General features: G+C 46.3%; 42 protein-coding genes (2 of these 42 running past the window's edge). 24 read left to right on the top strand and 18 right to left on the bottom strand.

Annotated features, from left to right (window positions below; all coding sequences use genetic code 11):
- Positions 1 to 66, bottom strand: the beginning of a protein-coding gene (locus tag BLT07_RS04805) for a cation diffusion facilitator family transporter (protein WP_091866304.1). The gene continues 849 nt to the left of window position 1, outside the view; the window shows 66 of its 915 coding nt (coding positions 1–66); it begins with the start codon at positions 64 to 66; its stop codon lies off the left edge, out of view.
- Between the two features lie 318 nt (positions 67 to 384).
- Here BLT07_RS04805 and BLT07_RS20695 point away from each other — a divergent pair, with 318 nt between their 5' ends.
- The 4 genes from BLT07_RS20695 to BLT07_RS04820 all read left to right on the top strand — a co-directional run bounded on the left by BLT07_RS20695 (position 385) and on the right by BLT07_RS04820 (position 6,522).
- The gene (locus BLT07_RS20695; RefSeq protein ID WP_139205105.1) at positions 385 to 540 is read left to right on the top strand and encodes a lmo0937 family membrane protein; all 156 of its coding nucleotides are present in this window, start codon (positions 385 to 387) and stop codon (positions 538 to 540) included.
- Positions 541 to 957: 417 nt separating this feature from the next.
- Entirely contained in the window at positions 958 to 2,076 is a 1,119-nt protein-coding gene (locus BLT07_RS04810; RefSeq protein ID WP_091866306.1) for an AI-2E family transporter, read from the top strand.
- A gap of 131 nt (positions 2,077 to 2,207) precedes the next feature.
- Entirely contained in the window at positions 2,208 to 5,045 is a 2,838-nt protein-coding gene (locus tag BLT07_RS04815) for a DUF1549 domain-containing protein (RefSeq protein ID WP_091866308.1), read from the top strand.
- A gap of 4 nt (positions 5,046 to 5,049) precedes the next feature.
- Positions 5,050 to 6,522: a DUF1501 domain-containing protein gene (locus tag BLT07_RS04820; RefSeq protein ID WP_091866310.1), complete on the top strand. Its 1,473-nt coding sequence runs from the start codon at positions 5,050 to 5,052 to the stop codon at positions 6,520 to 6,522.
- Between the two features lie 204 nt (positions 6,523 to 6,726).
- On the opposite strand, the gene BLT07_RS04825 is transcribed toward BLT07_RS04820, so the two are convergent.
- Positions 6,727 to 8,967 (bottom strand): S9 family peptidase, encoded by a 2,241-nt coding sequence (locus BLT07_RS04825; protein ID WP_091866510.1) that lies wholly within the window; start codon positions 8,965 to 8,967, stop codon positions 6,727 to 6,729.
- A gap of 203 nt (positions 8,968 to 9,170) precedes the next feature.
- Here BLT07_RS04825 and BLT07_RS04830 point away from each other — a divergent pair, with 203 nt between their 5' ends.
- Entirely contained in the window at positions 9,171 to 10,757 is a 1,587-nt protein-coding gene (locus BLT07_RS04830) for an L-serine ammonia-lyase, iron-sulfur-dependent, subunit alpha (RefSeq protein WP_091866312.1), read from the top strand.
- A gap of 117 nt (positions 10,758 to 10,874) precedes the next feature.
- On the opposite strand, the gene BLT07_RS04835 is transcribed toward BLT07_RS04830, so the two are convergent.
- From BLT07_RS04835 to BLT07_RS04845, 3 genes are read right to left on the bottom strand one after another with little or no spacing between them, the layout of a single operon-like run.
- Positions 10,875 to 12,155, bottom strand: a complete 1,281-nt coding sequence (locus BLT07_RS04835) for a M24 family metallopeptidase (RefSeq protein ID WP_091866314.1) — start codon at positions 12,153 to 12,155, stop codon at positions 10,875 to 10,877.
- Between the two features lie 3 nt (positions 12,156 to 12,158).
- Positions 12,159 to 13,655, bottom strand: a complete 1,497-nt coding sequence (locus tag BLT07_RS04840; protein WP_091866316.1) for a sodium:solute symporter family protein — start codon at positions 13,653 to 13,655, stop codon at positions 12,159 to 12,161.
- A complete protein-coding gene (locus tag BLT07_RS04845; protein WP_175455260.1) occupies positions 13,656 to 15,011 on the bottom strand; it encodes a DUF3748 domain-containing protein in 1,356 nt (451 codons plus the stop codon). It lies immediately after the preceding gene.
- Positions 15,012 to 15,452: 441 nt separating this feature from the next.
- On the opposite strand from BLT07_RS04845, the gene BLT07_RS04850 reads away from it, so the two are divergent.
- On the top strand, positions 15,453 to 16,826 hold the full coding sequence (locus BLT07_RS04850) for an FAD-binding protein (protein WP_091866320.1): 1,374 nt from the start codon (positions 15,453 to 15,455) through the stop codon (positions 16,824 to 16,826).
- Positions 16,827 to 16,848: 22 nt separating this feature from the next.
- Here the strand turns inward: BLT07_RS04850 and BLT07_RS04855 are convergent, their stop codons facing one another.
- Together BLT07_RS04855 and BLT07_RS04860 are read right to left on the bottom strand one after the other, a co-directional pair.
- Positions 16,849 to 17,634: an SDR family NAD(P)-dependent oxidoreductase gene (locus BLT07_RS04855; protein ID WP_091866322.1), complete on the bottom strand. Its 786-nt coding sequence runs from the start codon at positions 17,632 to 17,634 to the stop codon at positions 16,849 to 16,851.
- 27 nt (positions 17,635 to 17,661) lie between these two features.
- Positions 17,662 to 18,729: a sugar phosphate isomerase/epimerase family protein gene (locus BLT07_RS04860; RefSeq protein ID WP_091866324.1), complete on the bottom strand. Its 1,068-nt coding sequence runs from the start codon at positions 18,727 to 18,729 to the stop codon at positions 17,662 to 17,664.
- Between the two features lie 210 nt (positions 18,730 to 18,939).
- Here BLT07_RS04860 and BLT07_RS04865 point away from each other — a divergent pair, with 210 nt between their 5' ends.
- The 3 genes from BLT07_RS04865 to BLT07_RS04875 all read left to right on the top strand — a co-directional run bounded on the left by BLT07_RS04865 (position 18,940) and on the right by BLT07_RS04875 (position 24,626).
- Positions 18,940 to 20,667, top strand: coding sequence for an IlvD/Edd family dehydratase (locus tag BLT07_RS04865; protein ID WP_091866326.1), 1,728 nt, complete (start codon positions 18,940 to 18,942; stop codon positions 20,665 to 20,667).
- Positions 20,668 to 20,677: 10 nt separating this feature from the next.
- Positions 20,678 to 22,015: a GntP family permease gene (locus BLT07_RS04870; protein WP_091866327.1), complete on the top strand. Its 1,338-nt coding sequence runs from the start codon at positions 20,678 to 20,680 to the stop codon at positions 22,013 to 22,015.
- Positions 22,016 to 22,106: 91 nt separating this feature from the next.
- On the top strand, positions 22,107 to 24,626 hold the full coding sequence (locus BLT07_RS04875; RefSeq protein WP_245726453.1) for a DUF7133 domain-containing protein: 2,520 nt from the start codon (positions 22,107 to 22,109) through the stop codon (positions 24,624 to 24,626).
- A gap of 97 nt (positions 24,627 to 24,723) precedes the next feature.
- Here BLT07_RS04875 and BLT07_RS04880 read toward each other — a convergent pair whose 3' ends face one another.
- From BLT07_RS04880 to BLT07_RS21685, 3 genes are all read right to left on the bottom strand, one after another.
- Complete coding sequence (locus BLT07_RS04880; protein ID WP_091866331.1) at positions 24,724 to 25,773, bottom strand: DUF3500 domain-containing protein; 1,050 nt, start codon at positions 25,771 to 25,773, stop codon at positions 24,724 to 24,726.
- A 21-nt stretch (positions 25,774 to 25,794) separates the two neighbouring features.
- Positions 25,795 to 26,265, bottom strand: a complete 471-nt coding sequence (locus BLT07_RS04885; RefSeq protein WP_091866333.1) for a PD40 domain-containing protein — start codon at positions 26,263 to 26,265, stop codon at positions 25,795 to 25,797.
- A 196-nt stretch (positions 26,266 to 26,461) separates the two neighbouring features.
- Positions 26,462 to 26,635, bottom strand: coding sequence for a glycoside hydrolase domain-containing protein (locus BLT07_RS21685; RefSeq protein ID WP_394331304.1), 174 nt, complete (start codon positions 26,633 to 26,635; stop codon positions 26,462 to 26,464).
- A 319-nt stretch (positions 26,636 to 26,954) separates the two neighbouring features.
- Here BLT07_RS21685 and BLT07_RS04890 point away from each other — a divergent pair, with 319 nt between their 5' ends.
- Together BLT07_RS04890 and BLT07_RS04895 are read left to right on the top strand one after the other, a co-directional pair.
- Positions 26,955 to 28,316: a Gfo/Idh/MocA family protein gene (locus BLT07_RS04890; protein ID WP_091866335.1), complete on the top strand. Its 1,362-nt coding sequence runs from the start codon at positions 26,955 to 26,957 to the stop codon at positions 28,314 to 28,316.
- A 69-nt stretch (positions 28,317 to 28,385) separates the two neighbouring features.
- Complete coding sequence (locus BLT07_RS04895) at positions 28,386 to 29,963, top strand: sulfatase family protein (protein ID WP_091866336.1); 1,578 nt, start codon at positions 28,386 to 28,388, stop codon at positions 29,961 to 29,963.
- A gap of 132 nt (positions 29,964 to 30,095) precedes the next feature.
- On the opposite strand, the gene BLT07_RS04900 is transcribed toward BLT07_RS04895, so the two are convergent.
- The 3 genes from BLT07_RS04900 to BLT07_RS04910 all read right to left on the bottom strand — a co-directional run bounded on the left by BLT07_RS04900 (position 30,096) and on the right by BLT07_RS04910 (position 33,371).
- Entirely contained in the window at positions 30,096 to 31,217 is a 1,122-nt protein-coding gene (locus BLT07_RS04900; protein ID WP_091866338.1) for a ThuA domain-containing protein, read from the bottom strand.
- 130 nt (positions 31,218 to 31,347) lie between these two features.
- Positions 31,348 to 32,187, bottom strand: coding sequence for a sugar phosphate isomerase/epimerase family protein (locus tag BLT07_RS04905; protein ID WP_091866340.1), 840 nt, complete (start codon positions 32,185 to 32,187; stop codon positions 31,348 to 31,350).
- Positions 32,188 to 32,486: 299 nt separating this feature from the next.
- Complete coding sequence (locus BLT07_RS04910; protein ID WP_091866342.1) at positions 32,487 to 33,371, bottom strand: AraC family transcriptional regulator; 885 nt, start codon at positions 33,369 to 33,371, stop codon at positions 32,487 to 32,489.
- Positions 33,372 to 33,665: 294 nt separating this feature from the next.
- On the opposite strand from BLT07_RS04910, the gene BLT07_RS04915 reads away from it, so the two are divergent.
- From BLT07_RS04915 to BLT07_RS04945, 7 genes are all read left to right on the top strand, one after another.
- Complete coding sequence (locus BLT07_RS04915; protein WP_091866344.1) at positions 33,666 to 34,715, top strand: sugar phosphate isomerase/epimerase family protein; 1,050 nt, start codon at positions 33,666 to 33,668, stop codon at positions 34,713 to 34,715.
- 43 nt (positions 34,716 to 34,758) lie between these two features.
- Entirely contained in the window at positions 34,759 to 35,916 is a 1,158-nt protein-coding gene (locus BLT07_RS04920; RefSeq protein ID WP_091866346.1) for a Gfo/Idh/MocA family protein, read from the top strand.
- A 62-nt stretch (positions 35,917 to 35,978) separates the two neighbouring features.
- Entirely contained in the window at positions 35,979 to 37,091 is a 1,113-nt protein-coding gene (locus tag BLT07_RS04925; RefSeq protein ID WP_091866348.1) for a zinc-dependent alcohol dehydrogenase, read from the top strand.
- Positions 37,092 to 37,141: 50 nt separating this feature from the next.
- A complete protein-coding gene (locus BLT07_RS04930; protein WP_091866350.1) occupies positions 37,142 to 38,161 on the top strand; it encodes an NAD-dependent epimerase/dehydratase family protein in 1,020 nt (339 codons plus the stop codon).
- Positions 38,158 to 39,132: a Gfo/Idh/MocA family protein gene (locus BLT07_RS04935; RefSeq protein ID WP_091866352.1), complete on the top strand. Its 975-nt coding sequence runs from the start codon at positions 38,158 to 38,160 to the stop codon at positions 39,130 to 39,132. The genes BLT07_RS04930 and BLT07_RS04935 overlap by 4 nt, the downstream gene beginning before the upstream one ends.
- A 228-nt stretch (positions 39,133 to 39,360) precedes the next feature.
- The gene (locus tag BLT07_RS04940; RefSeq protein WP_091866354.1) at positions 39,361 to 42,519 is read left to right on the top strand and encodes a PVC-type heme-binding CxxCH protein; all 3,159 of its coding nucleotides are present in this window, start codon (positions 39,361 to 39,363) and stop codon (positions 42,517 to 42,519) included.
- 172 nt (positions 42,520 to 42,691) lie between these two features.
- Positions 42,692 to 43,036, top strand: coding sequence for an L-rhamnose mutarotase (locus BLT07_RS04945; RefSeq protein ID WP_091866356.1), 345 nt, complete (start codon positions 42,692 to 42,694; stop codon positions 43,034 to 43,036).
- 4 nt (positions 43,037 to 43,040) lie between these two features.
- Here the strand turns inward: BLT07_RS04945 and BLT07_RS04950 are convergent, their stop codons facing one another.
- Complete coding sequence (locus BLT07_RS04950; RefSeq protein ID WP_091866358.1) at positions 43,041 to 43,622, bottom strand: precorrin-2 dehydrogenase/sirohydrochlorin ferrochelatase family protein; 582 nt, start codon at positions 43,620 to 43,622, stop codon at positions 43,041 to 43,043.
- A gap of 307 nt (positions 43,623 to 43,929) precedes the next feature.
- Here BLT07_RS04950 and BLT07_RS04955 point away from each other — a divergent pair, with 307 nt between their 5' ends.
- The 5 genes from BLT07_RS04955 (at position 43,930) to BLT07_RS04975 (ending at position 51,321) form a co-directional block, all read left to right on the top strand.
- Positions 43,930 to 45,255: an L-fuconate dehydratase gene (locus BLT07_RS04955; RefSeq protein WP_091866360.1), complete on the top strand. Its 1,326-nt coding sequence runs from the start codon at positions 43,930 to 43,932 to the stop codon at positions 45,253 to 45,255.
- 141 nt (positions 45,256 to 45,396) lie between these two features.
- Positions 45,397 to 46,251 carry a fumarylacetoacetate hydrolase family protein gene (locus BLT07_RS04960; protein ID WP_091866362.1) on the top strand — a complete coding sequence of 285 codons (855 nt, stop codon included), beginning with the start codon at positions 45,397 to 45,399 and terminating at the stop codon, positions 46,249 to 46,251.
- Positions 46,252 to 46,399: 148 nt separating this feature from the next.
- Complete coding sequence (locus BLT07_RS04965) at positions 46,400 to 47,803, top strand: Gfo/Idh/MocA family protein (RefSeq protein ID WP_175455261.1); 1,404 nt, start codon at positions 46,400 to 46,402, stop codon at positions 47,801 to 47,803.
- A gap of 25 nt (positions 47,804 to 47,828) precedes the next feature.
- Positions 47,829 to 49,925: a discoidin domain-containing protein gene (locus BLT07_RS04970; RefSeq protein WP_091866366.1), complete on the top strand. Its 2,097-nt coding sequence runs from the start codon at positions 47,829 to 47,831 to the stop codon at positions 49,923 to 49,925.
- A gap of 208 nt (positions 49,926 to 50,133) precedes the next feature.
- Positions 50,134 to 51,321: a carboxylate--amine ligase gene (locus tag BLT07_RS04975; protein ID WP_091866368.1), complete on the top strand. Its 1,188-nt coding sequence runs from the start codon at positions 50,134 to 50,136 to the stop codon at positions 51,319 to 51,321.
- Positions 51,322 to 51,398: 77 nt separating this feature from the next.
- On the opposite strand, the gene BLT07_RS04980 is transcribed toward BLT07_RS04975, so the two are convergent.
- From BLT07_RS04980 to BLT07_RS04995, 4 genes are all read right to left on the bottom strand, one after another.
- Positions 51,399 to 51,620 (bottom strand): hypothetical protein, encoded by a 222-nt coding sequence (locus tag BLT07_RS04980; protein ID WP_091866370.1) that lies wholly within the window; start codon positions 51,618 to 51,620, stop codon positions 51,399 to 51,401.
- Between the two features lie 144 nt (positions 51,621 to 51,764).
- Entirely contained in the window at positions 51,765 to 52,421 is a 657-nt protein-coding gene (locus BLT07_RS04985) for a 3-keto-disaccharide hydrolase (RefSeq protein ID WP_091866372.1), read from the bottom strand.
- Positions 52,422 to 52,427: 6 nt separating this feature from the next.
- Positions 52,428 to 54,689, bottom strand: a complete 2,262-nt coding sequence (gene bglX, locus BLT07_RS04990) for a beta-glucosidase BglX (protein ID WP_091866512.1) — start codon at positions 54,687 to 54,689, stop codon at positions 52,428 to 52,430.
- A gap of 175 nt (positions 54,690 to 54,864) precedes the next feature.
- The gene (locus tag BLT07_RS04995) at positions 54,865 to 56,061 is read right to left on the bottom strand and encodes a CehA/McbA family metallohydrolase domain-containing protein (protein ID WP_217633291.1); all 1,197 of its coding nucleotides are present in this window, start codon (positions 56,059 to 56,061) and stop codon (positions 54,865 to 54,867) included.
- 518 nt (positions 56,062 to 56,579) lie between these two features.
- Here BLT07_RS04995 and BLT07_RS05000 point away from each other — a divergent pair.
- A protein-coding gene (locus BLT07_RS05000; RefSeq protein ID WP_175455262.1) for a translocation/assembly module TamB domain-containing protein crosses the window boundary here: on the top strand, positions 56,580 to 57,671 show its 5' end (the start). The gene runs 4,044 nt beyond the window's last position; the window shows 1,092 of its 5,136 coding nt (coding positions 1–1,092); it begins with the start codon at positions 56,580 to 56,582; its stop codon lies beyond the right edge, outside the window.

Consider the following 57,671-nt stretch of genomic DNA (forward strand, 5'->3'; position numbering starts at 1 on the left):
ACTGATTGCTATGAGGATGTTGGCGACTATTGCCCCGTAGATAGAAATTTTTGATTTGCCGGCCATACTCTTCTTAGGTTTGAATTTCTTTCACAAATTTATACGATCTGCAGCACTTTTTTTCGAAACCAAATGTATCAACCTATTTTCAGCTTGGTTCTCACACATTATGGACATTGTATTTGCTCGTTGGGATACGCTATTTGGTTCTCGGATTTCGTTCTTAATCCCATTTAATATCAAAGGAATCGAGTTTGTTTTTTGTGGGTTAAATCTTATGTTTTAATTAAATTCCGCAGTTTGCAGATTATAATTTCAATGAAACCTAAAAATAAATCCAAATTTTATTACATTGTAAAACATAACCTTTAAATACTCATAATTATGAAAGACATCGTATGGATTATTATCGTAATCCTAGTTATCGGTTGGTTGGTCGGGTTTTTGGCCTTTCCAGATGTTGGGGGCATTATCCATGTCATTTTGGTGATTGCGGTCATCTTGCTTATCTATAAATTGGTGACCGGCCGAAATGTTTAATAAAGAGAAATATGACCCAATTAAATTCCCCTCGAAAGAGGGGAATTCAAAATTTAATGGAAAATCTCCCGATAATTAGTTGGCTTTTTTACAATGTGCCAAACCATGACCTATTTAGAGATTATTAGGGTAACCAGCCATATATTGTTTTGTATTCCTAGTCTAGCTTCGGCCACGAATTCGATTACTGGTGGATACGAGGCTTTGATTTTCCGAGAATACAAGTATCCATATTAACCAGCAATGTACTTAAGCCCAATAAAAGAATCACAAACTCATTGAATTGGTACGCAGAAGATATCCGGATATGGTATGGACGCTAGAATCCGATAAAAATCGAAAATGCCCATTCCAAGAAATCATCCTTATAATCACTAAGTTTTCTGAATCGTTAAATCCCCATCTGAAGACCTGAACATGAAATCGTACACCATTGCCAAGGGCATAATAAAGGCATTGTCCTTTTTTATAGGTATCGCCTTACTTTTGTTTATTTTATACAAAGTACGTATTTTGATCATATACGTTGTTGCCGCTATTATAATTGCACTTTTGGGGAGACCCCTGGTAATTTTTTTCAAACAAAAGCTGCACATCAAAAGAACAGTGGGAACAATTATCACCCTTATTCTTATTTTAGGTTTAATGGTCGGATTGGTAGGCATGTTCATCCCCATGTTAAAAGAACAGGGCAAAAATTTTGCGGTCTATAATTTTGATGGCATAGAGGCCGAACTGGATACCATTTATAATGAAGTATCCGAATACTTTGGCACCTCTAAGGAAACAGTCGAGAATCTTGTAAAGGAGAGCAATGTTAAGGAAAAAGCGGAGAATGGATTAAAAGCGGAGAAGGGATTAGGGGATGATACGGCACCGACTCTTTTGGATACCGTATTAGGCATATTGACCCAACTTAGTGTAGGCCTATTTTCGGTGTTTTTCATGGCTTTCTTTATGCTAAAGGAAACCAATTCGCTCCAGCTGTTTGTATTGGCTATGGTACCCCACGCACACCGCGACAGGACGATTCATTCCTTGAAAAAAATAGAAACGCTTCTGTCCAGATATTTCTTGGGCCTTCTAATTCAAATCTTGGTACTCTTCGTGATTTACGCCGGCACCTTATTTTATGTGGGTACGGAGCAGGCTTTGATCATCGCCTTTTTTTGTGCCCTGTTCAATATTGTTCCATACGCCGGCCCTTTGATCGGAGCCGTATTGATGGTGGTACTGACTATGACCAGCCATATCGAGATGGATTTTTCCCGAGAGATTCTTCCGCTTATAGGCTATGTTATGATAGGGGTTGTCATTGGTCAGTTGGTCGACAATTTGGTATCCCAGCCCTTTATTTATTCCAATAGTGTAAAATCGCATCCTCTTGAGATTTTCGTTATTATCATCGGTGCCGGGCTACTGTTCGGCATTGTAGGTATGTTGGTCGCAGTACCGGGTTATGCTGTTCTAAAGGTCATTTTTAAGGAATTTTTCTCGGAGAGCAGTTTTGTTAGGGTCTGGACAAAAGGGATGTAATGTTTTACGGTAATTTGATGTAAACACAGATTTAGGTACGATCAAACCATCCAACTTCTGTAGCCCTATTTGGAACCTTAAGTACATAGGTGAAGAAACTGAATGCCATGAAAATGATGGAGTTATAATGTATGGAGGATTTCAATTGGATATTTCAGTTTCTGGGTCGCTTTCACCCACTTTTGGTCCATTTTCCGATAGGGCTTCTGGTCGTCGCCTTATTCCTTGAGTTGTTGACCCTGGGCGGAAAACGGCCCGGGCTTCGGGAAGGGATTCATTGGATGGTATATCTCGGGGCGGGCTTTGCCGTTCTATCCGCGGTATTGGGTTGGTTGTTGCGCACCCAAGACGATTATAGCGGTGAACTGGTCGATAATCATCAATATGTGGGCGTTGCGACCGCCGTTTTCGCGTTTATTACCGCCATACTTCTGCAAAGGACACTTAATGGGAAATTACCGGATTCCCGCACCTATAGATCCGGACTCATTATAACGGTCCTTTTATTGGCCGTTGCCGGGCATCTGGGAGCTAGCCTTACCCATGGCGAAGACTACTTGAGCAGTGCCTTACCGTTTAACAATTCCGCGTATGACCATAGTAAGGGTATAGCTTTGCTGGCCGAACTAAAGAATACCGATTCTATATCCGACGCACAGCAAGACGAACTCAATTTAGAGGTCAGGGCTATTTTTGCCCATAACTGCTACCAATGCCATAGCGAGAACAAACAAAAGGGCGAACTCGTGCTAGAAAATAAAGAAGGGGTGTTCAAAGGTGGGGAATCAGGTGTGGTCATAGTGGCTGGAAAGCCAGCGGAAAGTGAACTATATAAACGCATTTCCCTTTCCCCGAACGATGATGATGTAATGCCCAAAAAGGGAAAGGTTTTGAAGGATACCGAGATTGCACTTGTTAAATTGTGGATCAAAAATGGGGCGCATTGGTCGGATCAGGCTTTAAAAGTATTTCCTGAAGCGGAATTGGCCCTCGTCAAACCGGAATTGCCCGAATCCGGTAACGAACTACATCCCGTCGACAGATTAATGGATGCCTATTTTAGAAACCATGGTCTCGATTGGCCGCAGGTCGTGGATGACCGGATTTTTATTAGACGCGCCTATTTGGATATTGTCGGACTGCTTCCAACACCGGAAAAAATAACCGAATTCCAAAAGGATACGAATCCCAACAAAAGGGAAGCACTCATCAATACTTTATTGGGCGATACCCATAACTACACCCAACATTGGCTGAGTTTTTGGAACGACCTTTTACGTAACGATTACAGTGGTACCGGGTTTATTACGGGCGGACGAAAACAGATAACCGATTGGCTTTATACTTCTTTGGAGGCAAACAAACCTTATGATGTTCTCGTTAAGGAACTGGTTAATCCGACCGATGTTTCCGAAGGCTTTATCAAGGGCATCGAGTGGCGGGGGGTCGTGAATGCCAGTCAACGTACCGAAATGCAGGCGGCCCAGAACATTGGGCAGTCTTTGTTGGGAGTCAACGTAAAATGTGCTTCATGCCACAACAGTTTTGTAAGTAACCTTACGTTGGAGCAATCCTATGACTTTGCTTCCATTTTTGCCGATTCGGTACTGGAACTGAACCGCTGCGACAAACCCTTGGGGAAAATGGCCAAAGTAAATTTTTTATATCCCGAATTGGGCGATGTTGAGGCAGCGAGTGTTAAAGAGCGTTTGTCAAAACTTTCCGAAGTCATGGTAAAACCCGAAAATGGACGGCTCTATCGTACCATCACCAATCGCTTTTGGCAAAGGTTGATGGGTAGGGGCATTATCGAACCGGTAGATGAAATGGACAATGAACCCTGGAACGGGGATTTGTTGGATTGGTTGGCAGCGGATTTTATCGATGCGGGCTACGACCTCAAACAGTTGATCAAACGTATCATGACCTCCAAGACCTATCAATTGCCCACTGCGCATTATGGGAAGCAGTCGGAAATGAAATCAAATTATGTATTCGAAGGCCCGATATTACGCCGATTGAGTGCGGAGCAGTTTTCCGATGCGGTCAGCCAAGTGATTTCCCCGGTCTATTCCGCGGTGGCCTATAATCCCAATGGCGAAGAGCTATCCGCTAAACGAATATGGCATCCTGAAATGAAATTTGACCGCAATGTACTTCCTGAGCCCGGAAAAAGGTATTTTAGAAAGACCTTTACACTTCCGAACCGAATCATTGAAAGTGCCCAAGTATTGATTTCGGTCGATCATTCCTATGTACTTTACGTCAATGGCGAAAACGTATCAAAGGGCTCCGATTGGAAAAAAGTGGATAAACCTGAGGTAAGCCAATTTTTGAAAACCGGAAGAAATACTATTGCCATCGAAGGAGAAAATGAAGGAAGTATGGCCAATCCGGCCGGTATATTGTTTTCCATGGAAATCCGGTATGACACCGGGGAGCGTATTCGGGTCGATTCCGATGAGAGCTGGAAAAGCCTTGCGGATGCACCTACCGGGCGTTGGACCTCGATCGAATTCAATGATACTTCTTGGCGCGAAGTTAGAAACTACGGTACTTCAAATTGGGGCGAACTCGTGGATTTTTCTTTCGAGGGTCAAAACGGTGAATTTGCCAGGGCAAGCTTGGTGCAACAACATCCGTTCATGAAGGCATTAGGGCGGCCTAGCCGGGAGAACGTGACCACCTCAAGAGACGATCAGGCTACGCTTCTACAGGCCCTGGAACTGACGAACGGTGAGTTTTTTAACCATGTTCTGGAGGAGGGCGCCGGCCTCTGGTTGGAACGCTATGGTGATGACAGTGAAGCAATTATAACGGAACTCTATCGAAAATCGCTGGGCAGGGAACCCACGGCGGATGAAAGGGGGATACTGCTTGCTGTATTGGGCGATGAACCAAAGCGGGAAGCGGTACAGGATATATTCTGGTCCACCTTGCTTTTACCGGAGTTTCAGTTTATAAACTAAGCATATGGATACTCAAAATACACGTAGGGATTTCATTAAAAAAATGACGGCAGCAAGTCTTGCCGCCTCGGCGACCAGCATTCCCATGGCGAGCTTTTTGAGCTCTTGTTCAACATCGGTCCCGAAAATACCTTCAACCGCCGATACCGTTATCTTGCTTTGGATGGCAGGCGGCATGGCGCATACCGAAACTTTCGACCCCAAGGCCTACGTACCGTACGAAAAAGGGGTAGAAAGTAAAAGGGTGCTAAGTACCTTCCCTAAAATACCGACCGCAGTTGATGGACTTGAATTTTCCAAAGGTCTCGAATCCATAGGAAGCGTTATGGACAAAGGTGCCATTATCCGTTCTTACAAATCGGCCGACCTGGGCCACATTTTACATACCCGCCATCAATACCATTGGCATACCTGCTATGAGCCTCCACAATCGGTTCAGGCGCCGCACATAGGGGCATGGATTGCCAAGGAACTGGGTCCGGCAAATCCTGTTATACCCCCGTTTATTGCCATGGGGCAACGGTTTACCGTCGGTGAGGCCGAAGAATTGAAGGCCTTCCACTCCGCGGGTTTTTTGGGTACTGAATACGGTCCGTTTTTGATACCCGATCCATCCGGTGGGCTTGAAAGTGTTCGTCCGCCCCAAGGCATGTCGATCAAACGTTTCGAGGCACGCTATAAACTGTATAAAGAATTGGCCCATACAAGTAAGCACATGGAAAGTGGGAGCGATTACCAAAGGAAATCCCTAATGCGTTCGATGGAACAGTCGTATCGTCTGTTGAATTCTCCCGAGGCCAAAGTATTCGATTTGAGCGAAGAGCCGAAAGAAGTTTACGATACCTATAATACGGGCCGTTTCGGGCTAGGATGCTTGTTGGCCAAAAGATTGGCCATGAACGGCGGAAGGTTTATAAGTGTTTCTACGGAATATGAACCCTTTTTAGGCTGGGATACTCATGAAAATGGCCATACCCGTGCCGAGAAAATGAAGGAGATGATCGATAGGCCCATTGCCCAATTGATTAAAGATTTGGACGAGAGCGGACATCTGGATAGAACCTTGATCGTATTGGCCAGCGAATTCAGCCGTGATGCCATAATGGAAGGCCGGCCTGGGGAACAGGTAAAAGATCAAGTAGACCAGCCTGATATCATCGAAGACGAGAAGTTCTATGGCATGCACCGGCATTTTACCGACGGCAGCTCTATCTTGCTTTGGGGCGGTGGAATCGAAAAAGGCCTCGTCTATGGTAAAACGGCCGATGAGAGGCCCTGTTCCTCCATTGAAAACCCCGTGGTGATCGATCAGGTGCACCAATCCATCTATCACGCGATGGGCATTCACCCTGAAACGCAGTACACCATTGAGGGTAGACCCTTTTATACCACCCCGGACGGGCATGGTAAACCTATTCTAGATCTATTCGGAAATCCACTTAAAAAGGACACAAAAAAAAGTAGCGGATTTACTTAAATCTTGGTAACCTATAAAGACTTGCCCAGCTGAAATGGGTGCCAACGGGTAATACCCCAATGTTGAGCACATTAGTTTAATAGGCAGGGTATTGATGCCTGCTTCTGGGGCGAGCTGGAGCTATGCGATAACTAGGTAAGGCAGTAATTAAATAAAAACGTATTCGGAAAACCTCGAAGGGATTAGATCGGGACCATACACGCTCTATTTTCCTCCTGCGGGAAGGTTCCCTTTCCAGAATTTTTGCATAGTTTCCCTTAAGTGGTAGGAGGTGTTCTCCCGTTCATTAATGGAATGGGATCGCATGGGGTATGACATCATGGAAAACAATTTGTTGTGTTTGATCAATCGATCTACCAGCATTTCAAAACTTTGATAGTGCACGTTATCGTCCGCGGTACCATGGATGATCATCAGATTACCCTCCAAATTTTGGGCAAAGTTGATGGGCGAACCGTCATGATATCCTTCGGCATTATCCTTTAACAAACCCATATACCTTTCTTGATAGGTCGCATCATATAATCGCTGATCGGACACGAAAGACACGGCCAATCCCGTTTTGTAGATTTCAGGGTATCGGAACATGCAGTTCAAGGTCATTTGTCCGCCTCCGCTCCATCCCCAGATACCGACCCTTTCGGAATCGAGAAAATCATAGGTTTTCAGGATTTCGGTTGCAGCTTTGGACTGATCTTCCGACGCAAGGATCCCGATCTGTCCGTAAATGGACTTCCGCCAATCATTGCCTCTTGGCGTTTTTGTTCCCCTGTTGTCAACGCTCATCACAACATAGCCTTGTTGTGCCATATATTCGTCCCATAGACTGCCCCCGCCCCAATTATCTTGAACGGTAGCGCCCGCAGGTTCTCCATAGACATAGAACAATAACGGATACTTTTTCGAAGTATCAAAATCCTTGGGCTTGATCATCCAGGCATCGAGCACGTCATCGCCGATATCGACCTTTACGAATTCCTTGGGGTTAAGGCCTAGGGCATCGTACTTTTTCTTTAATTCGCTGTTATCTTCCAATATCCTTATTTCTTTGTGTGAGGGAAGGCTTACAAGTGAATATACGGGGGGTGTAACCGTATTTTCAAAAGTTTGAATGGCCCATTTGGCATCCGAGGAAATCTGATACCTGTTCTGTCCCGAATTGCTCGGTGGGGTAATCCGCTCCGCCTTCCCTTTGCCATCGATACGGCTTCTGTACAGATAGCGCTGGGTAAAATTATCGGGGGATGCTATATAATAAACATATCCTCCCTTGGCATCGATATTATCGATGTTCACGACATCGAATTCCCCTTTGGTGATTGGCTCTACCGTTTGACCGTCCCTGGAGACCTTGAACAGGTGCAGCCAGCCATCGCGTTCGCTGGACCAAGTGAAAAACTTTTCATTGTCGAGCCATCGAATATCGTCATGGATATCTAAGAATGCCTTGTCCGTTTCGGTCAGGATGTTGTTTATGGCCATTGAATTAGTGTCGCCCACCCACACCTTATTGGTATTCTGGGGGCGGTTCAGTTGTTGGACCATGACCTCGTTGGAATTGGGAATAAAATCCATCCGGGCCAAATAATTGTTTCTAGGATCGCCGGGGATAGCGAACCACTTGGTATCGCCTCCTTTTGACGAGATGACCCCCACTTTGACGGCGGAAAGGGTAGTACCCACTTTCGGATACGGCATCGGTAAGGGTTTGGAGTATATCGAATCGATATTGTCGATCATATAAAAGGTGCCGACCCCTTGGGTATCGGACTGCCAGTACGCTATATTTTCGCCGTCGGGACTCCATCGAAAACCGTCCCGGCAACTTAATTCTTCCTCATAGACCCAATCAAATGTCCCGTTAATGATGTTGTCGCCGCCATCCGTCGTGATCGGAAGTACTTTTTGGTCCGCAAGGTCTTCCACATAAATATTGAGTTCGCTCACATAGCCCACTTTGGACGCATCCGGAGAAAATTTTGCGAACATTAAAGTGGCTTCGGGTAACGATTTTCCCAGTTGCTGCAACGTATCGGTTTTTAGGTCCAATACCCAATAGTCGCCACGGGTATTGTAGCGCCAGACCTTTTTTGTATTGGTAAACACGAGCAGTTTGGTATTGTCCGCCGACCACTGGTAATCCGAAATTTCCAAGGGGGTCTTTTCAGTATCGGGTATCAATTGGGATGCGGAGACGAGAACGGTCCGTTTGCCCGATTTTGCGTCGTAGCGTACAATGTCACTGCCATCGACCTGTGAGTTCGGTTCCAGGGTCGAGTAACTGGTATTGTCCTGCATCCACCGGACCGGGCCAAAGCCTTTTTGCCCGTAGGTGCCATTTTTATAGATATCCGCAAGGGTCAGACTTGCCGTTTCTTGGGCGGTACTGTAAAAGCTAACGAACATCGCGATGAACAGTACGGACAGAAATTCTTTTTTGATCATTTTTTTTTGGTTTATGGGGATGGATTCAGCTGCCCTGATTTCCCCGGACAACATTTGACAGCAAAATTACGGGCATGTCCTAATTTTTCCTTGCCAATTTTTATAAATAACTACACTTTATTATACGATTACATCCAATTCCGAAAAAAGGATGGCTTGAATTTAGTAATTTTAAGCGTATCCTGTACAAATAAACCTAAGCCATGAAATCATACCCGAGTATTTTCAATGATGTTATCGGCCCCGTAATGCGTGGGCCGTCAAGTTCCCATTGTGCAGCGGCCTTGCGAATAGGAAGGATATGCCAGGATATAATGGATGGCGATATTGAAGATGTGTATATAGAGTTTGATCCGAATGGCTCTTTGGCTACTACCCATTCCGGTCAAGGTTCCGACATGGGACTATTCGGCGGATTTCTAGGTTGGGATGCGGACGACGATAGGTTGAAGGATTATGAACAGCACGTTGAAGATGCCGGGATAACAATTAAGATAGACATCCACGACATCGGTGCAGAACATCCGAATACCTATAAAATCACCCTAAAAAACAAAAAGGAATCGCACCAGGTCATCGGAATTTCTACGGGTGGGGGCATGATAGAGATAATAGAAATCGACCATGCGCCAGTTTCGATGATGGGCGGTTTTTTTGTAACCCTGCTTTATATCGATTCCGAAACCGATGTATATGGGGCCATCGCAGAAATGGATTTAGGTCAAACTCAACTCCATAAAGGGGTGTCCAATTTTATATCGGTGCACTCCAATAAAAGCCAGCAAAAGAAACTATTGAAGGAGATTTCCCCGTTCGAGAAAATTCTATCCATAAAAACGATAGCTCCCATACTTCCCATCAAATCAAGAAAAGACCTTCAAGTGCCTTTTATCACGGCAGAAGAAATGTTGGAATTTAATAGCGAGAAAGATTTGAAGCTTTGGGAACTGGCCGTTCAATACGAAAGCATTAGGGGCGATATATCACAAGAAGAGGTCTTCGACCGAATGGGTAAAATTGTAGATATTATGGAAAATTCCATAAAATCGGGATTACAGGGCACCTATTACGATGACCGTATCCTCGGGGCGCAGTCCCTATCCTTTAAAAGGAATTTGGAGCAGAAGAAACTCGTTCCTGGCGATGTTTTGAATAATTCCGTGATGTACACCTCCGCAATGATGGAAGTCAAAAGTTCAATGGGCGTCATTGTAGCTGCCCCTACCGCCGGATCTTGTGGTGCGCTGCCGGGCACCTTGATCGGTACGGCACATACCTTAGGTTTGTCGAGGGATGTACTCATCAAAGCCATGCTGGCCGCAGGGCTTATCGGGGTTTTTATTACAGAACATGCCACCTTTTCCGCAGAGGTCGGGGGATGTATGGGCGAATGCGGTTCAGCCTCCGGGATGGCTGCGGCAGGGGTCGTTGTATTGAAGGAAGGTAACCTGGCCCAATCTTTGGCCGCGGCGTCCATGGCTTTGCAAAGTTCATTGGGATTGATTTGTGATACTATCGGGGATAGGGTCGAGGCACCTTGCTTGAACCGAAATGTAATGGCGACCTCTACCGCAATATCCTGTGCCAACATGGCTCTCTCGGATTATGATCAAGTTATTCCCCTAGACGAGGTCATAGAAACTATGAAGCGGGTGGGCGATGCCATTCCCCATACGCTGCGATGTACGGGCCTGGGGGGACTGGCCATAACAAAGACCGCCAAAAAAATCGAGGCCGGCCTGGCCCGGTTCAAGGAGGATCGAAAAACAGGGGCTTTTAAATACTGCTGAGGACAAAATGTAGCTGCCTAAATTTTTTATTTCCTCGCATTATTAATACCAAGCACATGCTGCTTTTTTTGCTGGGATACCGCTTAGGGGCGGTTTTGAACTGAGTGTAAGTAACCGCTATTCCAGAAATGGTTTATCTATCGAAGGGCTAGGCTGCGAAAACCATTCGGGCCCTTCGGAGGTCATGTGCACACAATCTTCAAGACGTACCCCGAACTCCCCTACAATAGAAATATTGGGTTCTATACTAAAGCACATCCCCGGTTCCAGCAGTCGTTCGTTTCCCTTTAATGCATTGCCCCATTCGTGGCCGTCCATTCCGATACCGTGACCGGTTCGATGAGGTAGTCCGGGCAATTTATAACCGGGGCCGAAACCGGCATCGGTAAGCACCTTTCGGGCGGCGGCATCTATATTGCCGAGCGGCTTGCCCAATTGGGCGGCCGCGAATCCCGCCGCTTGGGCTTTTTTCTCCAAATCCCAAATCTCTTGTTGGCGTTTCGTCGGTGCGGCACCGAAAACAATTGTACGGCTGATATCGGATTGATAGCCTTCTACGGCGCAACCGCAATCCACCAGTACCACATCTCCTTCTTTTAAGGTCTGGGGCTGGGTGCTGCCATGCGGAAAAGCCGAGGCTTCGGCAAAATTGGCTAGGGCGAACTCGTGGTAGGCACCCATGTCGGCATGGGCCTTGGCAACGGCATTGCTGAAAACCGAAGGGTTCGATCCAACTTCTAAACTGCTGAGGCCGATTTGAATCGCACGGATGGTAATCTCGGTAGCTTTTTGCATAAGGGCAATTTCGGAGGCGGATTTTATTATCCTACAGGGAATCGTAATCGAATCCCCACTTACCAATTCCAGATTTGGCCCGGCTTTTTCAATTCCGTTAAAGATAAAAAAGCGCGTGCGTTCCTCGATACCGACCTTGCCAGCGGAGACACCGGCATCCTTTAAAGCCAGAACAACTTGGGCATACGGGTTTTCATCTTCTTCCCAACTATATATTTTTGAACCTACCTTCATAATTTCCTTTACCCTTGGCTCTTCAAAAGCAGGACATACATAGCTGATTTCACCGTTGGCCGGAATAATCGTTACCATGGGGCGCTCGCTGGGCCACCACGATAGTCCCGTGAAATATTTTAGGGAAGTCCCCGCATCCAACAGCAAGGCACCGATTTTCTGGTCCTGCATCAACTGCTGGGCTTTACGGATCCTGCTTTGTATTTCATCCACGGAAATGGGCGCAATGCTTTCGACCATGGAGGTGACTCTTTGATCGGTCATTTTTTGGTCGCTTTTTTCTGGGGTGTTCGCGCAAGCGTTAAGTCCTGTGATAAAGGCTGCTCCCGCCCCGATTGTTGTAGTGTTGACGAATTTTCTTCGGTTCATTTTCTAACTATTTATTTTTGTTTTATTAATGGACAACAGCGTCAGGATAAACCCAACCAAAAGTATGGTCATGGTACCCAGAACTATGGTGAGATTGGTATGAAAGGCACTTTTATAGTCCGACCAGGCACCTTTGAAGAAAAGGGGCGATAGGCTCATCCATCCTATTACGAGTAAGCCACAAATGACCCCAATAGCGGCATAATTGCTTTTCACTTTTCGGGAAATAAATCCCAAAAGAAACAGGCCAAGTATTCCCCCGCTGAAAATAGAGGAAAGCGCCCACCAGGCATCCAAGGCACTTTCTACGCCGTTCAATGCCGTTCCTGCTACGATACCGATGCCTCCGATCAAGAACGAAGCCAGAAACAGCACCCGCATAGCCGCCTTTTGTGATGCATTGGTATTGATATATCTTTTATAATGGTCGGTAAGGATGACCGTTGCCGAGCTGTTGATACTGGTGGATATGGTACTCATTCCCGCAGCAAAAATAGAGGCTATCAGCAATCCGGTAATACCGGTCGGTAAAGCGGTCACTATAAAATAAGGGAAAATCTTATCCGCATTTTCCATTCCCTGCAATTCTGGTGAAAGCAGTTCGGGCATGGCCTGATAATAGGAATACAGTGCCGTACCGATAAAGAAAAACAACAGGGATACCGGAATGTACAACAGGCTACCGAACAAGGTCGACGAGACGGCCTCCTTATTGTTCTTGGCGCTAATGTACCGTTGGATATAACTTTGGTCGATACCAAAATTTTGAAGGTTGATAAACAGGCCGTAAACCAAAATGAGCCAAAAGGTAGATTCCACAAAGTTGAACTTAACACTCCCCAAACTGAATTTATCGGCCGCCGATGCAATTTCAAAAACTTGTGCAGGGCCTTCCGGCATCGAAAAAAGGATAATGCCCAGACTAGTCAATGCGCCGACAATAAGTACGATGCCCTGCACCGCATCCGTCCATACCACGGCCTCAATGCCCCCGAACATGGCATAGATGACCACGCTGATTCCCGTAACCACAACAATCAAGGGAATACTCCATCCGAACAAAGCATTCATGGGGAGTGCCAAGAGATAGAGAATGGAGCCAATTCGCGCCACTTGGGTCAACAGATAAAAAATGGAGGCATAGATTCTCGCCCAAAGTCCAAAACGTTGTTCCAGATAATAATAGGCAGAGTCGCTTTTTAGGCTTCGGTACAAGGGCACGAAAAACTTTACGGCAATCAAGGCCGCCAAGGGTATGGAAAGGCTGAATACAAAGCCGTTCCAGTTTGATAAATAGGCGTTACCGGGCAATGCCAAAAAGCTGATACTGCTGACAAAAGTGGCAAAAATCGACATCCCGATAGCCCATGAAGGCAAGCGCCCGCCACCAGTAACATAATCGTCAGTCGTTCTTTTTTTAAAGGAAAAGGATATGCCAAATAGGACGATGGCCAACATATAGACCAGAAAAACTATCAAATCGATAATGGGAAGATCCATTTACTTTAAATTTATTAGGAATATTTGATAATAACTTTCCTTGGTAGCTGTCACTTTTCGATTATAGGCCAAAATTTTACCATCGTTTGACCAATTGATATTACTTAATTCACCGCTTTTATAATCCCTTTCAGGGGAAATTTTCTTGGTATTCCCTGTTTTTATCGCTGTCAAATATACATCTTGATGATAACCATAGGCCAAATAGTTGCCTTTTGGATCGATACTGAAGGACGTTTCCAAGGAGAAATCATTTTCAGTCATTTGTCTTAGGGCACCACCGTTAGGGGAAATCGCGAATATTTGAACCATTCCGGTGTCATCCTTCATGGGAAAGAAAATTAGGGAGCCATCGGGCAGGCTACGAATCCATTGACGTGGTCCTTGTACGCCGGGAAACTTGCGGTCTTGGGTCCGCGTCAATCTCCGTTGGTGAACGCCTGCGGGCGGTTCCGGTCTTGTAGATTCGGTACCGGAAATATGGGGAATATCCTTGGCATCGATTAAAGGATCAGGCAGATCTGCTACAAAAACTTCTGTAATCGTTTGGGATGTACCATCCCTGACATCCCCTAAAAAAGCCAAAGCCTTATTTTGGACTTCCCCTTTGGCATTCAAATAGCCCTCCGTGCCGATCCATCCTTCTTCGTAGGCCTTGCTCATCTCATCGGAACCGGCCCGGGGAAATTCAGTCACTGTGGCAACAACCGTTGCAAACCGTTCTCCGTCAAAATTCTCGAAGGTATCGTCATCGGAAACTCGAACGGGTTTTGAAGGAACCATAACGCCTATCGTTCTCAGGTCCTTGATAGTGGCATCGGTCTTGGCCAATTCCGCCATTAGGCCATCGTTGTACGTAAAACTGATCCATTGGCCGTCGCCGCTAATGGAATAGGCGTGGGTGCCTCCCCGCAATGCGCCCGGTGTAAACGGAGGGGAAATATCCCTGGCATCTAATCTAACGGGTTTCGAAGTTTCAAAAGGGGCAACGGAAACTGCTGTTCTTCTCGTAAAAGTATACGGCCTGACCGAATCCGCATTCGCCAGGCCGTGGATAAAAACCACTTCATTTGTTTTCGGATTGAAGACGGCGGCCCCCACCCCAGGGCCAAACTCGTTTTTGTCGGTAGCGGTGTAGACGTTCCTTATCTCCCTGGTATTTACATTTACCATTCCGATACTGCCGTTCTTGATGATTTGCGTGTCGTCATTCCTATTGTCGAATACGATCCATCGGTTGTCGGAAGAAAACACTTGGGCCTGGTTCAAAAAATAGCCCCTATTTCCCTCCGTTAGTTGCTGTTCTTTTATGGTATCATACTTTTCCAAACCTTTCAGCTTTTGCTTCTTATCCATTTTGCAACCGCAACATAATACACCGGAAACGGAGCACATAAAAATAAATAATTTCGGGCTTGTTCGTATCATTGCATATCTAGACCGTTAATCTCAAATTCGTTATACCCTTTATGGACTTCTTCCTATAGTATATCTAAACTGGACATATCCCTTTGTTTTAATTCCATTTTCGGTAATTTACAGAAATTTCAGACTATCGATAAAAATATCGACTATTTGCTCACAAGATACCTAAACTTGTTCGCGAACAAGTTTGAACGAGTTTATTAAACCTCCTGAAAACTATTTCCATTCGGAATGTTCCAATATACTTTTATTATCGATTTTTCACGGTGAGATATAAAAGCGATTCGATGGCAATCAAATTATATTCACTAGATTTAAAAATCTTATTCAATTTGAAGGTGAACTTTTGGGAAATTACTTGAGACAAATGATATGAAAAGAAGAAATTTTATAGTCATGTCACCTGCCATTACAGTGGGCGTTATAAGTTTGCTGAACTGCAAACAAAAAAAAACCTCCTCTAAGACAGATATTGACATGGATAAAGTCGTTGCGGAGGCAAGAAAAAACTGGGCGGGCAATTATTCCTATAAGGCCAAAACACTGCGAACGCCCAATACCGTTGAAGAACTTCAAGACTTGATAAAAGAATCTGTGAAACAGAAAGCTTTGGGTTCCAAACACTGTTTCAATAATATAGCCGATAGTCCAACAGAGCAAATATCGACAAAGAACCTCAACCGATTGATCAGTATAGACGAAGATGCCAAGACCGTGACGATAGAATCGGGCATCCGCTATGGTGAACTGGCGCCCCAATTACAGGAAAAAGGCTATGCGCTGCACAATCTGGCATCCTTGCCGCATATCTCCGTTGCCGGCGCCTGTGCAACGGCCACCCACGGATCTGGGGTAACGAATGGCAACCTTCCCAGTGCGGTAACCACCATTGAACTGGTAACCGCGGATGGTCAAATTGTGGAGCTGAATCGGGAACAGCCCGATTTCTACGGGGCGGTTGTCGGTCTTGGGGCCTTGGGTATCATAGCACGGATGACCCTTGACATAGAAAAGACCTACAATGTTCGGCAAGACCTTTTTCAAAACCTTCCGGTCGCTGAGTTACAAGAGCATTTCGACGAAATTATGTCAAGCGGTTATAGCGTAAGCCTATTCACCGATTATCAAAACGATACCGTAAGCCAAGTATGGGTCAAGAGTAGAACGGATCGGAAACTAAAGGATTTTGGCTCCTTTTACGGGGCATCTGCCGCTACCAAAAAACTTCACCCCATAACTGCGATGCCCGCGGAAAATTGTACAGATCAAATGGGAGTCGAGGGGCCGTGGTATGAACGTCTTCCCCATTTTAAAATGGGCTTCACGCCCAGTAGCGGCAAAGAGTTGCAATCTGAATATTTTGTAGCGAAGGAAAACGCGGCGGAAGCCTATATGGCATTGGTGGGCATCAAGGATGTAATCTTTCCGCAGCTGATGATTTCCGAAGTACGCTCCATCGCGGCCGATGACTATTGGATGAGTCCCTGCTATAAAAGGGATTGTGTCACTTTTCATTTTACATGGAAACAAAATTGGCCACAGGTGCGAAAAATACTTGGCCGGATAGAAGAGACACTCTCCCCATTCGGAGTGCTTCCACATTGGGGCAAAATGTTCACTTTGGAACCCGCAACCTTATATTCCCGCCATAAAAAAATGGATGACTTTGTACTATTGGCAAAAAAATACGATCCCAAAGGAAAATTCAGGAATTCTTTCCTAGACCTGAACGTCTATCGGACCTAGCTTCCTGAAAAAAAACAGGATTTTACCTTGCAGTCCAGCCCCCATCTACGGTCAACATCGACCCGACCATATAACTTCCGGCGTCACTTGCCAAGAACAATGCCGCGCCCTGAATTTCGGGTAGTTCGCCCCAGCGCGCCAAAGCCGTGGCGCCCACAATAAAGTTTTTCGCTTCAGGCGTATTGGCGATGGGAATGTTCATCTCCGTCAAAAATGGACCGGGGCAGATAGCATTAACATTGATGTTGAACGGTGCCAGCTCCAATCCTAACGCTCTGGTCATTTGTACCACGGCCCCTTTGCTTGTGGCATAAGGGGTTCTGTTTGCAAGGCCGACTAAGCCCAAAGTACTGGCCATATTTATGATTCGGCCGTTACCCTGTTTTTTCATATGCGGTGTAACCGCTCTCGAAACATTCCAGGTGCCATCCACGTTCACTTTCATGACCTGCGAAAATTCATCGCTTGTCAGCTCGTCTATGGCACCCCGAATATTGATGCCCGCACTATTGATCAGAATATCGAGTCGTCCGAATTCATCGATTATGGCGTTGACCGTTTTTTCGACTTCCTTTAAATTGGTAACATTTGCAGCGTATGCCTTGGCCTTGATTCCGTAGTCTTTGTGCAATTGTTCAGCGGCTGCTTCACCCTCTTCTAGATTTCTGTTCAAAAGGGTGATATTTGCCCCGGCCGATGCGAGACCTGCCGCCATGGCGTATCCAAGCCCTTTGGAGCCGCCTGTAATAAGTGCACACCTGTCGGTTAGGTCGAATAATTTTATTCCGGGTAAGCGTGTTTCTGTCATACTAATGTCTTCAAAAATTCATAATTTTTATTTAAACCCATAATTCGCCTTGGCGTAGTTCAAACAGGTTCGATTGTTCTCCATTTCTATACGCAGTTGTTCATCGGTAGGTTTATCCGATAAGACTGGCAATGTTTTTTCTGATTTCTGATTTCTGATTTGGTTTAAATAGACGGCGAAATCGGGTGCGGATATTTGGTCAAATGTGGTCCAATACTTTTTGGTAAGACACGGGATCTTCAACGGATCACGGGTAATCATCTCAAGATTGAACCGAATATCGGGATTGTTTTTTTTGATAATTGCAATCATGCCCTCGATATCCAGATGCCCTTCCCCAAAATTTACTTCCGAAAGAAGAAACCCATCTTCATATTCTGCTACGGCCATATCTTTCAAATGGACCGAAAAGGAATAAGGCGCAAGCTTTTCGACCACATGCATCGGATCTTCCAAAAGCGAAATGTTATTACCGGTGTCTAAGGTTACCCCGATCCATTCGCTGTCCAACAACTTTAAAATTTCGATGAATTCGTCGGCCCTCCAATCCTTATGGTTCTCAACGGCGAGCTTTACCCGATGCTTGCGCATAATAGGTTCGGCCCGTTGCATGGCCTCGATGGAGGCTACCTTGAACTTTTGAAAGGCATCCATGGTATCAAAGGTTTCGTATCGCCTTCCTGAAAGACAGGCGGTTCTGAAGATATCGATTCCTGTTTCCTTGGCTGCCATGACCTCTGATTCGTAGCGAGCCAGATCGGTCTCGTTTTTGGGAAGGCTTATCTGTGCTTCTAGGAAAACACCGTAATCTTCTTTTCGTTTTCTTACTTTTTTTGAAAACTGCGAATCCCATCCCCCAACACCCACCTGCATTCCACCAAATCCCAAAGAATTACAATGGTCGATCATTTCAAGGGCATTGGTAAAAGGTGGATATTTCGTACTGGGTAAATTTCGAAAACGTCGGATCATATAAGAGGCGTCCACGACCCCGAAACGGGTTTCTGCGAAAGCGGGGGATAGATGAGGTACGAACGGCAACGAAAATAAAAGGCTTGCCGCTGATGAGGTCTTTAAAAATTTTCTTCGTTCCATGAGCAACGTGTGTTCTTAAATTAAGGATACGAAAACCAATGTAACATTTTTTAAAGAATAAAAGATTCTATATCACGAAACTAACGGAATTATATCCCATAACTAGAATAGTTTGCGAAATTGTCAACTTTTATTTTGTTAGCTGATGCAAAGATAATTTCTTACTTTCGGAAAATAAGACGGATTTTTTTAAAAAGCAAACTACCAAATATGTCAGATAAAAAGAAAAAATTGAGGAGTGCCGAATGGTTCAGTCCCAAAGATCCAAAATCAGCGTTTATACATCGGTCATGGATGCGCAACCAAGGCTTGCCCACAGATTATTTCGAGGGACGCCCGGTAATCGGTATTTGCAATACCTGGTCGGAATTGACCCCTTGCAATGCCCATTTACGCGACTTCGCCGAATTCGTTAAAAAAGGAGTGTTAGAAGCTGGTGGCGTACCCTATGAGTTTCCGGTTACCAGTTGTGGCGAGATTTTGATGCGGCCGACGGCCATGCTTTTTCGAAACTTGGCAAGTATGGATACCGAAGAAAGTATCCGTGCCAACCCTTTAGACGGCGTGGTGCTCTTGACGGGCTGTGACAAGACCACGCCATCAACGGTAATGGGTGCTTGCAGTGTAGATCTTCCGACCATTGTGGTGCCTGGCGGACCCATGCTAAATGGAAAATATAAAGGGAAGCGCATCGGTTCGGGAACGTTTGTCTGGCAATTGAAGGATAAGATCAAAAACGAGGGTTTCACTCCCGAAGACCAGATCGAGGCTGAAATATGTTCGGCCCGAAGTGCAGGACATTGTATGACGATGGGTACGGCATCTACCATGGCCTGTATGGTTGAATCGCTCGGCCTGACCTTGCCAGGTGCAGCCGCTATTCCTGCAGTGGACTCGCGAAAAAAAGTAATGGCCCAATTATCGGGTAGGCGTATCGTCGAGATGGTAAAAGAAGACCTTAAAATATCAAAAATTCTGACGAAGGAAGCTTTTGAGAATTCTATAAAGGTAAATGCGGCCATCGGAGGGTCAACCAACTTTATCATTCATTTACTTGCTATTGCGGGTAGGGTAGGGGTCAAGTTGGATTTAAAGGAATTCGATACCCTGGGAAGTAAGATTCCACTTTTGGTGAACCTTATGCCCTCAGGTCCCTATTTAATGGAGGATTTTTTCGATGCGGGAGGATTGCCCGTTGTTATCAATGAAATGAAAAAACACCTTCATCATAATGTGATTACCGTCAATGGAAAGTCATTGGTAGATAATAATGATGGTGCCGAATGTTATAATGACCAGGTCATTGCCAAACTCGATAAACCCTTTATGGAAGAGGCCGGAATTGCAGTGTTATACGGAAATCTTTGCGAAAATGGTGCTGTAATCAAACCCTCGGCCGCTACTCCGGAACTGATGACGCATAAGGGCAAGGCCGTTGTTTTTGAGACTATCGAAGACTTTTTGCAATCCGTCGACAACCCTGATTTAGACATTGATGAGCATAGTATCATGGTGTTGAAGGGTGTCGGACCCGTGGGATATCCCGGTATGGCCGAAGTGGGCAATATGGAAATTCCCGAAAAACTCCTAAAAAAGGGAATCAAGGATATGGTACGTATCTCCGATGGCCGAATGAGTGGCACCGCTTTCGGTACAGTGGTGTTGCACGTGTCGCCTGAATCTTCCGTAGGTGGTCTTTTGGCTTTAGTAAAATCAGGAGATCAAATCATCTTGGATGTCCCCAATCGAAAGTTGCATTTGGATGTCGAGGATGCGGAACTTCAACAACGAAAAGCGGAATGGACACCTTCCACCCCGCCCGTGGATCGAGGATATACCAGTCTATATACAAAACATGTTCAGCAATCACATCTAGGCGCCGATTTTGATTTTCTCGTGGGAAAATCCAGTGCCGATGTGACCCGCGACGCCCACTAAAAGTCCAACCATGCTAGCCATTCTTTTACTCGTTTTAAGTGTAGTTTTTATTGTCTTGTTGACCGCAAGATGGAAGGTGCATCCGTTTTTGGCCCTGCTCGGGGCCTCCCTGTTCTTCGCCATCTTTTCAGGAATGTCCTTGGAAACCATCGTGGAATTAGTCAACGGGGGCTTTGGGGTAACCCTCGGAAAGATAGGTATCGTCATTGTTCTCGGCGTCATCATCGGTGCCTTTTTGGAACATTCCGGAGGTGCTTATAAACTTGCGGAAGTCGTGCTTAGGGTCATCGGGAAGAAACGGGTACACGAAGCGATGGGTATCGTCGGATTTATCGTATCGATTCCCGTATTTGCCGATAGTGGTTTTATCATTTTGAATCCCCTGAACAAAAGTTTGACCAAAAAAGCGGGACTCTCGGTCGTCGGCACTGCTACGGCTTTGATATTGGGCCTGATGATAACCCATGTTCTGGTACCCCCGACCCCTGGCCCCATTGCCGCGGCAGGAATCATCGGCGCTGATGTAGGTCTGGTCATGTTGGTCGGGTTGGTCATCGGTATGCTTTCGCTGATCGTGGCCGTTATCTATTGTAAAAAAATGGGATCAAAAATTTATATCGACCCGAACCCTGATGTAACCGAAGAGGTTATCGCCGAAAAAATGAAACAGGCGCCTAGTGCGTTTAAGTCTTTTTTACCGATTTTAATCCCGATTTTACTGATTGTGGGGAAGTCGATTATGGAATTTAGTATCGTCGAGGGGGAAGAGGTCTCCGGTCTGGTCACGTTTATTTCTTTTATCGGATCACCGATCATCGCATTGATTATCGGCATGCTGTTTTCTTTCTTGCTTCCCAAAAAATGGGACAATGAAATGTTGGCTACAACGGGCTGGGTAGGCAAGGCATTGGCCGATGCTTCGAATATTATATTGATTACCGGTGCAGGCGGTATTTTCGGTACCGTACTTCAGAATAGCGGCATTGCCGATGTTCTGGCCAGCTCTTTGTCAGGTGCGAACCTCGGTATTTGGCTTCCTTTTTTGCTTTGCGCGGCGATCAAGACCGCACAGGGATCTTCAACGGTCGCCCTGATTACGACGGCTTCCATCGTTGCCCCGCTACTGATTACCATGGGTTTCACGACCGAAATCGATAAGGCTCTGGTAGTTGCCGCAATTGGGGCCGGCGCCATGGTAGTATCCCACGCGAACGATAGCGGGTTCTGGATCTTGACCCAGTTTTCGGGTATCGATGTAAAGACCGGATATCGCGTCTACACCCTCGGAACTTTTATTGTCGGAACCTTTGCTGCATTTTTGGTTTTCTTGGCCTCTTTTATTTTGTAATTTGAACAGTCTTTAAGCGTAGGTTTAAAAACAAGGTAAACTGAAAATCAGTGTTTTTAGGAAGCCGGGTTTTTAAATATGAATTAAATGCTTGAAAAATAAAAAAATGAAATGGTTGTCCCTTTTGACCACAGTCGGACTTTCAATAGTACTTTTCTCATGCAATACGGATAATCCTCCTTCCCCGGCACTTTCGCCTGACAAGGCCCTTGGTACTTTTGTACTGGCCGATGAAAACCTGGAAATCGAATTGGTAGCGGCCGAACCCCTGGTCGAAGATCCGGTGGCCATAACCTTCGATGCCGCAGGTCGCTTATGGGTAGTCGAAATGTTGGGTTTTATGGCCGATATCGACGGAAATAACGAAAATGACCCAGTGGGTCGGGTATCCGTACTTTTCGATGACGACGGCGACGGGCGTATGGATCGGGGCCAAATATTTCTTGATAGTCTTGTGATGCCCAGGGCCATGGCTCTTGTTAAAGACGGAGTACTCGTCGCGGAAAACAAGCCGTTATGGTATGTTCAGGATACCGATGGTGACTTCAAGGCCGATACCAAAGTCTTGATCGACTCGACCTACGGAGGGTCGGGAATGCCCGAACATTCCGCAAACGGACTCTGGCGCGGGTTGGACAATTGGCTCTATAACGCCAAATCAAAATTCAGATATAAAAATGTCGACGGTCAATGGATCAAAGACGAGACCGAGTTCCGAGGGCAGTGGGGAATTGCCCATGACAACGCGGGCCGGTTGTTCTATAATTATAATTGGTCGCAGCTGCACGGGGATCTCGTTCCTCCCAACGTGTTGCTCCGGAATACGAATCATACGCCGACCAGCGGTATCGATCATGGGCTGACCTTGGAGCGTGAGATTTATCCCATACGCACCAATCCTGCGGTCAATCGTGGGTATGTGCCAGGCACCCTAGACGAACAGGGGCGACTCTTGGAATTCGCATCCGCTTGCGGTCCTTTGATTTATCGCGGGGACGCCCTACCGGAAAACTATGCAGGTAACGCCTTTGTATGCGAGCCGACCGCCAATGTGATCAAACAGAACAAAATTACCGAAGAAGGCTTTATGTTGAGCGCCCAAGCCGTATATAAAGATCGGGAGTTTTTGGCTTCGACCGACGAACGTTTTCGGCCGGTTTCGTTGGCGCCGGGTCCTGATGGGGCACTCTATGTGGTCGATATGTACAAGGGCATTATTCAGCACGGCCCATACATGTCCGATTATCTCAGGGAGGTAAGCTTGAAGCGTGAATTGGACAGACCGATTCATATGGGGCGGATCTGGCGCATCAAAAAAAAGGGAAATCAACGGAAGAAAATAACGGATCTGACCAAAGCGGATTCAAAAACCTTGATCGGGTTATTGGGGAGCCCGGACGGATGGACGCGAGATACCGCACAACGGCTATTGGTCGAAAGGGGAAATGCGGGAACATCCGATTTAGGGAAATTAGTGGAAACAGGAAGTCCCTTAGGTCGATTACATGGTCTTTGGACCTTGGAAGGCCTGGGCGTAAAATCACCGGACATTTATCTTTCCGCTCTTTCCGCCGAAGACCCAGGGGTCGACCAAGCGGCGTTACGCATTTTAGGGAACCTTGGTTTCGATACCCTACACGTGAAAGCGGAAATCGAGCAATATGTCAGGTCGAATTATGACGGCGCGTCGCCATTGCTGCAGATGCAGATGGTGCTTTCTACGAATCAATTGGATTCGGAAATCACATTTGAGATCGCAAAGAAGTTTCTGAAGCGATATGGCGCATTGCCCGTTGCCCGCGATGTGGTCATGAGCAGTTTACAAGATAGGGAAGCCACAATGCTCTCCGATTTGCTTGAAAATCCGGATTGGAAAACCTACGACCAGAACCGGGAAATATTCATTGAAATGTTGGCTACCTCAGTGGCCAACAAAGGCAACGAAACGGAAATAAGCGGAATGCTGGGTTTGGCCTCTAAAAAACTTCCCGGAGCGGAAAGTTGGTTTCAGCCCGCACTGGTCAACGGCATTTTAAATTCCAGGGGATCTAATGAGGCCGGGGAAATTGCGTTCTCGGCCAGACCGAAATATCTCGATCGTGAGAACCTTGAAGAAGCCCTTAAAAAGAAATTCACATGGCCTGGAAAACCCAAAACCGAAGTAGCGGAATCGGAGAGGGCCTATGAGATCGACCGGGAACTCTTTGCGGTCGGCCGCCAAAATTACCTGAATCTTTGCGCTAGCTGCCATGGAACCCAAGGGGAGGGCATGAAACGTTTCGCACCACCCTTAAAAAACTCACCATGGGTTACTGGGGAGGAACATCGCCTTATCATGATTGTCTTGCACGGTCTGGAAGGTCCGGTTACGGTCAATGATAAAACCTATGATATCCCCGATATTTTACCCAGCATGCCTTCTTTTACGACCTTACAAGACCAGGATATTTCGGCGATTACAACGTATATCCGAAATTCTTGGGGCAATGCGGCGGAACCTATAAAAACCGGTACCGTAGGCCATATTCGTTTTCGTACTCAGGGTAAGATTACACCGTGGACGGCAAGTGAACTTGACACCTTGGTTTTTGATATCGACTTAAGCCGATAGTCGCCCGCTCTGGCAGTCCCAAAGTAGATTAGTTATGAGATGCGGCCTTGGTTAAGTGGTGAAACCCTGCACTACCAACTTGACATCGACCCAGTTCCTATCTATGTTCCATCTCATAATGCCGTTTCAAGATATCTTCGGCAAAATCGTTGGTAAGGTCACGCACGGCGGTATGCATGTGGTTGGCATCGTTCTGGGTGTTGTCGAACTCTATCAATAGCATCGGACCATGAATGCGATAGTAATGTGCCTTTCCCTCTTTGAGACTCCCTGCCCAAGCAAAATGCAGGTTTTCGATGCCCGCCTTTTCGATTTTCGCCATCAGGGTTTCCGAAAAATCGAAAATGTAATTGCCGACATAGACTTGCAACAGTTTCATGAACGTCTTTTTTTGCGCTTGGTCCAATTTACCGTATGCGATTCCTTCTTTTTCGATGTCCCCAGCCTCACGATGGTTCGCCGTAATGATTTCCGGTGGTGCCTCTTCAGAAAACTTGGCGATTTTCAACTGGTCGGCGGTCAGGGAATTGACAAGGGCGAACCCGAGCATAGATTCCTTTTTCAAGACCTGTTTACCTCGAGAATCGCCCTCTTTTACGATACCGGGATTGGAACCGAGAAACGTAGGGGTAGCAGACACGATTTTTCCATCGTCCGAGGTAAAGTTCAAAGAAATGTGGTGTCCTTCGAACCGCCATCCCCAAACTTCGGTGGGCGAAGGGGTTCCGAAGATACAGAAGTGGTAATTTAAGGGATCCCTTCTTGGGCGACCATCGGGCATTTTGTCATTGTCATCGTTCTCGATAGTGCGCAATACGTTTTCCAGCGACCTGATTTCCAAGGTTTTTTCGTATCCCTGTTTACTAAGGCATGCTTTTAACAAATCAAGGGCGGCCCGTTTTTGGGTTTCATCAAAATCATGAAAGGTGACCCCTTCCCTCGGCATGGGAACATAGTTCATGTTGTACCGTTCTTCATCTTCCAATGTAAAAAGGGTCTTTTCCTTCAATTCCTGGGAAAGGGTTTGCAAAAAGGCATTCGCTTTTTTGGATATATCCTGGGCCTCTGCCTTTCCCAATAAAAAAAGACATACCATAGTGAATGCGGCTTGTTTGATGGTGTGCGCGTTTATTTTTACTTTCATCATTATTTATTTAGGTTGTTTATCTCACTTTAATCGATAACTCACAAAGGCGACCCGTTGACTATCGGGCGACCAGCCGTGCCAATACGACGGACCGCCCGTCGTATCCCGATATTGTATGGAGGTCAGTCCATCGCCATGCACGGCCGCATCATCATAGGCCGACCCCGGCTCAAGACTTTGACGGATCATAAGACAGGCCTTGCGGTGGGGGTCGGTACCATCGCCCACCCATTCGATATCGGCCGCCAAGGAAACATCACTGTACATTTTCTTCCTTACAAAATGAAACTCGTCTGTCTCGCCCCACATATTGGTGCCGCTACCCGCCACTGTATACGTTTCGGTGGACGCATCGAATTCCGCCGAACCGGGATTCTTGACAGGACCGATATCGCCGTTCCCATCGAAGATATCCAGATTTTGGGTGTGCCCAAAGGATTTCCCCATCAGGGCGAGGACCAAAAAGTAGAGGGTCGGGAAATGTGTTTTCATGATTTACGTTGTTAAATAGGATCTTTAACGAAAAACGGTTTCCCCATGCCTCCTTTTAAACCCAAATAAATCGGATTGTGTTTCATCCAAATCTTCCGTGGTTGAAACAGAATAGGTTTTGTCCTTTAATTTCCAGCCCCTTTCCATGGCAGGCTTGCTTTCCATTGCATAGGTCAAGTCGCCGCCATTGATTAAACTAGAAATACCTAATAAAGTTCTTGAAATACGCTTTCCAATGCGTTTTCACGGATGAAATGTACACATTTTTCTTCCTATTACCCTTGGCTTTGATCGTAAATTTATTTCCGTCTTTCAAAGTTAAGGTAATCTTTTGGGAAAGTATAAAGTACCAATCTCGTTCAGAGCCGATCCGTCCGGTCTAAGGGGTAGTGATTGTTTTCGATGCAAAGTTAGAATGAACGCTTCTGAATGGGATTGCCGTTTTTATCCAGTTTCTATGCTATATTACCCTAGATATTGGATTAGGAAGTGATTTTTTGATTAAAAAGGATATTTTTCGGTATATATGCCGTTAAAAAATGATTTCATCTGATCTCGAAAGCCGATATTCTCGGTTCTAAACAAGACCTCTAAATGAGTTCATTCTCAAAAAAAATGCGATTACTAAGTGGGCATCAGTATCGCTTTTTCTATATTTGGTTAAACGATAATAACATTAATCGAAAATCATGAATCAACGTAGGGATTTTATCAAAAAGACGGCAATGGTAGGCACGGGAATAGCTGCTCTCCCCAATTTAACATTCGGTATCTCAAAATATGGAATGAAAGACAAGCTGAACGTGGGCATGATCGGAGTTGGCCTTCGGGGTACTAACCACATGAACAATCTTTTGCAAAGGGACGATGTTAACATCACCGCCATCTGCGATATCGATGACAATCGGATAAAGTTGGCTTTGGATGCCATATCGAAGGCGGGCGGGGCAAAACCCAAAACCTTCGGGAAAAGCGAGCAGGATTATCTCAATTTGTTGGCCCTACCAGAAATCGATGCCGTACTCATTGCCACGCCATGGCTTTGGCATACGCGTATGGCCGTAGATGCCATGAAGGCCGGGAAATTCGCCGCCGTAGAAGTTTCCGCCGCAAATACCATGGAAGAATGCTGGGACCTCGTCAACACCCATGAGGACACCGGCTCCCATGTGATGATTCTTGAGAACGTGAACTATCGTCGTGATGTATTGGCTTTACTAAACATGGTCAAGCAAAATGTGTTCGGCGAACTGATGCATTTTAGATGCGGCTATCAGCACGATCTTCGGGGCGTATTGCTCAATGACGGCAAAGATGCGTACGGCAAGGGCGTCGAATTTGGGGAGAAGGGGATCTCTGAATCCAAATGGCGAACGCAGCATTCGGTGCTTCAGAATGCCGATGTGTATCCGACCCATGGTCTGGGGCCAATAGCTGTTATGGACGATATCAACCGGGGTAACCGCTTTCTTTCCCTGACCTCACATGCCACCAAAGCCCGGGGATTGCATGACTACATCGTTGAAAATGGTGGGGAAGACCATCCCAATGCCAAGATAAGATTTAAAATGGGCGACGTCATTACCAGCACCATCGAAACCGCCAACGGGGAGACGATTATCGTGACCCACGATACCACACTTCCCCGACCGTATTCTTTGGGCTTCCGCGTTCAGGGGACTAATGGATTATGGGAAGTCGATGGTAACCGTATCTATATTGAAGGAAAATCGGCTAAACACGACGAATGGGATGTTGCCGATGAATGGTTGATGAAGTACGATCATCCCCTCTGGAAAAAATATGGCGAGCACGCGCTAGGGGCCGGACATGGCGGAATGGACTTTTTTGTCGATAATGCGTTTGTCGAATCCGCCAAACAAAACGTGGCTCCCCCAATGGACGCCTATGATGCCGCGGCTTGGAGTGCCGTTACTCCCTTGTCGGAGCTATCCATCGCCAACAACGGCGAACCGCAAGATTTTCCCGATTTTACAAGAGGAAATTGGATTAAAAGGAAACCCTACGACTGGATGAAGGATAGCTATTGAAGAATTGTTAACGAAGGATACCAAGAATCCAACAACCTATTTCTCACCCGCTTTTTCTAAACCAAAAGGATGCAACGATTTTCTTTCAAAAGCTGTCCGTGTTTCTCAATCCTAGTTACCGCCTTGGTGTTACTGATTTCGGGATGCCAATCAAAAAAGGAAAAAGCACCGATACAAGAAAATAGTGCCGAACGCCCCAACATCGTAATCATCTATGCTGACGATCTGGGCTACGGCGAACTGGGCGCCTACGGGGCAACCGAATTGGATACCCCGAATTTGGACAAACTCGCCAACGGTGGTATGCGCTTTACCCATGGCTATGCCTCGTCGGCCACTTGTACTCCAAGTCGCTATGCCCTGCTCACCGGAACGTATCCATGGCGAAACAAAAGCGCCAAAATCCTTCCGGGCACCGCGCCATTGATTATAGACACGACGCAGATGACCCTTCCCAGAATGCTCAGGGAAAAAGGATACAAAACGGGTATCGTCGGAAAGTGGCATTTGGGGCTGGGTTCTGGTAATGTGGACTGGAACCAACGCATCGCCCCCGGCCCCAATGAAGTAGGTTTCGAGCAGAGCTATATTATGGCGGCCACCCAAGATCGAGTTCCAACCGTCTACATCCAAAATGGAAAAGTGGTCAAGCTTGACCCGAGCGACCCGATTGAAGTAGATTACGATACCAACTTTCCGGGAGAACCTACCGGCAAGGATAATCCTGAACTATTGAAAATGAAATGGCACCATGGCCATAACAACAGCATTGTAAACGGTATTCCCCGCATCGGTTTTATGAAAGGCGGCGAATCCGCCAAATGGATCGACGAAGATATGGCGGACACTTTTTTGGCCGAGGCCCAAAAGTATGTTGCGGCAAACAAAAGCGAACCTTTCTTTTTGTATTATGCCTTGCAGCAGCCACACGTACCGCGTACCCCGAATCCCCGTTTTGTAGGAGCGTCCGGCATGGGTCCCAGGGGCGATGTAATCGTAGAGGCGGATTGGGTCGTCGGTGAATTTATTAAAACCTTGGAATCTGAGGGGCTACTAGATAACACCCTAATCGTATTTACCAGCGATAACGGTCCCGTTATAAATGACGGTTATTACGACGATGCCGTAGAAAAATTGGGCGACCACAAACCGGCCGGACCCTTGCGTGGCGGTAAATATAGCCTTTTCGAGGCCGGTACGCGTGTGCCTTTTATTACCTATTGGAAAGGGAATATTACGCCCGGAGTATCCGACGCCATGGTCTCCCAGTTAGACTTGCTTACTTCCTTAGCTAATCTGGTAGGTAGCGATAAAAAAGGGCAGGATAGTGAGGATCTGTTGGATGAATTCTTGGGAAATAGCAAAAAGGGCCGTGACCACATTGTTCTGGAGGCCACCAGCCGAACCGCTTTTCGCCAAGGAGATTGGGCGATGATTCCGCCTTATAAGGGCCCCGCGGTCAACACATCAGTGAACATCGAATTGGGGAACGACAAGACATACCAGCTTTATAATTTAAAGGACGATATCGGGCAGCGGAAAAACCTGGCGGAATCACATCCTTTAAAACTAAAGGAGATGAATTCTGCCTATAAAGAAATCCGTGGTGAAGGGGCGGATAAGGTGGAGGCGATGGAGCTTAAGTGAGGGGTTTAATCCCCTGCAGTTGCAATGCCATGATTCGTTAGTTTGGGAACTTCAATAGTTTCGTTGGGCACAAACTCGCTTGCTGGAAGGACAGGTTGCATTAATGGTAACGAATTACTTATTTGTATTTTTTTATTTCTTAAAGTCAAAATCCCCAACTTTTACTTCTTTTTCTTCCCAATACCTTTCATCTTTAAACCCAAACTGGCTAGGTTTGAAGTCCCCCACTAGCCCTACATCCGCTTTCTCCGGCACCTCCATATCCATGGCCCAAAAAACGCCATTGACCAACAGTCTTCTGGTTCCTTCGATCAACATATCGCTGGCGGCACCGACCGTTGACATAAAGGCTTTCCCTTTTTTCCCGCCGGGCAGTTGGTAGCTTTTGGTCCATACGATGGGCATTTTGATATCGTTTACGGTTTTCCCTTCATTGTTGACTTTGGCCACTTCATCATCGGAGGGCTGCATTCCGAAATAAATATCGGTTTCGTTGTATTCCCCTTTTCGGTTCATTACTTGACCGTAGACTATCGGTTTTGCATCACCCGGAAGCGGCAAACGGACTTCATACACATCGGAAGCGCCCCATACATCGCCATCGGCAATTCCATTTGTTATTGGATGATCTCGGGCATCTTCGAAAATCATTCCCCTTTGGCTTTGATGTTTATGGTGGCCATAGTGAGCGACCCATTTTTCACCCAAGACGAGGCGGCCAAAACCATCGGTCCATTCCGTTTTATCTCCGGCGTATCCGTTACTATATCTTTTGTAGCTGGAATCTGAATCTTCGGGGAACATAAAGGCATGGGTCGCGGTACGGATGCCCATCACCGGCTTTCCTGCCATCAGATAGTCATCGATATGTTTCATCTGGTCATCGGGCAAGGCGCGGAACCGGGTAAAGATGATCATCATATCTGCAGTATCCAAAGCTTCCAGCCCCGGGATATTGTTTACGTAATTCGCATCTATGATTCCCGGATTTTCAGGATTCTGGGCAAATAGTACGGTACAGTTAAACCCGTGGTGTTCGGACAATATTTTCGCCAATTGCGGTAAAGCTTCCTCGGAACGATATTCCTCATCCCCAGAAATCAGAACAATTTGTTTGGCATCGGCACCATCTCCCTCAAATGTCAACCATTCCTTTGGCGGTTCGACCACTTGCTGTGTTTCGGCAGCCCCTTTTTTATCCTCTTTACAAGCAAATAGGGTGCAACAAATAAAAATATAGATCAGCTTTTTCATGCTTAGGAATTTTAGTTGGATTATTTTTTATAACCCATGACCGGATATAGTCCAGGGTCAATTTCGAAAAAAGTGTTTGAGTTTATAAGTTTAGATTTGTGAAATTTTGTGCCGATTCTTATTCCGTTTTTTACTCCTCGATCCCTTTCTTAATCAACCGAAGTCCTTCTGTATAAATTTCTTTGGATACCGAATAATCCCGCCAAACATTAATGGCATTGGCGAATTCGGGAATGATTGTACTAAAGGCTTCGATAGTCAACCATCCATCATAACCGACTTCCCTTAAAGTGTCAAAAACGGTATTCCAATGCACCTGTCCGCTACCTGGGGTACCCCTGTCGTTTTCACTGATATGTACGTGTTTGAGCACTGGGGCGATGGTCCTTAGAGCTTCCGCTTGGCTTTTCTCTTCAATGTGCGCATGATGGGTATCGAACATGGCGCCCAAATTCGGATGGTCAACAGCTTCTACTAAGGTTTTTAGGTCGGCCATTGTATTGTATAAATAGCATTCAAATCGATTGACGGCTTCGGGGGCTAGCATAATATTAGCCTTTTGTGCATACTCGGCCGCCTTTCGCAACTGCTCGGCACTCCGTTTGCGTTCGTCCTCGGTCGGTGGCTGTCTTGTAAAATAAGCAAAAGTAGAATGGAAAGGGCCGCAAATCACCTCGACGTTCGCTGCCTCGGCAACATCTATCGACCATTTTAGTTTATCCAATCCGGCTGCTCGAAATTTTGGGTCAGGGCTTGCAATATTCTCTTCCGGTGCCAAACTGGCCACGGCGGTTACACCTAAGTCCATCTCGGAAAAATGGGTGCCAAGTTTTGTATAATGCGCGACACTACCCTCCGATAAGAACAACTCGATACCATCATAGCCCGTTTTTTTTAAGGTGTCCACAATAGGATAGTGTTCTTCCGTCACATGGTTGGTCCAAAGCAACATATTCATACCGATTTTCATAATCCTTTTTTTTGGTTTTCGATGGTTTAATAGGGTCAAAAAATAGGCTTTGTACCATATGTCTGAGCCTTTCGGCTACACTCAAGATAAATTAAAGTTGAGAACATCAAATTGCGCACTATCAACAAGGTCTTAACCGCTCGACTCGACAAATACGTCGTTAACTATTTTTACTTAGACCCTAAAATTACGTCCCCATCAAATATATATGGAAACTCAAAAGTAAAATTCCTGTATTTTCTGAAAGACCGATACTTTTTTGTCCTTAAAATTTGACGGAATGACATATTCCATCCGAGTTAAGACATACCGGTCTTTATATCCAAGAACAATTTTTGATATTCATGGGGACTCATTTTTACGATGGACTTGAACTGCCGATTAAAGTTCGATAGGGTATTGAAACCACATTCATAGGATATTTGTGAGATATTGAAATTATCTTCCAAAAGTAGTTTACGCGCATGCCCTATCCTGATTTCATTTACAAAACGTGTAAAAGTTTTATTTGCTCGCGGCTTGAAATATCTGCAGAACGAGGTAGTGGTCATGTGTAGTAGGTCCGACACGTCGCTCAGTTCAATTTTGGTCGTGAAATGTTTCATCACGTAATCGTAGACCAATTGCATCTTATCGGCGTCGTCCGTTTTGAAGACATTTCTATAGCCTGGGCTTGACAGTAGATTGTACTCTTCGCTATTGGCCATGACCTCTAAAATTTCCAGTAGTCTGATGATACGGCGAAAGCCTTTCTTTGGCGCGATATTTTGCATGAGGCGATACACTTGCTCGGGCGTGTCTCCATAAAATTCCATACCTCTTGACGCGTTTTCGACCAACTTCTTTAAAGCGTAAAATTCTTCGCGGCGCAAAAGTGGCGGACTCATTAACTCCTGGTCAAAATAGATGACCATGGCGTGGGTCGAAAGGGCATTGTCCTTTTCAAAATAAGGTTCATCGCTCCTCCATAAATGCGGAAGGTTCGGAGGGGTCAGTACCAAATCTCCTTCCTTGAAAGGTTGTACGTTATCCCCTATGAATCGCGTGCCTTTTCCTTTTATAATATACGATATCTGAAATTCGGGATGAAAATGCCAGTGGGGATTAAAATAGGGACTCTTCAGGTCCTTAAAAATAAAGGCCTGTCTCGAGGTAATGGTTTTTTCAATATTAGGGCTACTCATAATTTTCCCTTCAAATAGGTTCTACGGGAAAGATAAGACAAAAAAGTGTCATCTTTTACTAAGATATAGGAAATATCAATGAGTAAGGTGTATTAGATTTGTAAGGATAGTATTTGGGATACTGAAAAAGTGGGGCCAGATATATAAGGAGGATGCAAAATTAGCCGTAAGAAATTGTAGGATGCATTTAAATAATAGGTGAGGTTCAGTATATGATTACCTGGATATTACTTATATTTATGGATGCCTTTGTAGACTTCAACTAGAATGTAATAGAATAAAAAATCAAAGCAGATGCCAAAAAATAATTTTCCAAAACTGCACAACGCTTCTTGGCCGGGAGTGGTCGGTAAAGGTCCCGATTCCGAACCGGCCATCGATATCGATACCATGATCGAACTTACCGCGAACGCGGAGGTCGATGGTGTGAAATTCGACGGTTTCGACCTTTTTGCGGCCGACCCCCATTTGGATATCGACTCCAACGATGACAATATAAAACGAATGGCGGATAAGGCCAGGGCAAAAAACCTGGAAATCGGAAGCCTGGTGGCTCCCATTTGGGGAGGTGTCGGCGGTGGTTCCGCCATGGGCTCCTCCGAAGAACGACAGCAATTTGTCACCCAGGTACGCAAAGCCTGCGAGATCGGACAAAAATTGCGTGAACTGGGTATCCGGCCGTATGGAGTGGTTCGCATCGATTCGTCCGTAGACCCTAAGAGCTGGGCGGCGGACCCTACCGGAAATACCAAATTAATAGCCCAGACCTTCCGGGAAGCCTGTGACGTGGCCGCCGATTATGGTGAATCGCTCGCTGCGGAGGGTGAAATCTGCTGGGGCGGGATGCAAGGCTGGAAAACCATGATTAATACCTTGGAGGCCGTCAACCGCCCGAACATCGGTTTCCAGGCGGATATGGCGCATACCTTATTATATCTCTTGGGATACAACAAGCCTGACGAACGCATTCTTCCCAAAGATTTCGATTGGAAGGATAGGGAAGCCTTGACGAAAGGTCTCAAAGAAATGACTGCCGCCTTAAGGCCATGGACGATAGATTTTCACGTCGCCCAGAACGACGGTACCGTCTTCGGTTCCGGTTCACATGAAAAAACGGGAAGGCATTGTTTGGCCGACGACCCCAATGGCAAATTGGATATCGCCGTCGATGCCGGTCACTGGCTCCGTGACGAATACGGAAACCTGACCAAAAAAATCAAACACATCTGCTGGGACGGCTGCATGTTCCCCAACGACGTTATGATGAAACCCAAAACTTGGAACGATATTTTGGGAGCCATGATACAGGTGCGCGAGATGCATGGGTGGCATGAAGAGGAGTAGGCAGTGGTAGTAGCATTATGCAGGAATCAAAACTTTAAAAATTATGAGCAAAAAAAAGGACTTACGTATCGGTCTAGTAGGTTACGGTTTCATGGGCCGAACCCATTCCAACGCCTATAGAAGGATACCCAACTTTTTTCCCGAGTTACAATATAATCCCATTTTAAAGGCCGTTTGCGCCCGAAACGAAGAGCGGGTTACCGCATTCGCCGAACAATGGGGCTATGAATCCATTGAAACGGACTGGCGAAAATTGGTGGCCCGCGACGATATCGATGCCATCGATATCTGCACCCCGAACAATATGCACGCGGAAATCGCCATTGCCGCAGCGGAAGCGGGAAAAATGGTACTCTGCGAAAAACCCTTGGCCAGAACCGTTGCCGAAGCGCAGCCGATGGTCGATGCCGTTGAAAAGGCCGGGGTACCCAACACGGTCTATTATAATTACAGAAGAATTCCTGCAGTTACCTTGGCAAAACAATTGATAGACGCCGGAAAACTGGGTAAAATTTTCCATTACCGCGCGAACTTTTTACAAGATTGGACGATTAGTCCCGAACTCCCACAAGGCGGTGAAGGACTATGGCGTTTGGATAATTCCGCTGCCGGATCAGGGGTAACCGGGGATCTATTGGCGCACTGCATCGATACGGCAATGTGGTTGAACGGGGGCATTAAAGATGTGTCCGCCATGACCGAAACTTTTATTAAAGAACGGGTACATTCCAAGACCGGTGTAAAACAGGAAGTGACCATCGACGATGCCTGCTTGTTCCATTGCCATTTTGATAATGGTTCCTTAGGCCTGTTCGAATCCACCAGATATGCACGCGGACACAAAGCCCATTACACTTTTGAAATCAACGGCGAACATGCTTCGATTAAATGGAACCTGCACGACCTGTCACGGCTGGAGTATTTTGACCACCGCGACGAATCCATAGAGCGCGGCTGGCGTTCCATTCATGTGACCGACGAAGATCAGCCCTATATGGATAAATGGTGGGTACCGGGACTATCCATCGGGTACGAACACAGTTTTGTACATCAAATTGCCGATTTTCTAAAAGCTTTGGAAGAAGGAAAACCCTGCTCCCCAACCTTTAGGGAGGCCCAGGAAACCCAGAAAGTTTGCGAGGCCGTTCTGGAATCTGCGAAATCGCGAAGTTGGAAGGATACAGGGGTGGAGTGGAAGTAGCGATTAAATCGTAAACCAGAACATCTAGAAAGGGAAATTCAGACGAATAAAGAATCAAAAAAATGAGCAAGCAATTAAAGGGTTTTTGCCTTCAAGGCCGCGAAAGAATTTACCCCGGTTCGGGGGTATCCGTTACCGCCAACACATCAGTAGTCGAAATGGAAATCCCCGAACTGAAGGAAGGTGAGATTTTGGCGAAAACCTTATATACGGGAATCTGTGGTTCCGATAATAGCGCCTCCTTGGGAAAACCAAATTTCGATTGGGTCGAACGGCCGCGGATAATCGGACATGAATTCAGTGCCGAAATCCTGGAATTGGGCCCCGGCGATCATGGTGACCTGAAAGTAGGCGACCATTTCACGCCTTTGGCCATGTTGGGGTGCCAAGATGAGGAATGTCCCGCCTGTAGTGTAGCAAAATGGAACCTATGTCCTCAAAAACAAATCATTGGATTCCATAGAAATGGGGGTTTCGGACAACAGGTTGTATTGGAATCCGACAGGGTCGTATCACTCATGGAAGGACTGACGCCGCAACAAGGGGCTTTGGTAGAGCCTTTATCCGTCGTTGTTAATGCCCTGTACAGCAAATGTCATATCAAACCCGGCGACGATGTGGTAGTCACCGGATGTGGCATCATTGGCCTGATGTCCGCCGAATTGGCGAAGGCCGCGGGGGCAAGGGTAGTGGTGACCGGTATTGCCCACGACCGCGACATCCGTTTAAAAAAAGCGAAGGAACAGGGGTTCATAACCGTTGAGGTATCCCCCGAGAACAACCTCGCCCAACAATTGAAAGCTGGAATTACAGATGCCAAAGGAATTCCCTTTGGGAAAAATGGCCAAGTAGACCTGTTGATAGAATGCTCTGGCGTACCCCAAGTACTGACCGAGGCGATTTCCGTCGTTCGACCTGAGGGTGATATTTGCGTAATCGCTACCTATCCAAAAGAGGTTTCCATTAATGCCACCCATTTGACTCGGACCTCCTTGAACATGCGCGGCTCCATGGGATCTTGTCGGGCGGATTATATGGTCGCCCAAAAGTTGATGGCTACGGGCGTTTTCCCCTCGGAAGCCTACATCGACGCCTATGATTTTAAAGATATTACCCAAGCCTTCGAAGATTCCATTTCTGCGAACAATGTAAAGGCGGTAGTCAAAATGAATTGATGGGTTTGAAGAGGTACAATAAACACATAGCTATAATCTAACATCAAAAAATGTCCAGAATTTTTATAACAGGTGGTACAGGTTGCATCGGATCGGTCACAATTTATAAATTGTTACAGTCTCCAGAAGTTGAAAAAATCGTGATCGCTACACGCTCGAGCAATACAGATGCCCTACAACTTTGGCTGGGCGAAGGTTTGGACGCCCGTTTGGAATTTGTAAAGTTGGATGTCTCCAATTACGACGCTATAACGGAACTGTTGCCGAAAATCAATCCCACCCACATCATACATCTGGGGGCGTATCAGAGTCCGGATTGTTCCAGAGATCATATAGGGGGTATGCAAATCAATACCGGGGGCACGATGGCACTTTTCGACGTTGCGGAAAAATTGCCGGATCTAAAACGTTTTGTTTTTGCCAGTTCCGCGGCGGTTTATGGTAAACGGGCCATGTATTCACAAGAACTTATTTCGGAAAATGTGCCCTTGGCGCCTCCGAACCATTATGGAATCTGGAAATTGGCCGGGGAGCATTTGGCCCGATTCTTTTACGATAATACGGGTGTACCGACCCTGTGTCTTCGAATAAACACGACCTATGGCAAGGGCCGCGACAAAGGCAAGACATCGGCCCCGACCAATGCGATGAAAGCGGTGGCCATGGGTGCGGTATCCGGAAAGGCGATTCCCTTTGAAATGCCCTATCAAGGTCGGGAAAACTATCATTTTGTTGAAGATATCGGCAGTTATTTTGCCGAATGCAGCTTACAGCCTTATGAAGGGTTTGGGGCATTTAATGTTAAGGGTAAGACCATCCCTATTTCCGAATTTTTGCAAATTATCGAGGAGGAGGCCGGTACTTTGGACATGGGCGATTTTGCACAATTTTCCATAGCCGAGGGCGCTGATCCCAATCTTTTTGTTTGCGATCTCAACCATGGAAAAATCGACACTACATTTAAAAATATGCCCTTGACACCAATTGCGGAGGGAGTGCGAAAATCACTTATAGCGTTTAGGGATATGGCAGAAAAAGGTACTTTGGAATTTTCAAGTCCCGCCTCATGAAGACCATCGGAATAGGATTTATCGGGGCAGGTGACATCGCCGACCTCCACGCAGAAGCTATAAATGGACTCCCCGGTTCCGAGTTGATTGGCTTGTGGAATCGTACTGCGGAAAAAGGGCAAGCCAAAGCCAACAAATTCGGATGTAAAACCTATGCTTCGGTCGACGAATTACTAAAAGATCCAAAAATCGATGCCGTTTTCATTTTGACCAATATGGAAACACATTGCGAATACACGATTCAGGCTGCCCAGGCTAGAAAACATATTCTGGTCGAAAAACCTGCAGCCTCCACCATTACCGAATTGGAGCACATGCAGAACGCCGTTGAAAATGCAGGTGTAAAATGCATGCCCGTACATAATTACATTTACGAGCCGGGAATCGAAAGGGCAAAATCAATGATCGAAAGCGGGCGTTTGGGTGCGATTACCCAATTCTATATGATGTATAACATCCATCACGCACACGATATCAGGGCCCGTTATCCGGGTGTTATCCGACAGATTTTGACCCATCACAGCTACACCATGTTGTATTTGGCCGGACAACCGAAGACCGTATCCTGTTTAAAGTACACTTCGGATCCGACTTTGGCCCCCCAAGAGAACGTGGCTATGGCGAACCTAAAGATGCAGAACGGATCGCTATCCCATCTTTGCGCCAGTTTTGCCAACGACGACCATGCGGGCGACCCTTGGACGTGTATCATCAAAGTAATAGGAACAAAGGGAAGCACGCGATACAGTTACCGCGATTTCGTAATCAACGAAGCTAACGGGCCGCATTCGCAAACGTATCAATGCTATCCCGAATCCATAAAGAATACGGCAGTACACTTTATAGACAGGGTCATCCGAAATAATGAAAAACCCTTGTCGAGCTTGGCCGATGCAATTACCTGCCAGCGAATTATCGAAGCCTGTGAACGGTCGGAGGCAGAGGGGATTCACGTCGATTTAAATTTGTAAAAGTCCCAATTCAGATAATAAACAAGGGGAATTACAAGATATCCAGTGTTAAGTTAAAGCTGAAATGGCGTATAAGTCAATCGTGGATTTTGTGGTAGCCCTAGACAAAAAATCATTGCATAGACGTAGCTACGGAATTATTTTTTAACGACGGGATGCCGCAAAAGACGCATTGGATTATGCGACGATTTTGGCTTAACTTAACACTAACATCTAAAATTTACAAAAATGGTATATAGAAGTAAAGGTTTTATCGGAACGATAGTTTTGATAGTTTTACTTTTAATAAGCTGTACCGACGAGGAAGAAGGTAAGATACAAGTCCATAATCAAGACCATATCGTCCTTATCGGCAACAATCTCCCCTCCCGAATGATGAACTTCGGGCATTTTGAGACGGAACTGCAGCTACGCTATCCCGATAGCACCCTCTTCATCCGAAATATGGGCGATGGCGGTAATACCCCAGGTTTTCGGCCGCATTCGGCAAGGAATTCCCCTTGGGCATTTCCGGGCGCCGAAAAGTTCCAGACCGAATATGCCAATAAGTCGGGCAGTATCGGCCATTTTCCAACGGAAGATGAATGGTTGACGAGCCTGGGTGCCGATATCATCATCGGTTTCTTCGGTTATAGCGAGTCCTTTCAAGGTGAAAAGGGATTGCAGAATTACAAGGATGAACTGCACGCCTTTATCGAACATACCAAAAAGCAGAAATATAATGGCGAATCGGCACCGAAACTGGTACTGGTGTCGCCCATAGCCTTTGAGGACCTATCGGATGAAATGGACTTGCCGAACGGCGTCGAAGAAAACAAGAACCTTAAGCTATATGCGGATGCCATGGCCGAAGTAGCGGCCAAGGACAGCATCCCTTTTGTGGATGCCTTTAAAGCTTCCAAAAAATGGATGGATTCCGAAGATAAAAACATAACGGCCGACGGTTTTCAACTCAATGACTACGGATACCAAAAGTTCGCCAAACTATTGACCGATGAAATTTTTGGAGCCCATGAAAGCGTGGCCGAAGCCAACCGCAAAGCGGTGCATGATGCGGTGCTGGACAAAAACTGGTATTGGCACAACGACTTCAAGATTCCGAACGGTGTTCATGCTTACGGTCGGCGCTACGACCCCTTCGGACCGGCAAATTATCCCTTCGAAATTGAAAAGATCCGTGAGATGACGGCCAACCGCGATACGGCCATTTGGAACGCGGCGGCCGGTAAGTCGACCGACTTGGTCGCCATGGATGCCAAGACCGAAAAACTACCTCCGGTAAAGACGAATTATAAAGAAGTCGATGGGTCTGGGGACCCAAAATACCTGTACGGGCAGGAAGCGCTTGATAAAATTAAGGTTCCGAACGGCTACAAACTCGAACTCTTCGCTTCGGAAGAGGAGTTCGAAGATCTGGCCAACCCGGTACAACTGTCCTTCGATAACAAGGGTCGGTTGTGGGTGGGCGTCATGCCTAGCTATCCGGCCTACAAACCGGGCGACCCCAAACCGAACGATAAACTGCTCATTTTGGAAGATACCGATAACGATGGCAAGGCCGACAAGCAAACCGTTTTTGCCGACGGCTTGAGCATGACCATTGGTTTTGAGTTTGCGCCCGAAGGGGTATATGTTTCGCAGGCACCCAATCTTGTTTTGCTGAAAGATACCGATGGCGACGATAAGGCCGATACCAAAGAAATCATACTTAGCGGCTTTGACGACCACGACACCCACCATGCTATCAGTGCCTTTACGGCCGATCCTTCAGGTGCCCTTTATATGGGAGAAGGTGTCTTTTTGCATACCAATGTAGAAACTGCCTACGGTACCGTTCGTGCCACCAATGGTGGCTTTTACCGTTATAGTCCGCAACGGCATTATTTGGAACGTACCGCACAACTGCCGATTCCCAATCCGTGGGGGATTGCTTTCGATGAATGGGGGCAACCCTTCTTCGCCCACACCTCGGGTCCCGATGTGACCTGGATGATGCCCGGAACGATCAAGTCCCGCTACGGCCAATCGAACCCGCTTCCCCAAAATATTATCGAGGAAGCCCATCGGGTACGGCCTACATCAGGACTGGAATTTGTCTCGAGCCGGCATTTCCCCGATGAGGTACAGGGCGATATGCTGATCAACAATACGATCGGATTTTTGGGAACCAAACAGCATATCGTGGTCGATGACCCGGAATCCTCAGGGTACACCAGTAAACATCGACTGGACTTGCTGACCTCGACCGATTCCAATTTTCGTCCCGTGGATATGGAATTCGCTCCGGACGGTTCGCTGTATTTCGTCGACTGGCACAATGTGCTGATCGGCCACATGCAGCACAACGCCCGCGACCCCCTACGCGATCATGTGCACGGAAGGATCTATCGCATGACCTATCCTTCAAGACCTTTAGTACATCCCGCAAAAATCGACGGAGCAACTATTGCCGAGCTTTTAGAAAATTTAAAACTTCCCGAATACCGTTCCCGGTATCGTACCCGGCGTGAGCTTAGGGGTAGGGATGCCGATAAAGTGCTGCCCGAATTGAAAACTTGGGTCCAAGATCTGGACAAAGACGATCCCCGTTACGAACACCATGTGCTGGAAGCCCTTTGGGTGACCTGGGGTCTGAACCAGGTCGATGAAGATCTATTAAAACAAATGTTGAACGCCAAGGATTTCAGGGCGCGTGCCGCTGCGGTACAAGTGTTGCGCTATGCAGGTCACCAGATTCCCGAACAGGCCGATCTGTTGATGGCCGCTGCCAAAGACGAAAATCCGCGCGTACGTTTGGATGCCCTGGTCGCCGCTTCTTGGTTGGATGAGAAAACGGGAGTACCCATTGTGGAAGCCGCCGGAAAATTACCAATGGACGATTGGATGCAAAAACCTTATGAGGCGGCCCTGGCCCATTTGAAGGGATACAATTTGGGGGAGGACGAGTCCCACAAAACGAAAACAACTCTTGAAGGAGCCGCCAAGGAACTTTTCGTCAAAGGCGAGGAAATCTATAACCGCGAAGGCTATTGCGTCACCTGCCACCAACCGGATGGTAACGGACTGAGCGCTTCCCAATTCCCCCCACTTGCCGGCCAAAAATGGGTCACCGGGAGTGAAGAGCGTCTGATAAAGATAGTCCTTAAAGGATTGATGGGCCCGCTCGAACTCGAAGGCAAAACCTACCCCGGTCAAGTACCCATGACGCCCTTTGGAGGGATGCTCGATGATGAAGAGATCGCATCTGTATTGACCTTTGTCCGAAACACCTTTGGCAACAAGGCAGACCCAATTTTACCGGAAAAGGTTAAAGAGGTACGGGAAGCCATTAAAGATAAGGAAGGTTTTTATTCCCCCGCCGAACTTTTGGAAGCGCATCCGATGTGAGGAATTTTTGGTTTCGTTATTTACAAAAAAGTGGAGTGGCGACTTTGCAGACGGATCAATCCATCCGAAATGTTAAAGGCGTACCACCTTCCTTGCTCATAAAGGAGGATTCAGCCATTCTAAGCATTATGTGGATTTTAAAAACAACATACCAACGAAATACATTTTTATCATGAAAACAAAACGCTACTGCCTAGCCCTAGACCTAAAAAACGACCCCGAACTTATCAAAACCTATAAAGAATACCATGAAAACGTATGGCCCGAAATAACGGCCAGCATTAAGGATGCCGGCGTCGAAAAATTGGACATCTACCACGTAGAAAACCGTTTATTCATGATTATGGAAACCCGTCCCGATTTTTCGTTCGAGAAAAAGCAAAAAGCCGACGAGGCCAATCCCAAAGTACAGGATTGGGAAACTTTGATGTGGAAGTACCAACAGGCTATCCCAAATACGAAACCTGGTGAAAAATGGCGGCTTATGGCTCCTATTTTTGAGTTGGATAAAGCATGATTTTTTATTTTTTCTTGCCTACCAATCCCTTTGTAAATTCGTTCAGGGTCTCCACTTTTTCCTCAAAATCGCCTTTGATGGTCTTTCGGTATTCGTTGAGGTTCTTTACGAGATCATCGATGTTTTCGGGAATGACATCCTCGAAAAATTGGCGTAGGCGTTTGGCCGTGGTGGGCGATTTCCCATTGGTCGAAATGGCCACTTTCACATTGCCCTTGGTCACGATACCGCCCATATAAAAATCGCAGAACGGCGGATTGTCGGCAACGTTCACCAAAATACTTTTCGTTCGACAGTCGTGATACACCTGTTCATTGACCTCCGGGCTATCGGTGGTAGCGATGACGATATGCCGATCCGTAAGATATTCCAAATTGTAGGTATCGCAATGCATGGCAATACCGAACTTTTCGGCCAAGACTACGGTCTCCTCCCGAAACATCGGAGCCACCATTTCCACCTGCGCAGCGGGACTCGATTTCAACAAAAAAGTCAACTTTTCGAGGGCCACATTGCCGCCTCCGACAATCAGGACATTCAATTGGGATACCTTTAAAAATATGGGATATAGTTCGTTGCGTTCCATGGGGATTTTGTTTGGTGCAAAAATAGAGATTAAAATAAAAAGCCGAAGTAGATGACATCCTCCAAAGCCAGGGTATCCCTGTTTTCTTTAATTTTTTATTTCCCAACAGAAAAACTACCTTGTCGATAGTATACGCTGACTAATGGATATCCTGCAAAATTACAGCTGGTTTTTGGGGAAATGCCCAAATAGGATACTTATTAGTCCCAAAACTATAGTGCAGGACAAAAAAATATCGGTTTAGGTCATTTATGGAGTAGTTCAACGGCCGCTTAAGCCTTAATTTTGTTATTATACCCTTTATTAAATGAAAAATACCACCCTTATTACAAATATCGTGGTCAAGGACATCCGCTTTCCGACCAGCCGCTCATTGGACGGCTCCGACGCCATGAATCCCGATCCTGATTATTCCGCTGCATATGTAATCCTAAAAACAGATCATCCGGATGGATTGGAGGGACACGGTTTGACCTTTACTATCGGCAGGGGCAACGAACTTTGTGTTGCTGCCGTAAAATCGCTTTCGTACTTGATTGTGGGTAAGACCCTTGAAAGTTTTACTTCGAACATGGGCGATTTCTATAGGATGGTTTCCGGGGATAGCCAATTGCGCTGGTTGGGGCCTGAAAAAGGAGTCATCCATCTGGCCACGGCCGCTGTGGTCAATGCCGTTTGGGATTTGTACGCCAAGAAGGAAGGCAAACCGCTTTGGAAACTCTTGGCCGATATGTCCCCTGAAGATTTGATTTCCTGCGTGGACTTTACCTATATTACGGATGCAATTACACCTGATGAAGCCCTACAATTATTAAAAAGCAAAGAATCGTCAAAACAGGAACGTATCGATACATTACTACGGGAAGGCTATCCCGCCTATACCACATCCGCGGGATGGCTGGGCTATTCCGATGAAAAGATGCGCCGGCTGTGTCGGGAGGCCAAGGCCGAAGGTTTCGATCATATTAAAATAAAGGTAGGTTCCGATCTGAAGGATGATATGCGTCGGGCAGCCATTATCCGTGAAGAAATCGGTCCGGATTTAAGACTGATGATGGACGCCAACCAAAAATGGGATGTTGACGAGGCCATTGCCAATATACAACAGCTGGCGAAATTCGATCCGTGGTGGATCGAGGAGCCTACGAGTCCCGATGATATTCTCGGGCATGCCAAAATCGCCAAGGCCATTGCCCCGATACATGTTGCTACGGGCGAGCATTGTCAAAATCGGGTGATGTTCAAACAATTGATGCAGGCCCGCGCCTTCGGAATCTGCCAGATCGATAGCTGCCGGGTAGGGGGCGTCAACGAGATATTGGCAATTTTGTTGATGGCTGCCAAATTCGAAATTCCTGTATGTCCGCATGCGGGTGGAGTGGGTCTTTGCGAGTATGTACAGCATTTATCGATGATCGATTATATCGCTGTGAGCGGTTCCCTTGAAAATCGCATAATAGAATATGTGGATCACCTGCACGAGCATTTTCTCGACCCCGTAGTCATAAAGAACGGAGCCTATATGCCTCCGAAACTTCCGGGATATAGTATCGAGATGAAAGCGGAATCATTAGAAAGTTATCGTTTTCCCGAGGGAAAGATTTGGAAGGAAATTGCAAAGGAAAAGGAGTAAAACCTTTCGGTCAAAATTATGACGGCGCGGAAATATAAAAATAGCTTTGTATTTTAATGACCGGATAGCGGTTGGAAAACTTGGACAAAGTTGAAGGTCAATTATCAAAGCAAGAATTAAAAACTTAAAATAGATCAGAACATGAAATTAATACGATTCGGCGAAGCAGGAAAAGAGAAAACCGGTGTTCAACTTGAAGACGGCACCCGGTTGGATGTATCCGCTTTTGGCCAAGAGTACGACGAGAACTTTTTTGGAAATGAAGGCATCGCCAAACTCCAAAAATGGATGGCATCCCACCAAGGGGATTGTCCGAAAATCAGCGGCGATGTGCGTTTGGGACCTCCCTCGGTCAGGCCTTCCAAACTGGTCTGCGTAGGCTTGAATTACGCCAAGCACGCCGCGGAAAGCGGAATGGACATCCCTGAGGAACCCGTTCTTTTCTTTAAGGCTACCTCGGCAATCGTCGGTCCGAATGACGACGTGATCATTCCCAAAGGAAGCGTAAAGACCGATTGGGAAGTGGAGCTGGCCGTGGTCATCGGCAAAAAAGCCTCCTACGTTTCCGAGGCGGATGCCATGGACCATGTCGCAGGCTATGTGCTGCATAACGATTATAGCGAAAGGGAATTCCAGTTAGAACGTTCCGGCCAATGGGTGAAAGGTAAAAGCTGCGACACCTTTGCGCCGCTGGGCCCGTTTATAGCGACCAAAGATGAAATCAAAGATCCGCATAACCTCGACCTCTGGCTGACGCTCAATGGCGAAACGATGCAAAATAGCAACACCTCCGATTTCGTTTTCGATATTCCCAAACAGGTCAGCTATATCAGTCAGTTTATGACCCTACTGCCCGGTGATATTATCTCGACGGGCACGCCTTTCGGTGTAGGTCTTGGTCTCAAACCCCAGAAATACCTGAAAGCGGGTGATGTAGTCGAATTGGGAATCGAAGGTTTAGGAACCTCGAAGCAGACGGCGAAGGCTTACGGGTGAGAAAGTATAAACAGGGAAAAGCTGTTTTGGTGACGGTCGGCGGTAAATGTTTAAGGCTCAATCCATTGCTAAAGCCAAAAGGGCCTTGAACCACTTAAAACCTGAACCCCTCGATTCAAATAAACTAACCGCTAAAAATCCAAAAAAAATGGGTGATTCAAAAAACAATTTCGATAGAAGGAAATTTTTACGGTCCTCCGCTTTGGTCGGGGCCTTTTTAGGACTACCTGGGGCCGCGGCTTTCGGCAAAGCGGATGTGGACAAAGCCATAGAACGGATAACCGCTAAGCGTCCCTCACTTGGAAAATCCGTAATAGGTCTTAAAACCGATCCCATCGAACAGGTAAAGGTCGCCTTTATCGGGGTGGGCAACAGGGGCAGCGGTCACGTTAAGCAAATGACCGCCTTACATCCCAAGGCAACGATAACCGCAATCTGTGACCTACGTGATGAGTATGCCCAGAAATCCGTTGATTTTGCGAAGGAAAAAGGACAAAATCCCAAAAAATACAGTGGCTCGGAAGATGCCTGGAAAGAAATGGTCAAACGTGACGACATCGATCTGGTCATTATCGCCACACCTTGGGACCTGCACGTGACGATGTGCGTCTATGCCATGCAACAGGGCAAACATGTAGCCACGGAAGTACCGGCCGCCTATACGGTAGAAGATTGCTGGAAATTGGTCGATACTGCCGAGGAGACCCAGCGCAACTGTATGATGTTGGAAAATGTCTGCTATGGCGACGAAGAATTGACACTTTTGCAAATGGTGGACCAGGGCTTTTTCGGTACCCTCACCCATGGCGAAGCGGCCTATATCCACGATTTGAGGGAATCGATGTTCAGCAAGACCGGATACTACGACCAATGGCGGATACGCCACCACGTAAAATACCACGGCAATCTCTATCCGACACATGGCCTCGGTCCCGTGGCCCAATATATGGGCATCAACCGGGGTGATCGCTTCGGCCATCTGGTTAGTATGAGCTCGCTGGAAGCCAGCCTTTCGGAGTATGCGAAAACCGTTGAACCCGATAATGAGTTCTACAATTATACGGATTTTAAGCACGGCGATATGAACACTAGCTTGATCAAAACGGCGAAGGGACGCACTATTATGGTTCAGCACGACACGGCATCGCCGAGGGTTTACAGCCGTATCAATGCCCTGATGGGTACCAAGGCCTATCACGAAGGCTACCCCAGCCGTTTGAGCGTTAACGGCAACCACGAGTGGCTTACCGAGGCCGAACGTGCCGAGATTTTTGAAAAATATAAACATCCCATTTGGAACAAACTAAAAGACGAGATAGCCAAAAACGGCGGTCATGGCGGTATGGATTTCGTGATGCTTTACCGGCTCATCGATTGTTACAACCAAGGAATTATGCTCGATCAAGATGTGTATGACGCCGCCGATTGGTCCGTGGTCACCCCACTTTCGGGCATATCGATCCAGATGGGCAATTCCGCGGTCAAGTTCCCGGATTTCACACGGGGGAAATGGCAGGAAAATCGGGCGTTGGGTATTATGAAGAATGTTTAGCGATTGCCTAAAACCATCCTTTACCATGAAGTCCTTACGCTTGTTCTTGATACTGTTATCCTCCATTTACATTTCGTGTGACCCCGTCGGTCCGCCTGCTCCCATAGGTCCCTTACCGTCCGAACGGCAAATGGGCTGGCAGCAATTGGAGTATTATGCCTTCATCCATTTCAACATGAATACCTTTACGGATATGGAGTGGGGTACGGGCGGCGAATCTCCCGAACAGTTCAATCCATCAGCGCTCGATGCCAAGCAATGGGCGAAGGTCGCCAAAGATGCGGGCATGAAAGGCATCATCATCACGGCAAAACATCACGACGGCTTTTGTCTTTGGCCGACAAAGACTACGGAGCATTCGGTCAAGAATTCCCCATGGAAAGGCGGCAATGGTGACGTAATCAAAGACCTATCAGATGCCTGCAAGGAATACGGGCTCAAATTCGGCGTCTATCTTTCCCCTTGGGACCGGAATAGCGGAGACTACGGCAAACCGGCATACGTAGCGGACTTCCACGAACAATTGCGGGAACTATTGACCAACTACGGAGACATTTTCGAGGTTTGGTTCGATGGGGCCAATGGTGGAACCGGCTATTACGGGGGTACGAACGAAGAGCGAAAAATTGATAACAAGACCTATTACGAATGGGGAAAGGCCACCAAAATAATCCGGGAGTTACAACCTGATGCCGTCATCTTCAGCGATGCCGGGCCCGATATCCGATGGGTGGGCAATGAAGAGGGATATGCCAACGAGACCAATTGGAGCATTATGCGCCGCGACGAAATCTATCCCGGATGGCCGCGCTACAAAGAACTGCGTTCGGGGCATGAGGACGGAACCCACTGGCTTCCTGCCGAGGCAGACGTTTCTATGCGTCCCGGATGGTACTATCATCCCGCAGAAGACCACCAAGTCAAAACCTTGCCCCATCTCTTGGATATCTATTACCGTTCCGTAGGAAGAAATGCAAGCTTGTTGCTCAACCTGCCTGTTGACGATCGTGGATTGGTGCATGAAACCGATGTAAAACAACTGATGGCACTACGGCAACAATTGGACAGGGATTTCGAGACCGAACTTGCTAAAAACACCAACGTGAATGCTTCCGATGAACGCAAAAGTAGTTCGCAGTACGGTGCCAATAATGTAAACGATGGTGATCTCGAAACCTATTGGGCGACCAACGATACGGTAAGCGCTGCATCCATCGATTTTGAATTCGCCAAGCCCACCGAAGTCAACCGTATCCTATTGCAAGAATATATCCCGTTGGGGCAACGGGTCAAAAATTTTGTAGTGGAGGCCGAGGTCGACGGCCAATGGCGTGAAATCGACGGGCAGACGACCATTGGATACAAGAGAATATTGCGTTTTGATCCCGTTAAGACATCTAAAATAAGAGTCGATTTTCTGGATGCCAAGGGACCATTGGCCATTTCGAACATTGAATTGTATCGGGCGCCGAACTTGCTCACCCTACCCAACATCCAAAGAAATAGGAATGGGATGGTAACACTATCGGTGCCCGACAAAAATGTTGAGGTGCACTATACCTTAGACGGTAGCGAACCCCGGGTGACTTCCCCAAAATTCGAAAAGCCGTTTTTAATCGATGCACCTACCACGTTAAGGGCCATCGCCTATGATCCCGAATCGGAAGACACGACTGAAAGTACATCCAACTATTTGGATATCGCCAAAAAGGATTGGAAGTTTATCAAAGTATCCACGGGAAATATTATGGAGGCCGTAAAAGCCATTGACGATAATCCCGATACCTTTTGGGCTACGGCCGAGGGAGCGAAAACACCTCAGGAGGTGATTATCGACCTTGGGAAAACCCATACGCTGAAAGGCTTTACCTATGGGCCCATACAAGAGCGATATCCTTTTGGAATCATCACTGATTACGAGTTTGCGGTCAGTTCGGACGGTAGCCGTTGGAAGACCGTTGCCGAAGGCGAATTCGGCAATGTAGTCAACAACCGTATCGAGCAGACTGTCGATTTTGACCCGACAAATGCCCGCTATATCAAATTGAAGGGCATAAAAGTGAACGGAAAGGATTTTAGAACGTCATTCGGAGAAATCGGAGTAATCACGGAGCGGAATTAAGAAGAATCTTTAAAGAACGAGTGGTCTTAATTTTTTATATCATTGCAGTATCTTTACAGAAGATATTATTGGTTCCTAACAGATGGTCATCCTTCAGAACTAATTTTGATTGATGAATTATAAAACATTGTGAGCGTATATCGCTTTGGTTTTTTTTTCGTTATAAAAGAGATATATCGACATTTATTCTAATTAATAAAACGGGATTTTGAATTTGAAACCTGCTTATGTACTTTCTGGTCAACAGCCGGCTTTAGGAGTTGTTCGTGCTCTCGGCGTCATGGGTGTACCGATTGTGGTATTGCATTACAAAGACGAGGATGTGGCGTATTTGTCCAAATATGTTACGCACAGTGTGGCATCACCACATCCTGAAACTCATGAAAAGGAATTTATTGAGCTGCTATTGAAAAGTGCCGCCCAATTTGGTGATGGCATTTTATATCCGGCATCGGATGAGACCTTGGTGGCCGTTGTGAAAAATAAGGAAATCCTTGAAAAACATTTCAATGTGCCCAGCCCTGATTGGGACGTTGTTCAGAAGTTTATAGAAAAAAAATATACGTACGCAATTGCGGATGAAAATGGAATCCCTGCCCCCAAAACAATCACTCCCAGCTGTTTAGAAGATGTTTTGCGTTATGCAGAACAAGTTGATTTCCCGTGTCTTGTCAAACCGAGTCAAAGCCATCTTTTTTTCGATCATTTCAAACGTAAAATGTTTGCTGTAGAGAATAAAGACGAATTAATTTCTATCTATAATCAATCTGTCGATGCTGGACTTGAAGTGATGTTACAGGAAATTATTCCGGGAGATGATCTGAACGTTGTGAATTACAATGCTTATTTTTGGGAGGGTAAGCCATTGGTCGAATTTACTGCCCAACATATTAGAAACGCCCCGCCGTGGTGGGGATCACCAAGAGTCGTTTTGAGCAAAGACATTCCAGAGGTCATTGAACCCGGTAGAAAAATTTTACACGCTATGGGTTTTAATGGATATGCGTGTACGGAATTTAAGAAGGATGAACGAAATGGCATCTATAAACTTATCGAAGTTAACGGACGTCACAACTTGTCAACGAGTCTTGCGGTCGAGTGCGGAATTAACTTTCCTTATTTACAATATCGACATATACTTGAAAACGAACGACCCTCACAAAGTAGTTATAAAGAAGGTGTTTATTGGCTCGAAATAATATCTGACATCACAAACAGCATAAAATTTTTTCGGCAAGAGAAATATACCTTATCACAATATCTGCGTCCTTATGTGAAGCCAAACGTATTTGCCACCTTTGCATTATCGGATCTTCGGCCGTATCCAAAAAGGATGTTTATTCCGATAAAAAAGGGGTTCCATGCACTATCTAAAAAACTTTTTGGAGGTAAATAAAACGCTTTTGTTTACTATTTCTTACAAAATTACCTGCTGTTTTCTACTTTTTTGTTGAACTAAAAGACTATCCGTAATTACCGAAATGGCGAACCTCTTAACTTATCGAACATTTTGTTGGCTCGCTCGACTGTTTCCTTTGGGACTTGTTCAAATTCCCTTTCAGTGACCTTGTAGACTTTCTGGACACTGTCAAGCTTTTTGTGCATCATTTGTACCACATCGGCGTAGGCTTCGTCATCGCTACTGTTGGTCAGTTCCTTGGGATCTTTTTTCAAGATCGTTGAATTTCCAGGCATTTTGATTTTTTTGGTTGGGTTTCCTTAGCCTGCCTCGTTCTTTTATGGAGTTTTCACCAATTTTTCGGACACCCCGCATTCTCGGCGTCCCTAACTGATACTAATTGTTATTTTGGCCCCGAGGTTTCGTAGGGATTTCATGCCTTAAGGCAAAAGTCTTACCCTAATATCCTTGTAAAAAACAACACTGCCGGGGTCATGGCCCTGTAGGGCGAAAGTGCCCGAGCCCAACACCCGGTTTTTCTCTCCCTCCCCTCGTTTCGGATTATCCGGCTCGGTGTAATCCACGGTCACGATATCGTTGATCTTAACGATAATCCGTTTCCCTTCAACCTTAATATATTCGGTGTACCATTCGTTGTCCTTTACATAGGTTTCCCTGATGTCAACGATGCCGTATAGACTTCCGGTACGTTTCCAGTCTTCTTGGGAATTATTGACTTGTACCTCGTAGCCCTGCGAAGGCCAGCCGTCTTCTTGATATGCGGTATGGATGTAGATTCCGGAATTGGCTCCCGGTTTCGTCATGACGGTCGCCTTGAACTCGAAATTGGTGAAATCGTGGTTTTCTAACTCCCCCTCATAGAACAGGTGCGCCGTGGGACCGGCCACTTTGATTGCCCCGTCCGATACGGAAAAAGTATCCGCATGGTTGCCCACTTTCCAACCGTCCAGATTTTTTCCGTTAAAAAGGGAAATCCAATCTTCGTTTTTTTCGTTGTCCATTTTCTGGGCCGATACCAAGTTGGATAGGCCGAAGGCTAGAAACAGAAGTAGTGCATATTTGAAATTTGTTTGCATTGTGAACTATTTTAAGGTGAAAGTTGTTTTTAAAAGGGCATCGGAATCCGTTCCCACGAAAACCTCGAATTCGCCGGGATCGGCCACAAAATCCAATTCGCTGTTATAGAACTTTAAGTCTTCCGGTTGCAGTTCCAAGGTAACCATTTTTTGCTCCCCTTTTTTCAAAAACTCCTTTCTAAAACCTTTCAATTCTCGTTTCGGGGGGGTAATACTGCGCACTACATCCCTTAGATACAGCTGAACCACTTCTTCACCATCAAAGTTGCCCGTGTTTTTCAAGTTGACCGAAACGGTCAAAGCTTCGTCCCTACCGATTTCGGATTTGTTCAGTTTAAGATTCGAATATTCGAATTCCGTATAGCTTAAACCGTATCCAAAGGGTAGCAAAGGGGAGTTGGGCGCATCCAAATAATTGGATTTGAATTTTTGGAAGGCTTGGGATTCGGCGGGGCGTCCGGTATTTTTCATGCTATGATAAATAGGAATTTGTCCTACACTTCTAGGCCAAGTGGCCGTCAGTTTTCCGGAAGGATTATAATCCCCAAAAACCACATCGGCGATGGCATTACCAGCCTCCACTCCGGGATGCCAAACCTGAAGAATGCTTACCGGAAGCTTAAATTCGGTTTCAATGGTCAGCGGTCGGCCGCTCATCAAAACCAGTACCACTGGTTTTCCGGTTTTAACCAAGGCCTGTATCAGTTTTTTTTGGGCATCGGGAATCGAAATATCCGTTCGGCTGGCGGCCTCTCCTGTCATTTCGCTGGCCTCGCCTACTACGGCAACGATCGCATCGGACGCCTTGGCCACTTCAAGGGCTTCGTTTAAAAGGGTTTCGGGGGAACGTTTATCGATTTCTATTTTTGGTCCGAATACGTTTACGTTTTTGGCCATGACGGTATCGTTGGAAATATTGGCACCCTTGGCATAGCGTATCGCAGCATCGGGAGCGACCTTTTTAAATCCTTCTAGCACGGTAACGGCCAATTCAGGATCACCGGTAGGCGCCCAGGTGCCGAGCATATTGTTCCGGCTATCGGCCAAGGGGCCTATCAGGGCGATTTTAGCCGTTTTTTTTAGGGGCAGGGTATTATGGTGTGTCTTAAGGAGGACAAAACTGTGCGCTGCGACCTTGCGGGCCAAGTTTCGGTTTTCGTCGGTCAGGATGTCCTTTTCAGGCCGTTTTTCATCGGAATAGCGAAACGGATCGTCGAAAAGTCCCAATTTGTGCTTGGCTTCCAAAATACGTCTACAGGCATTGGTGATTGCCGCTTCAGTCACCTTGCCTTCATCTAAAGATTTTTTAAGGGTGGTCAAAAATCCTTCCCCAACCATATCCATATCCAGACCCGCAGTAATGGCCTGCGCCGAAACGGCTTGTAGGTCGCCCAAGCCATGGGCGATCATTTCGTTGACCGAGGTGTAGTCGGAGACCACGAACCCCTGAAATCCCCAACGTTTTCGCAACAGGTCGGTGATCAGCCATTTGTTGCCCGAGGCGGGAACGCCGTCAACGTCGTTAAATGAAGTCATGGCACTGGCGACTCCCGCGTCGACCGCCGCTTTGTACGGCGGCAGGTATTGGTTAAACATTTTTACCTTGCCCATATCCACCGAATTGTAATCGCGGCCCCCTTCGACGGCCCCGTATAACGCTAAATGTTTTACGCAGGCCAGCATCGTATTGGGTGCGGTCAAATCACTGCCCTGATAACCCTGCACCATGGCGGTAGCAATGGCAGAGCCCAAGTAGGGATCCTCTCCGGCCCCCTCTGCGATACGACCCCAGCGCGGATCGCGGGCGATATCGACCATGGGTGAGAAGTTCCAGTTGATGCCGTCGGCCGTGGCCTCCTTGGCCGCGGTCTGTGCCACTTGCTTGATCAATTCCATATCCCAGCTCGAGGCGGAGCCCAAGGGAATGGGAAAGGTGGTCTTGTAACCGTGAATCACATCGGAACCGATAAGTAGGGGAATCTTTAAACGGGAACTGTTGACCGCAATTTCCTGTGCCTTGCGCACCTTATCGGGGCCCGTAACCCCAAAGATACCGCCAACTTCGCCCGCCTTGATCTTGCCCTCGACATCTTCGCTCACTACGGATCCGGTAGCCACACCGCCCCCCGGGGTCAACAGGTTCAGTTGACCTATTTTTTCGGCTAGGGTCATTTTTTGCAAAAGGGACTCCACCTCGGGGATGGTATTTTGCCCTTGTGCCGTAAAAGGACCTAAGCCTATCAAAAGGACGATAGCAATAAAGGGCATCCCTAAAAACCTTATTTTGGTTACTGACTTGTTATTTTTCCCACCTACTTCGTTGCCAAAATACTCATTTAGCCATGCCAAACCCCGTTTTTGGCGCCTAGTAACTGAAAAAAATCCCTGCTTCATCAATACAAAAAGAAATATTAGAGATGCCCTATATTTTTGGAGTCTCATTTCATTTTGAATTTATGATTATGGGCTGGGTCCAGGCTTTTTCAAATTCGGTCTCATCAAAAAAGTTTTGGTTCGTTTTGTCCGATATGACCTTGGCCCTTACAAAAACATATCCGTCTGGGAATGTGAAATTTGCGTGGGTACCTTCGACCTTCTCTATGATTTGGGATGTTTTGGAAGATGCATCCCTTCCAATCAACTGAATTTCATAATGCACTCCAGGCTCGGAAGCTATTTCAATTTTTAGGCGGTCGTTACTGATTTCCAAATGCTTTAAGACCACTCCCGTAGAAGCATAGAAATCTCCTTTTTCCATGGCCTCGATAATGCTGGAGGCTTTCAGGGAATCTGTTCTGACCATCAACCATCCCCTTCCGGGATTGCTATAACTTTTATCAAACCGATGGTAATGGTGACTGTCGTCGGTAGCCAATCCATATAACAAAGGTTTCTTTTCCTGTAGATAGGAACTATTTATCAAATCCCACATTTCTTCGGTGCCCAGATGGGTCGAATCGCCTTCATTGTGTACCGCGGGATGCCCGTTATATACCTCGAAAAATCGCACATCGTGCAAGGGGATAAAATCATCGGCTGAAATACCGTACCCAAAGTTCGGGTGGTTGATATGGGGCATGATCGGCACATGTAAGCTTTTACGCTGTTGTAAAACGGCATCGATATTATTTTGGATAACTTCGGTGACACTTTCACCGTTCTTTGGATCTATTTTCTGTTGGATATTGGTGGCGTTAATGTGGATGGGCTTATCCCCAAAGTTGGTGGTCAATTCTTCGGATTGAATGATCAAGAATTCGCCATCTTCCTCAAAAAGTGGCCGATATTCCATTAAAGTCTTCAATTTCACTTTCGTGTGGCCTACGCTGTCCAATTTATGGATTACCCAGTCCTCTCCATATTTTTTAAGGTAGTCTCTAAAACCTTTTTGTAGATATTCTTTTTCGGATAAGGTGATCCATTTTTCGCCCTCTGCCAAAGTGTTATGATCGGAGAGTACCGTAAAATCATATCCGTCGGACTTATACCATTCCATGATCATTTCCGGAAATTGATCTCCGTCGCTCCAATACGAATGGGCATGCAGATTGCCTTTGTACCATTTTTTATCCTGCGAAAACCCCTGAAAATGCAGAAATAGCACGGAAAGAATTATGCCTAAAAAAACCTTGTTTGTCATCTTATGTTTGATTGAGAGCCTGTTTCAGGTTCTTGTTCCATCGAAGCCCTTATTCCACTTTCACCACCGGACTTCTTTCCCCCACGCCATTTTCACTAAAGGCCTCGACTGCAAAATAGTAATTTTGTTCGGAATTCAACCACCTTAGCGTAACCGAAGTACTGTCGTAGCCCAACCAAGAGCTGTAGAGTTTGTCGGGCGCAAAAAGTTCGCCATTCTCGTTTGCCGCTAGGCCCCAATTTTTGCTTGCTGCGTTGTAGTCGAAGATTTTATAGTTGTGGATGGGAGGTAACAGATTTTGCCCCGTTAAAGTAACTGGGAGGATAAGAAAAAGTAGCAGCCCACAAAAAAAAATTCATTGCCTTAGGGTGTTTCTATTAACAACAACAAGTTACAAAAAACAAAGATGCAACAATCATCAAGGCCTTTCCATTGATTTGATGCATACCCTCAAAAATAATTTCATTTACATCATCCCATTATCGAATACTTTCGTAAATAGCCCTGAATGTAGCGGTTTGAAATTAATACAGAATTGGCAAAAACTCATAAGCAAAGGTTTTACTTTTGAATTTTATGAGACTTATCGACCCACTTTGGAGAAAAAGAAAAGAAATAAAATTTTACGGCGTTTAGGTCGGGTGTTCCTCGTAATAATCTTGCTATTTGTGGCTTTGGTGCTTTTTATCCGCAGCCCTTGGGGGCAGGATATCATTGTGACGAAGGCTACGGATTATGTTTCTGGTAAAACGGGTACGAAGGTCGAGATTGACCGTTTGTTCCTCACGTTTTCAGGGAATTTGTCTTTGGAAGGCTTATATCTGGAGGATAAAAAAGGGGATACTTTAGTCTATTCAAAGGCCTTGGAAGCCGATGTGGGCTTGTCGCAGCTGACTTTTGGGAACGAATTCGATCTCGAATATTTGAGATGGGAAGGCCTAAAAGCGAATGTCACCCGACAGGAAGGTTCCGAGGATTTCAATTTTACTTTTTTAATCGATGCCTTTGTGTCGCAGGATTCGGTTCCTGCTCCCGAACAAGCGAAATCCGAACCTATGGCGATCAACGTTGGTTCCATTGATTTGAACGATTTTGATATCGTTTACGATGATGGATTTATGGGTATTGACAGTAAATTCAGGCTCGGTCGATTATACTTGGAGGCCAATACCATCGATCTAGAGGCCATGCGTTTCGAATTGGACGATCTCGAACTGAGCGACACCGAGGCTGTTTATAAGCAGACCAAGCCCTTTCCGGAAACGGAGGATACCACCGAAACGGCTTTACCCTTTCTGGCGGTCGAAAGTTTTAAGATCGAGAAGGTAAGGGCGAATTACCACTCCTTGCCGGATAGCGTAATGGCCGATGTCGAAATCGGGAATTTCCTATTGGAATTGCCAAAAGCCGATCTCGCCAAGAACGATATCGAGGTAGCAACTTTGGAGCTTAAAAATTCCGATATTTCCCTGCGGATGCCCGGGCAGTCAGCACAATCGGAAGACTCGGTTGCCGTTGCCCATACCGGTTTCGAATGGCCGGAATTTTTGGTGCAAGTGGATAAGATCGATTTTGAAAACAACAATATCGCCTACGCTACGGGAAATAAT

This window comes from Pricia antarctica (assembly GCF_900101815.1).
In the GTDB taxonomy this organism is placed as follows: domain Bacteria; phylum Bacteroidota; class Bacteroidia; order Flavobacteriales; family Flavobacteriaceae; genus Pricia; species Pricia antarctica.

What these genes read in the sequence shown, in the direction of transcription:
- bglX (WP_091866512.1), bottom strand. Translation starts at nt 54,689, where the DNA reads ATGCCCTTTATTGCTATCGTCCTTTTGATAGGCTTAGGTCCTTTTACG.
- BLT07_RS04895 (WP_091866336.1), top strand. Translation starts at nt 28,386, where the DNA reads ATGCAACGATTTTCTTTCAAAAGCTGTCCGTGTTTCTCAATCCTAGTT.
- BLT07_RS04845 (WP_175455260.1), bottom strand. Translation starts at nt 15,011, where the DNA reads ATGGATAAGAAGCAAAAGCTGAAAGGTTTGGAAAAGTATGATACCATA.
- BLT07_RS04835 (WP_091866314.1), bottom strand. Translation starts at nt 12,155, where the DNA reads ATGAACCGAAGAAAATTCGTCAACACTACAACAATCGGGGCGGGAGCA.
- BLT07_RS04815 (WP_091866308.1), top strand. Translation starts at nt 2,208, where the DNA reads ATGGAGGATTTCAATTGGATATTTCAGTTTCTGGGTCGCTTTCACCCA.
- BLT07_RS04960 (WP_091866362.1), top strand. Translation starts at nt 45,397, where the DNA reads ATGAAATTAATACGATTCGGCGAAGCAGGAAAAGAGAAAACCGGTGTT.
- BLT07_RS04920 (WP_091866346.1), top strand. Translation starts at nt 34,759, where the DNA reads ATGAGCAAAAAAAAGGACTTACGTATCGGTCTAGTAGGTTACGGTTTC.
- BLT07_RS04970 (WP_091866366.1), top strand. Translation starts at nt 47,829, where the DNA reads ATGAAGTCCTTACGCTTGTTCTTGATACTGTTATCCTCCATTTACATT.
- BLT07_RS04825 (WP_091866510.1), bottom strand. Translation starts at nt 8,967, where the DNA reads ATGATCAAAAAAGAATTTCTGTCCGTACTGTTCATCGCGATGTTCGTT.
- BLT07_RS04965 (WP_175455261.1), top strand. Translation starts at nt 46,400, where the DNA reads ATGGGTGATTCAAAAAACAATTTCGATAGAAGGAAATTTTTACGGTCC.
- BLT07_RS04910 (WP_091866342.1), bottom strand. Translation starts at nt 33,371, where the DNA reads ATGAGTAGCCCTAATATTGAAAAAACCATTACCTCGAGACAGGCCTTT.
- BLT07_RS04945 (WP_091866356.1), top strand. Translation starts at nt 42,692, where the DNA reads ATGAAAACAAAACGCTACTGCCTAGCCCTAGACCTAAAAAACGACCCC.
- BLT07_RS04810 (WP_091866306.1), top strand. Translation starts at nt 958, where the DNA reads ATGAAATCGTACACCATTGCCAAGGGCATAATAAAGGCATTGTCCTTT.
- BLT07_RS04885 (WP_091866333.1), bottom strand. Translation starts at nt 26,265, where the DNA reads ATGAAAACACATTTCCCGACCCTCTACTTTTTGGTCCTCGCCCTGATG.
- BLT07_RS04925 (WP_091866348.1), top strand. Translation starts at nt 35,979, where the DNA reads ATGAGCAAGCAATTAAAGGGTTTTTGCCTTCAAGGCCGCGAAAGAATT.
- BLT07_RS04950 (WP_091866358.1), bottom strand. Translation starts at nt 43,622, where the DNA reads ATGGAACGCAACGAACTATATCCCATATTTTTAAAGGTATCCCAATTG.
- BLT07_RS04855 (WP_091866322.1), bottom strand. Translation starts at nt 17,634, where the DNA reads ATGACAGAAACACGCTTACCCGGAATAAAATTATTCGACCTAACCGAC.
- BLT07_RS20695 (WP_139205105.1), top strand. Translation starts at nt 385, where the DNA reads ATGAAAGACATCGTATGGATTATTATCGTAATCCTAGTTATCGGTTGG.
- BLT07_RS04900 (WP_091866338.1), bottom strand. Translation starts at nt 31,217, where the DNA reads ATGAAAAAGCTGATCTATATTTTTATTTGTTGCACCCTATTTGCTTGT.
- BLT07_RS04915 (WP_091866344.1), top strand. Translation starts at nt 33,666, where the DNA reads ATGCCAAAAAATAATTTTCCAAAACTGCACAACGCTTCTTGGCCGGGA.
- BLT07_RS04840 (WP_091866316.1), bottom strand. Translation starts at nt 13,655, where the DNA reads ATGGATCTTCCCATTATCGATTTGATAGTTTTTCTGGTCTATATGTTG.
- BLT07_RS04860 (WP_091866324.1), bottom strand. Translation starts at nt 18,729, where the DNA reads ATGGAACGAAGAAAATTTTTAAAGACCTCATCAGCGGCAAGCCTTTTA.
- BLT07_RS04935 (WP_091866352.1), top strand. Translation starts at nt 38,158, where the DNA reads ATGAAGACCATCGGAATAGGATTTATCGGGGCAGGTGACATCGCCGAC.
- BLT07_RS04980 (WP_091866370.1), bottom strand. Translation starts at nt 51,620, where the DNA reads ATGCCTGGAAATTCAACGATCTTGAAAAAAGATCCCAAGGAACTGACC.
- BLT07_RS04905 (WP_091866340.1), bottom strand. Translation starts at nt 32,187, where the DNA reads ATGAAAATCGGTATGAATATGTTGCTTTGGACCAACCATGTGACGGAA.
- BLT07_RS04820 (WP_091866310.1), top strand. Translation starts at nt 5,050, where the DNA reads ATGGATACTCAAAATACACGTAGGGATTTCATTAAAAAAATGACGGCA.
- BLT07_RS04955 (WP_091866360.1), top strand. Translation starts at nt 43,930, where the DNA reads ATGAAAAATACCACCCTTATTACAAATATCGTGGTCAAGGACATCCGC.
- BLT07_RS04985 (WP_091866372.1), bottom strand. Translation starts at nt 52,421, where the DNA reads ATGCAAACAAATTTCAAATATGCACTACTTCTGTTTCTAGCCTTCGGC.
- BLT07_RS04940 (WP_091866354.1), top strand. Translation starts at nt 39,361, where the DNA reads ATGGTATATAGAAGTAAAGGTTTTATCGGAACGATAGTTTTGATAGTT.
- BLT07_RS04850 (WP_091866320.1), top strand. Translation starts at nt 15,453, where the DNA reads ATGAAAAGAAGAAATTTTATAGTCATGTCACCTGCCATTACAGTGGGC.
- BLT07_RS04865 (WP_091866326.1), top strand. Translation starts at nt 18,940, where the DNA reads ATGTCAGATAAAAAGAAAAAATTGAGGAGTGCCGAATGGTTCAGTCCC.
- BLT07_RS04880 (WP_091866331.1), bottom strand. Translation starts at nt 25,773, where the DNA reads ATGATGAAAGTAAAAATAAACGCGCACACCATCAAACAAGCCGCATTC.
- BLT07_RS04890 (WP_091866335.1), top strand. Translation starts at nt 26,955, where the DNA reads ATGAATCAACGTAGGGATTTTATCAAAAAGACGGCAATGGTAGGCACG.
- BLT07_RS04995 (WP_217633291.1), bottom strand. Translation starts at nt 56,061, where the DNA reads ATGACAAACAAGGTTTTTTTAGGCATAATTCTTTCCGTGCTATTTCTG.
- BLT07_RS04930 (WP_091866350.1), top strand. Translation starts at nt 37,142, where the DNA reads ATGTCCAGAATTTTTATAACAGGTGGTACAGGTTGCATCGGATCGGTC.
- BLT07_RS04870 (WP_091866327.1), top strand. Translation starts at nt 20,678, where the DNA reads ATGCTAGCCATTCTTTTACTCGTTTTAAGTGTAGTTTTTATTGTCTTG.
- BLT07_RS04830 (WP_091866312.1), top strand. Translation starts at nt 9,171, where the DNA reads ATGAAATCATACCCGAGTATTTTCAATGATGTTATCGGCCCCGTAATG.